Source organism: Sphingobium sp. AP49 (genome assembly GCF_000281715.2).
Taxonomy (GTDB): Bacteria; Pseudomonadota; Alphaproteobacteria; order Sphingomonadales; family Sphingomonadaceae; genus Sphingobium.
Window position 1 is genome coordinate 64421 of the sequence record NZ_CP124576.1, and the last position, 55185, is coordinate 119605.

At 62.9% G+C, this 55185-nt stretch carries 60 protein-coding genes (1 of these 60 running past the window's edge); 32 read left to right on the plus strand and 28 right to left on the minus strand.

Features of this window, described 5'->3' with window-relative positions:
• Both PMI04_RS00290 and PMI04_RS00295 read right to left on the minus strand, forming a co-directional pair.
• Window positions 1-39: the beginning of a carboxymuconolactone decarboxylase family protein gene (locus tag PMI04_RS00290; RefSeq protein WP_007704034.1), read on the minus strand. The gene continues 285 nt to the left of window position 1, outside the view; 39 of the gene's 324 nt are visible here — the first part of the coding sequence; the start codon lies at window positions 37-39; its stop codon lies off the left edge, out of view.
• A gap of 97 nt (window positions 40-136) precedes the next feature.
• Entirely contained in the window at window positions 137-691 is a 555-nt protein-coding gene (locus tag PMI04_RS00295) for a thiamine phosphate synthase (protein WP_007704037.1), read from the minus strand.
• A gap of 23 nt (window positions 692-714) precedes the next feature.
• On the opposite strand from PMI04_RS00295, the gene PMI04_RS00300 reads away from it, so the two are divergent.
• Window positions 715-1449 carry a YggS family pyridoxal phosphate-dependent enzyme gene (locus PMI04_RS00300; RefSeq protein WP_007704039.1) on the plus strand — a complete coding sequence of 245 codons (735 nt, stop codon included), beginning with the start codon at window positions 715-717 and terminating at the stop codon, window positions 1447-1449.
• Here PMI04_RS00300 and PMI04_RS00305 read toward each other — a convergent pair.
• The gene (locus tag PMI04_RS00305; RefSeq protein WP_193378278.1) at window positions 1427-4222 is read right to left on the minus strand and encodes a TonB-dependent receptor; all 2796 of its coding nucleotides are present in this window, start codon (window positions 4220-4222) and stop codon (window positions 1427-1429) included. The two genes, PMI04_RS00300 and PMI04_RS00305, sit on opposite strands and share 23 nt — an antisense overlap.
• A 190-nt stretch (window positions 4223-4412) precedes the next feature.
• Window positions 4413-5072 carry a ligase-associated DNA damage response endonuclease PdeM gene (pdeM, locus tag PMI04_RS00310; RefSeq protein ID WP_037485084.1) on the minus strand — a complete coding sequence of 220 codons (660 nt, stop codon included), beginning with the start codon at window positions 5070-5072 and terminating at the stop codon, window positions 4413-4415.
• A gap of 65 nt (window positions 5073-5137) precedes the next feature.
• Here pdeM and PMI04_RS00315 point away from each other — a divergent pair, with 65 nt between their 5' ends.
• Window positions 5138-5962 carry a rhodanese-related sulfurtransferase gene (locus PMI04_RS00315; RefSeq protein WP_007704045.1) on the plus strand — a complete coding sequence of 275 codons (825 nt, stop codon included), beginning with the start codon at window positions 5138-5140 and terminating at the stop codon, window positions 5960-5962.
• Here the strand turns inward: PMI04_RS00315 and PMI04_RS00320 are convergent.
• The 4 genes from PMI04_RS00320 to PMI04_RS00335 are packed head-to-tail and all read right to left on the minus strand — an operon-like array spanning window position 5959 to window position 7997.
• Complete coding sequence (locus tag PMI04_RS00320) at window positions 5959-6219, minus strand: hypothetical protein (protein WP_007704048.1); 261 nt, start codon at window positions 6217-6219, stop codon at window positions 5959-5961. The two genes, PMI04_RS00315 and PMI04_RS00320, sit on opposite strands and share 4 nt — an antisense overlap.
• 4 nt (window positions 6220-6223) lie before the next feature.
• Complete coding sequence (locus tag PMI04_RS00325; RefSeq protein WP_037485086.1) at window positions 6224-6934, minus strand: SprT family zinc-dependent metalloprotease; 711 nt, start codon at window positions 6932-6934, stop codon at window positions 6224-6226.
• Complete coding sequence (locus tag PMI04_RS00330) at window positions 6915-7340, minus strand: YcgN family cysteine cluster protein (protein ID WP_007704055.1); 426 nt, start codon at window positions 7338-7340, stop codon at window positions 6915-6917. Before PMI04_RS00330 ends, PMI04_RS00325 begins: the two co-directional genes overlap by 20 nt.
• Before the next feature lie 3 nt (window positions 7341-7343).
• On the minus strand, window positions 7344-7997 hold the full coding sequence (locus tag PMI04_RS00335) for an SCO family protein (protein ID WP_037485089.1): 654 nt from the start codon (window positions 7995-7997) through the stop codon (window positions 7344-7346).
• 43 nt (window positions 7998-8040) lie between these two features.
• Between PMI04_RS00335 and PMI04_RS00340 the strand changes: the two genes are divergently transcribed.
• Window positions 8041-8667, plus strand: a complete 627-nt coding sequence (locus PMI04_RS00340) for an ankyrin repeat domain-containing protein (protein ID WP_007704061.1) — start codon at window positions 8041-8043, stop codon at window positions 8665-8667.
• Between the two features lie 33 nt (window positions 8668-8700).
• On the opposite strand, the gene PMI04_RS00345 is transcribed toward PMI04_RS00340, so the two are convergent.
• The 11 genes from PMI04_RS00345 to PMI04_RS00395 all read right to left on the minus strand — a co-directional run bounded on the left by PMI04_RS00345 (window position 8701) and on the right by PMI04_RS00395 (window position 15777).
• A complete protein-coding gene (locus tag PMI04_RS00345; protein WP_007704066.1) occupies window positions 8701-9195 on the minus strand; it encodes an MmcB family DNA repair protein in 495 nt (164 codons plus the stop codon).
• A 93-nt stretch (window positions 9196-9288) separates the two neighbouring features.
• The gene (locus PMI04_RS00350) at window positions 9289-9960 is read right to left on the minus strand and encodes a cell wall hydrolase (protein WP_007704068.1); all 672 of its coding nucleotides are present in this window, start codon (window positions 9958-9960) and stop codon (window positions 9289-9291) included.
• A gap of 175 nt (window positions 9961-10135) precedes the next feature.
• Entirely contained in the window at window positions 10136-10486 is a 351-nt protein-coding gene (locus PMI04_RS00355) for a DUF1491 family protein (protein WP_007704070.1), read from the minus strand.
• The gene (locus PMI04_RS00360; RefSeq protein ID WP_007704073.1) at window positions 10479-10976 is read right to left on the minus strand and encodes a PaaI family thioesterase; all 498 of its coding nucleotides are present in this window, start codon (window positions 10974-10976) and stop codon (window positions 10479-10481) included. The genes PMI04_RS00355 and PMI04_RS00360 overlap by 8 nt, the downstream gene beginning before the upstream one ends.
• Window positions 10936-11403, minus strand: a complete 468-nt coding sequence (locus tag PMI04_RS00365; protein WP_007704075.1) for a PTS sugar transporter subunit IIA — start codon at window positions 11401-11403, stop codon at window positions 10936-10938. The genes PMI04_RS00360 and PMI04_RS00365 overlap by 41 nt, the downstream gene beginning before the upstream one ends.
• A gap of 131 nt (window positions 11404-11534) precedes the next feature.
• Window positions 11535-12128: a ribosome-associated translation inhibitor RaiA gene (gene raiA / locus PMI04_RS00370; protein WP_007704081.1), complete on the minus strand. Its 594-nt coding sequence runs from the start codon at window positions 12126-12128 to the stop codon at window positions 11535-11537.
• 71 nt (window positions 12129-12199) lie between these two features.
• Window positions 12200-12901 carry a DNA polymerase III subunit epsilon gene (dnaQ, locus tag PMI04_RS00375; RefSeq protein ID WP_007704084.1) on the minus strand — a complete coding sequence of 234 codons (702 nt, stop codon included), beginning with the start codon at window positions 12899-12901 and terminating at the stop codon, window positions 12200-12202.
• Between the two features lie 32 nt (window positions 12902-12933).
• Window positions 12934-13527 (minus strand): dephospho-CoA kinase, encoded by a 594-nt coding sequence (gene coaE / locus PMI04_RS00380; protein ID WP_007704088.1) that lies wholly within the window; start codon window positions 13525-13527, stop codon window positions 12934-12936.
• Window positions 13528-13538: 11 nt separating this feature from the next.
• Window positions 13539-14363, minus strand: a complete 825-nt coding sequence (gene aroE, locus PMI04_RS00385) for a shikimate dehydrogenase (protein ID WP_007704091.1) — start codon at window positions 14361-14363, stop codon at window positions 13539-13541.
• Window positions 14360-14953 (minus strand): nucleoside triphosphate pyrophosphatase, encoded by a 594-nt coding sequence (locus PMI04_RS00390; RefSeq protein ID WP_007704093.1) that lies wholly within the window; start codon window positions 14951-14953, stop codon window positions 14360-14362. The genes aroE and PMI04_RS00390 overlap by 4 nt, the downstream gene beginning before the upstream one ends.
• A complete protein-coding gene (locus PMI04_RS00395) occupies window positions 14950-15777 on the minus strand; it encodes a pyruvate, water dikinase regulatory protein (RefSeq protein WP_037485109.1) in 828 nt (275 codons plus the stop codon). Before PMI04_RS00395 ends, PMI04_RS00390 begins: the two co-directional genes overlap by 4 nt.
• 291 nt (window positions 15778-16068) lie before the next feature.
• On the opposite strand from PMI04_RS00395, the gene hemE reads away from it, so the two are divergent.
• From hemE to PMI04_RS00415, 4 genes are all read left to right on the plus strand, one after another.
• Complete coding sequence (gene hemE / locus PMI04_RS00400; protein ID WP_007704097.1) at window positions 16069-17130, plus strand: uroporphyrinogen decarboxylase; 1062 nt, start codon at window positions 16069-16071, stop codon at window positions 17128-17130.
• Window positions 17130-17570: a CopD family protein gene (locus tag PMI04_RS00405; RefSeq protein ID WP_007704099.1), complete on the plus strand. Its 441-nt coding sequence runs from the start codon at window positions 17130-17132 to the stop codon at window positions 17568-17570. Before hemE ends, PMI04_RS00405 begins: the two co-directional genes overlap by 1 nt.
• 118 nt (window positions 17571-17688) lie before the next feature.
• Window positions 17689-18297 carry a hypothetical protein gene (locus PMI04_RS00410; protein WP_007704109.1) on the plus strand — a complete coding sequence of 203 codons (609 nt, stop codon included), beginning with the start codon at window positions 17689-17691 and terminating at the stop codon, window positions 18295-18297.
• 171 nt (window positions 18298-18468) lie between these two features.
• Complete coding sequence (locus tag PMI04_RS00415; RefSeq protein WP_007704112.1) at window positions 18469-18603, plus strand: hypothetical protein; 135 nt, start codon at window positions 18469-18471, stop codon at window positions 18601-18603.
• Here the strand turns inward: PMI04_RS00415 and panC are convergent.
• Window positions 18600-19445 (minus strand): pantoate--beta-alanine ligase, encoded by an 846-nt coding sequence (gene panC / locus PMI04_RS00420; protein WP_007704115.1) that lies wholly within the window; start codon window positions 19443-19445, stop codon window positions 18600-18602. The two genes, PMI04_RS00415 and panC, sit on opposite strands and share 4 nt — an antisense overlap.
• Window positions 19446-19553: 108 nt before the next feature.
• On the opposite strand from panC, the gene PMI04_RS00425 reads away from it, so the two are divergent.
• The 13 genes from PMI04_RS00425 (at window position 19554) to PMI04_RS00485 (ending at window position 32855) form a co-directional block, all read left to right on the plus strand.
• Window positions 19554-20360 (plus strand): division plane positioning ATPase MipZ, encoded by an 807-nt coding sequence (locus PMI04_RS00425; RefSeq protein WP_007704118.1) that lies wholly within the window; start codon window positions 19554-19556, stop codon window positions 20358-20360.
• Window positions 20360-20818 carry a hypothetical protein gene (locus PMI04_RS00430; RefSeq protein WP_007704120.1) on the plus strand — a complete coding sequence of 153 codons (459 nt, stop codon included), beginning with the start codon at window positions 20360-20362 and terminating at the stop codon, window positions 20816-20818. Before PMI04_RS00425 ends, PMI04_RS00430 begins: the two co-directional genes overlap by 1 nt.
• Window positions 20819-20845: 27 nt before the next feature.
• On the plus strand, window positions 20846-22228 hold the full coding sequence (locus PMI04_RS00435) for a phosphoglucomutase/phosphomannomutase PgmG (RefSeq protein WP_007704121.1): 1383 nt from the start codon (window positions 20846-20848) through the stop codon (window positions 22226-22228).
• 421 nt (window positions 22229-22649) lie between these two features.
• A complete protein-coding gene (locus PMI04_RS00440; RefSeq protein WP_007704122.1) occupies window positions 22650-23951 on the plus strand; it encodes an OmpP1/FadL family transporter in 1302 nt (433 codons plus the stop codon).
• A gap of 51 nt (window positions 23952-24002) precedes the next feature.
• Window positions 24003-25148 carry a flavodoxin-dependent (E)-4-hydroxy-3-methylbut-2-enyl-diphosphate synthase gene (ispG, locus tag PMI04_RS00445; RefSeq protein WP_007704125.1) on the plus strand — a complete coding sequence of 382 codons (1146 nt, stop codon included), beginning with the start codon at window positions 24003-24005 and terminating at the stop codon, window positions 25146-25148.
• Entirely contained in the window at window positions 25145-25375 is a 231-nt protein-coding gene (locus PMI04_RS00450; RefSeq protein ID WP_007704128.1) for a hypothetical protein, read from the plus strand. The genes ispG and PMI04_RS00450 overlap by 4 nt, the downstream gene beginning before the upstream one ends.
• A 15-nt stretch (window positions 25376-25390) precedes the next feature.
• On the plus strand, window positions 25391-26308 hold the full coding sequence (locus tag PMI04_RS00455) for a DMT family transporter (protein WP_007704131.1): 918 nt from the start codon (window positions 25391-25393) through the stop codon (window positions 26306-26308).
• A complete protein-coding gene (locus tag PMI04_RS00460; protein WP_007704134.1) occupies window positions 26305-26787 on the plus strand; it encodes a GNAT family N-acetyltransferase in 483 nt (160 codons plus the stop codon). Before PMI04_RS00455 ends, PMI04_RS00460 begins: the two co-directional genes overlap by 4 nt.
• Before the next feature lie 94 nt (window positions 26788-26881).
• Window positions 26882-29206 carry a DNA translocase FtsK gene (locus PMI04_RS00465; RefSeq protein ID WP_007704137.1) on the plus strand — a complete coding sequence of 775 codons (2325 nt, stop codon included), beginning with the start codon at window positions 26882-26884 and terminating at the stop codon, window positions 29204-29206.
• A 407-nt stretch (window positions 29207-29613) separates the two neighbouring features.
• Complete coding sequence (locus tag PMI04_RS00470) at window positions 29614-30252, plus strand: outer membrane lipoprotein carrier protein LolA (protein ID WP_007704139.1); 639 nt, start codon at window positions 29614-29616, stop codon at window positions 30250-30252.
• Between the two features lie 247 nt (window positions 30253-30499).
• Window positions 30500-31297, plus strand: a complete 798-nt coding sequence (gene xth, locus PMI04_RS00475; protein ID WP_007704141.1) for an exodeoxyribonuclease III — start codon at window positions 30500-30502, stop codon at window positions 31295-31297.
• Window positions 31297-32358: a GTP cyclohydrolase II gene (gene ribA, locus PMI04_RS00480; RefSeq protein WP_007704145.1), complete on the plus strand. Its 1062-nt coding sequence runs from the start codon at window positions 31297-31299 to the stop codon at window positions 32356-32358. Before xth ends, ribA begins: the two co-directional genes overlap by 1 nt.
• Window positions 32355-32855 carry a L,D-transpeptidase family protein gene (locus PMI04_RS00485; protein ID WP_007704146.1) on the plus strand — a complete coding sequence of 167 codons (501 nt, stop codon included), beginning with the start codon at window positions 32355-32357 and terminating at the stop codon, window positions 32853-32855. The genes ribA and PMI04_RS00485 overlap by 4 nt, the downstream gene beginning before the upstream one ends.
• 6 nt (window positions 32856-32861) lie before the next feature.
• Here PMI04_RS00485 and PMI04_RS00490 read toward each other — a convergent pair whose 3' ends face one another.
• Together PMI04_RS00490 and mutS are read right to left on the minus strand one after the other, a co-directional pair.
• Complete coding sequence (locus tag PMI04_RS00490) at window positions 32862-35624, minus strand: [protein-PII] uridylyltransferase (protein ID WP_007704147.1); 2763 nt, start codon at window positions 35622-35624, stop codon at window positions 32862-32864.
• A gap of 9 nt (window positions 35625-35633) precedes the next feature.
• Window positions 35634-38276, minus strand: a complete 2643-nt coding sequence (mutS, locus tag PMI04_RS00495) for a DNA mismatch repair protein MutS (protein WP_007704149.1) — start codon at window positions 38274-38276, stop codon at window positions 35634-35636.
• 137 nt (window positions 38277-38413) lie between these two features.
• On the opposite strand from mutS, the gene PMI04_RS00500 reads away from it, so the two are divergent.
• Window positions 38414-40675, plus strand: coding sequence for an NADP-dependent malic enzyme (locus PMI04_RS00500; RefSeq protein WP_037485092.1), 2262 nt, complete (start codon window positions 38414-38416; stop codon window positions 40673-40675).
• On the opposite strand, the gene cofC is transcribed toward PMI04_RS00500, so the two are convergent.
• Genes cofC through cofE form a run of 3 tightly spaced genes read right to left on the minus strand, consistent with a single transcriptional unit; the run spans window position 40672 to window position 43092 of the window.
• Window positions 40672-41259, minus strand: a complete 588-nt coding sequence (gene cofC, locus PMI04_RS00505) for a 2-phospho-L-lactate guanylyltransferase (RefSeq protein WP_037485094.1) — start codon at window positions 41257-41259, stop codon at window positions 40672-40674. The genes PMI04_RS00500 and cofC overlap by 4 nt on opposite strands.
• Window position 41260: 1 nt before the next feature.
• Entirely contained in the window at window positions 41261-42190 is a 930-nt protein-coding gene (gene cofD, locus PMI04_RS00510) for a 2-phospho-L-lactate transferase (protein WP_007704158.1), read from the minus strand.
• Window positions 42187-43092, minus strand: coding sequence for a coenzyme F420-0:L-glutamate ligase (gene cofE / locus PMI04_RS00515; protein WP_238535859.1), 906 nt, complete (start codon window positions 43090-43092; stop codon window positions 42187-42189). The genes cofD and cofE overlap by 4 nt, the downstream gene beginning before the upstream one ends.
• On the opposite strand from cofE, the gene PMI04_RS00520 reads away from it, so the two are divergent.
• The 4 genes from PMI04_RS00520 to PMI04_RS00535 all read left to right on the plus strand — a co-directional run bounded on the left by PMI04_RS00520 (window position 43042) and on the right by PMI04_RS00535 (window position 47665).
• Entirely contained in the window at window positions 43042-44736 is a 1695-nt protein-coding gene (locus PMI04_RS00520) for an acyl-CoA dehydrogenase (RefSeq protein ID WP_007704164.1), read from the plus strand. The two genes, cofE and PMI04_RS00520, sit on opposite strands and share 51 nt — an antisense overlap.
• 88 nt (window positions 44737-44824) lie before the next feature.
• Window positions 44825-45322, plus strand: coding sequence for a flavin reductase family protein (locus PMI04_RS00525; protein WP_007704168.1), 498 nt, complete (start codon window positions 44825-44827; stop codon window positions 45320-45322).
• 154 nt (window positions 45323-45476) lie between these two features.
• Window positions 45477-46457, plus strand: coding sequence for a hypothetical protein (locus tag PMI04_RS00530; RefSeq protein ID WP_007704171.1), 981 nt, complete (start codon window positions 45477-45479; stop codon window positions 46455-46457).
• The gene (locus tag PMI04_RS00535; RefSeq protein ID WP_007704174.1) at window positions 46454-47665 is read left to right on the plus strand and encodes a hypothetical protein; all 1212 of its coding nucleotides are present in this window, start codon (window positions 46454-46456) and stop codon (window positions 47663-47665) included. The genes PMI04_RS00530 and PMI04_RS00535 overlap by 4 nt, the downstream gene beginning before the upstream one ends.
• Here the strand turns inward: PMI04_RS00535 and PMI04_RS00540 are convergent.
• Entirely contained in the window at window positions 47634-48185 is a 552-nt protein-coding gene (locus tag PMI04_RS00540) for a phosphotyrosine protein phosphatase (RefSeq protein ID WP_007704177.1), read from the minus strand. The genes PMI04_RS00535 and PMI04_RS00540 overlap by 32 nt on opposite strands.
• Before the next feature lie 179 nt (window positions 48186-48364).
• Window positions 48365-48640, minus strand: a complete 276-nt coding sequence (locus PMI04_RS00545) for an HU family DNA-binding protein (protein ID WP_007704179.1) — start codon at window positions 48638-48640, stop codon at window positions 48365-48367.
• Between the two features lie 341 nt (window positions 48641-48981).
• On the opposite strand from PMI04_RS00545, the gene PMI04_RS00550 reads away from it, so the two are divergent.
• From PMI04_RS00550 to PMI04_RS00580, 7 genes are all read left to right on the plus strand, one after another.
• Window positions 48982-50208, plus strand: coding sequence for a tyrosine-type recombinase/integrase (locus tag PMI04_RS00550; RefSeq protein WP_007704181.1), 1227 nt, complete (start codon window positions 48982-48984; stop codon window positions 50206-50208).
• A gap of 74 nt (window positions 50209-50282) precedes the next feature.
• A complete protein-coding gene (locus tag PMI04_RS00555) occupies window positions 50283-50870 on the plus strand; it encodes a hypothetical protein (protein ID WP_037485095.1) in 588 nt (195 codons plus the stop codon).
• Between the two features lie 175 nt (window positions 50871-51045).
• Entirely contained in the window at window positions 51046-51135 is a 90-nt protein-coding gene (locus PMI04_RS00560) for a hypothetical protein (RefSeq protein WP_238535860.1), read from the plus strand.
• 6 nt (window positions 51136-51141) lie between these two features.
• Window positions 51142-51423: a hypothetical protein gene (locus PMI04_RS00565; protein ID WP_007704190.1), complete on the plus strand. Its 282-nt coding sequence runs from the start codon at window positions 51142-51144 to the stop codon at window positions 51421-51423.
• Window positions 51416-51682: a hypothetical protein gene (locus PMI04_RS00570; RefSeq protein WP_007704195.1), complete on the plus strand. Its 267-nt coding sequence runs from the start codon at window positions 51416-51418 to the stop codon at window positions 51680-51682. The genes PMI04_RS00565 and PMI04_RS00570 overlap by 8 nt, the downstream gene beginning before the upstream one ends.
• Entirely contained in the window at window positions 51679-52089 is a 411-nt protein-coding gene (locus tag PMI04_RS00575) for a hypothetical protein (RefSeq protein ID WP_007704198.1), read from the plus strand. Before PMI04_RS00570 ends, PMI04_RS00575 begins: the two co-directional genes overlap by 4 nt.
• Before the next feature lie 65 nt (window positions 52090-52154).
• Window positions 52155-54065: a phage tail length tape measure family protein gene (locus PMI04_RS00580; protein ID WP_037485112.1), complete on the plus strand. Its 1911-nt coding sequence runs from the start codon at window positions 52155-52157 to the stop codon at window positions 54063-54065.
• A gap of 3 nt (window positions 54066-54068) precedes the next feature.
• Here the strand turns inward: PMI04_RS00580 and PMI04_RS00585 are convergent, their stop codons facing one another.
• Window positions 54069-55001, minus strand: coding sequence for a hypothetical protein (locus PMI04_RS00585; RefSeq protein WP_052028013.1), 933 nt, complete (start codon window positions 54999-55001; stop codon window positions 54069-54071).
• Window positions 55002-55185 lie beyond the last annotated feature (184 nt).

Sequence of the window (55185 nt, forward strand, 5' to 3'; positions counted from 1 at the left end):
ATCGCCAAAGGATCGGCGCGCGTCGGTCGGTTCGGTCATGTCGGGTCTCCGCAGGATGGACGGTATCAGCCTCAACTTAACCGATTTATCCACAGGCTATTAGGCCCGCCCCCACGCTAGGCTCCATGCCCCTCGTTCATATATCGCCGGTCAGTCCGTCGATCGCCGCCCAGCCCGCTGCCCCGATCCCGCGCAGCAGATGCCGGTGCTTTGCCCTGACCCCGCCCAATGCGATCACCGGCGCCTTCGCCTGCCGCGCAAGCGCCGCAAAGCCCCCTCGCCCCAGCGCGCCGGCGCCAGGATGAGAGCGGGTCGGAAACAAGGGCGACAGGAAGACCATATCCGCCCGCGTAGCAGCCTCTATCTCCTGCGCATCATGCGCGGCCAGGCTGTGGATAAGTTGCCGGGAAGCCCTACGCCCATCCCGCCCATGCCAGCCATCCGCACGCCACGCCGTCGCCGCGCGCGCATCTCCCGCCAGCATCAGCACCAGCCGCCGCCGTCGCGCGATCGTCCGCAACGCCTCGAACAACGCCCGCCGCTTCACCGGCTCGGTGCGATAATGGCGAAAGACTATCCCCGCCAGCCCACGCGGCAATCGGGCCGCCGCTGCCAGCAATTGCGCATCCGCCACCCGCTCGTCGGTCATCAGCCAGAGGCCGGGCAGTTTTTTGCGGTGGCGGGCGTGCATGGCCATCGCCTATAGCAGCCGCCATGACTACCGACATCCCCGAAGCTGCGACCCGCCTTGCCACTCTGCGCGACCAGATCGACCGCACCGCCCGCCTGACCCAGCGCAGCGCCGACGACATCACCCTGATCGCCGTGTCCAAGACTCAACCTGCCGAAGCGATTGTTCCGCTGATCCACGCCGGCCAGCGCGTCTTCGGCGAAAACCGCGTTCAGGAAAGCCAGGACAAATGGCCGGCCTTGCGCGAGGCGTTCTCGGATCTGACCCTGCATCTGGTTGGCCAGCTTCAGTCGAACAAGGCAACCGACGCCGTCGCCCTGTTCGACGTCATCCATTCGCTCGACCGCCCGTCACTACTGACCGCGCTCGCCAAGGCGATGGACACAACGGGCAAGCGCGTGCCCTGCTTCATCCAGGTGAATATCGGGATGGAGGAGCAAAAGGGCGGCTGTCCGATCGGCGAGGTTCCGGCGTTGATTGCGGCCGCGCGAGGCGCCGACATCCCTCTGCTAGGCCTGATGTGCGTGCCCCCGGCCGACGTCGAAGCGGCACCCTATTTTGCCCTGCTCGCGAAAATGGCGCGGGAAGAGGGCCTCCCGCGCCTGTCGATGGGCATGTCGGGCGATTTCGAGACCGCCCTGATGCTGGGCGCCACCGACATTCGCGTCGGCACCGCCCTGTTCGGCGAACGCGCGCCCGTCAGCCGCCCCGTTCCCCGGAGCGGCCTGGGGATGATCAGAAACTCCCCCGCAAGGTGATGCCATAGGTGCGGGGTTCCGCCAGATAGGCGGAGATCAGCTGGTTCGCCATCGGCGCGCCCTGCGCAAACTGGCCGGTGGTCGATGTCGCCGGGCTGCTCGACTGGAGCGGGCTGCTGAAGGCGACCTGGGTATAATCCTGGTTGAAGATATTCTGGCCCCAGAATTCGACCGCCCAGCGCTGATCCTTGCCGCGAATACCGATACGGGCATTGACCACGGCAAAGCCATCCTGCCGCTTCTCCGGGAACAGATCCGACCCGGTATTATAATCGCTCATCAGGCGGCCATCGATATAGAAGAGCGCCGACAGGCCATTGGAACCGATATCCGGCGTCCAGGCTGCGCTCGCCGTCGTCACCAGCTGCGGCGCATTGCTGTTGATCGATCCGGGCAGCAGGAACAATGCCGGATCCAGCGGCACGCTGCCATCGCCGCTGCCGACCAACCGATCGGCAAACTTCGCCCGGGCATAGGTCAACCCGCCGGTCAGGCGGAAATTGCGCACCGGTGATGCCGTCAGTTCCAGTTCCACACCCTGGCTGATCAGGCCCGGGCCGACATCATCCTCCGCGCAGGTCCGCGTTGCCGACAGGGCACTGTCGCAGCCATTGATATTCTGCACGACGAAGCTGGTGCCGTTGAAAGTATTCAGCTGGAAATTCTTGAACTCCTGACGGAAGGCGGCAATGTTCGCGCTCCACTTCGGCTGGGCATATTTCAAGCCGATTTCAAAGGCATTCACTTTTTCCGGGGCGAAGCGCAGGCTGGTCACATCGGCATTCGTCCGCGGACTATAGACCGCCGGCACGGTGTTCAGGCCGGTCGATCCCAGCTGGAAGCGGTCCATATTATAGCCGCCTGCCTTATAGCCCTTGGAATAGCTGCCATAGACCAGCAGTTCCTCAACCGGCTTCCACGACAGCACCGCCGTGCCGGTGAATTCGCCATCGCTGATCTTGTCGTTGAGGTCGAGCGCATTGAGCGTGGTGGAGCCATTGCCCAGACACCCCAGCGTCAGGATGCCACCCGCCAGAGCTGCCGCACTGCCCAGCGCCGCATTGGTCGCCAAGGTCGGCAGCGAAGAGGCCTGCAGGGCCGCGCAGGTTGCGTTGTTATTATTGAAATCTGACGAGAATTTCTTCGACTCATGCGTGTAGCGCAGCCCCAGGGTCAGATCGAGCGTCTTGGTGACATGAATGATATTATGGGTGAACAGCGCCCAGTTCTCGCTCTTCTGGCGATAGATGGAAGCAACATCGCCGGTGCCCTCCGGAATCGCCGCCAGCGCACGCAGGCCATTGCCCAGACCGGTCGAGATCGCCCCCGCCTGCGCCGCCGCGACGCCCGCTGGCAGACCAGCATTGATCAGCGCGGCCGTCAGTCCGGCATTCAGGTTCGCCTGCGTACCGCCGATCAACGCCGATGTGGCAAGGCCGCTGCCACAGGCCGCCAACTGCGCGGCAGTGAAGTTGCTCGTCGCCCCCGCGCCCGCCATCAGACGGCAGGCGGCAAAGCGGCCATAATCGGCGCCGAAGCGGATATTATCCTCCAGCGTCAGCTTCTCATTGGCGTAATAGCCGCCAACAAGCCAGTCGAGAACCTCGCCAAAGGCCGACCCCTGCGCCCGCAACTCCTGGGTGAAGGTCTTGAATTGGCGATAGGTGTTGGGATCGCGGTACAACAGGTCCGCGCCCGAATAATCATAATCGCCATAGTCGCGGGATTTATAGTCGCGATAGGCGGTGATGCTGGTCAGCTTGGCGCCACCCAGATCATAGTTGATCTCGCCCGAAACGCCCCAATCCTTGAGCTTGCTGACATAATTGCGTCCCTCGGTGATGGTCAGCTCGCGATCATAAGGATCGGTGGGGAAGACGCTGCCCTGCCCCGCCAGGATCGCGCCGATGCGATTGAACGGCGCGGTGGTGTAGCCGCCGCCCGTCGCCGGCCGCCGCTCGCGCGTTTCGATATAGGCCGCACCGCAGCAGCTTTCATCGCGATTGGTATAATCGCCGATCAGGCGGATGGAGAGAGCGTCGGTCGGCTCGATCAGCGCCTGGCCACGCAGGAAATAGCGGTCGCGGTCATTGGTGTCGCCGACCTTGTTGCCGCTGGTGTCGACCAGATCGTAGAAACCGTCACGTTTCGACCAGACGCCATCCAGGCTCAGCGCAATCCCCTTGGCGATCGGGCCGGTAATGCGCCCGGCCAGTCGCCAATAATCATAATTGCCATAGGTGATCTCGGCCTTGCCACCCAGCGTGAATTCCGGTGCCTTGCTGACGATATTCAGCAGACCGGCGGACGCATTGCGGCCGAACAGGGTCCCCTGCGGTCCACGCAACACCTCGACCCGCTCGATCTCGCCCAGGTCATTAAGGCCCGCGCCGGTGCGCGAGCGATAGACGCCGTCGATGAACACCGCGACCGAGCTTTCCAGCCCCGGATTGTCGCCGACCGTGCCAATGCCGCGAATACGCGCAGAGCCATTCGCCTCGCTTCCGGTCGAGGACACCAGCAGCGAAGGCGCGAGCTGGTTAAGCGCGCGGATGTCGTTGGCGCCGCTATTCTGCATTGCCTGCTGACCGACGGCCGACACCGCGATCGGCACGTCCGACAATGGACTGGCGCGGCGGGTCGCCGTCACGATGATGTCGGCGCTGTTGGTTTCGGCCGCAGCCTGCGGCGCGGTATCCTGGGCGTGGGCAAGCGGCATGGCGCCCACCAGTGCGACGGCACCGGCGGACAGCAGCCAAAGGCTCTTGTGCATCATGATGTGCATCCTCTCCTGGCCCGCCTGGCTTTTTGCCGGGTCGGGACTATGCGCGATTATGCTGCCACAGTCGGAATAACGCAAGATAGCGCGAGATTCCGTGCTTTTTCCGCAGTTGCGTGATGAAGATCGCATAGTGCTGTTGCCTAGCAGCAACAATTTAACGCCCGGTTTCCGTAGCGTCTCTTTACGTCAGCGGAAAGCGCAGCAATCGGTCGGAAACCGGCACCAACGCCATCGCACCCGGTCCCACCGCCCGTTGTATCTCGCCATGGCCCGCGTCCAGCCCGCCGGTCAGCGCGCCGAGCGCTGGCAGGATCAGTTTGGTCGGTGATCCGACGAAGCAGCGGCGCGACACATGGCGACCACGCACGGACAGGCGCAACTTGGGATGGAAATGGCCCGATATTTCCGGCCGGGGATCGGCCGGGTCGGCCTCATGCCGCAACCAGATGCCTTCCACCTCCGCCTCGACCGCGCGGCGCCCGCCCGGCATCTGCACCACACCGACGTCATGATTGCCAGTTATCCACAGCCAGTCGAGCCGTTCGGTCAGCGCCTGCAATCGCGCCCGCGCCTGCGGGTCCAGTCGCGCCGCGCCATCGGCATCGTGAAAACTGTCGCCCAGCGACCAGATCGCCCGCGCGCCGGTGCGCGCCACCAGTGCCTCGATCATGTCCAGCGTCGCCGCGCTGTCATGGGGCGGCAGAAACTGACCGAAGCGGGCATACCAGCTCGCCTTCTCGAAATGCAGGTCGGCCACCAGCAACGCCCCCTGCGCCGGCCAGAACAAAGCTGCCTCCGGCAATGCCAGGAAATCATGACCTGCGAACGAAAGGGGAACCATCACTCGGCTATGCGCGCTCTTCGCTCGGCTTTCAAGTCCGCGCGCCAGCGCCTATAGGGCTTCCCATGTTCACCGTTGCAGCCCTCTACCGTTTCGCTACCTTCGCCGATCCACAGGCGACCGCCGCCGATCTGCGTGCGCTGTGCGCCGATCTCGGCACCTGCGGCACGCTGATCCTGGCGCATGAAGGCATCAACGGCACGGTCGCCGGCACGGCCGAGGCGATCGACCGGCTGATCGCCCATATCCGCGTGCTGCCCGGCTGCGCCGACGTCGACGTCAAATATGCGACCGCCGACAGCGCGCCCTTCGGCAAGATGAAGGTCAAGGTGAAGACGGAGATCGTGACGCTCGGCGCGGGCGACCTCGACCCTGCCCATCAGGCCGGCGTGCATCTCGATCCCGCAGACTGGAACGCACTGATCGCCGATCCCGACACCGTCGTCATCGACACGCGCAACGCCTATGAGGTGGCGGTCGGCACCTTCGAGAATGCGATCGATCCGGCCACCCGTTCCTTCCGCGAATTTCCCGCCTGGTTCGACGATTTCGCTGCCAAGCTACGCGACGAAGGCCGCAGCCCCAAGATCGCAATGTTCTGCACCGGCGGCATTCGTTGCGAAAAATCGACCGCACTGGTGAAGGCGCGCGGCTTTGACGAGGTCTATCACCTCAAGGGCGGCATCCTGCGTTACCTGGAGGAAATGCCGGAGGCGCAGAGCCGCTGGCAGGGCGACTGCTATGTCTTCGACGAGCGGGTCGCGGTCGGCCATGGCCTCAAGCAAGGCCATTATGCCACCTGCAGCGCCTGTGGCCTGCCCTATCCGCGCGATACCGACCATGACTGCCCCGGCGGCGACGCCGACGGCGCCTGGCCGCATCGGGGCTAATCCGCGCTTTCCACCAGTTCGACCATCTCGAACTGATAGGATGTCCAGCCCCGCATCCGCGCGCCATCGGGCGCGGCGGCGCGCTTCTTCTTCGCTTCGGCCAGCGAGCGGGTGTGGCCCCAGAACACTTCGGTCTTGCCATTTTCCAGCACGGCGACGATCCGCCAATAATGGGTGAAGGGGTCGGCCGTTGGTCCGATCTTCTTCACATAGCCGTCCGGCATGGTAGCGGTCAGATAGCGTTTCCGGCGCGCCATCGGTTCAGGCCTGATAACGGTGCAGGCCCGCCCCATGCGCCTTCAGCCAGACCCGCGCCGGGCGCGGATCCTCGCCATAGATGCGGGCATGGGCGGCGTGAAAGGCCGGGCTATGGTCCATGTGCAGCAGATGCGCCAGTTCATGCGCCACGGTCGATCGCCGCACCCAGGCGGGCGCCAGGATCAGCCGCCAGCTATAGCGGATCGCCCCGCTCGAAGTGCAACTGCCCCAGCGGCTGCGCGTGTCGCCCGTACCCACCGAGGCGACGATCAGGCCGTGATCCTGCGCCATCGCCAGCGTCTCCGCCTCCAGCACCGCCTTCGCCCGGGTCCTGAGCCAGCGCAGCACCCGCGCGCCGACCGATTCCGCCGCCCCGCCCAGGATCAGCCGGTCGCCCTCCAGTCGGATCGTGCGGGTCGCGCCTGCAATCCAGCAGATGCGCACCTCGCGCCCCTCCAGCGGAAAGGTCGCGCCGTCACCCAGCAGCGTCACCGCCGGCGTCACCGCCATCTGCGCCCGGACCCAATCCTCATGCCCCTGTGCCCAGCCCAGCGCACGCTTGAGGTTCGCCCGCGCCGGCAGCGACAGGCGCAATTCGCCGCGCAGTCCATCAATGGTCAGCTTGTAGGCGCGCGCCCGGGCCGACCGGCGCACCCGCACCGGCATGGCCACGCCATCGATCAGGATTGCCGCGTCACAGCTCTCGGTCGACAAGATGATGTTCCCAATCACCCGCATCCGCCTCCGCCACGGTCCAGCCGCGCACGGATTCCTTGGCCCGATGCACCGCCTCGCGATCGCCACAGACCAGATAATGCCATTCGGGCAGCGGCAGCCCCGCCTCGCGCAGCCGATAGGCGCAGGTGCGCGGCAGCCAGCTGATCTGCTTCACCTTGGCCGGGGTCAGCCGCACGCAATCGGGCACGAAGCGCCGCCGCTCGGGATAGTTGGTGCATTGGCCGCTATGCCGGTCGAGCAGGCGGCAGGCGACATTCGTCGGATAGATGCGGCCCGTGTCCTCATCTTCCGCCTTGTGCAGGCAGCATTTGCCGCAACCGTCGCACAGCGCTTCCCATTCGGCGCGGTTCAGCTTGTCGAGGGGCTTGTCCCAGAAGTCCAAATGTCACTTGACCCATTTTTCGAGAAAGGCGCGCACGATATCGGGTGCGCCCTCGTCCACGTCCGGCGTGCCCGGATCATCCACCGGCACCAGCGCGATCGGCTTGCCGTCCGGCCCGAACAGATAGGGCGTGCGGCTGTGGCTGACCAGATAGTCGCTCGCCCCCTCCGGCTTTTCCGCATTGTAGAGCACGACAAAGTCCTTGGCCACCTTTGCGATCTGCTCGGGCGTGCCGGTCAGGCCGACGAGGCGCGGGTGGAAGGCCGCGACATAGGTTTTCAGCACCGCCGGCGTGTCCCGCTTGGGGTCCACACTGATGAAGATCGGCTGCACCTTGGCGGCGCGGGCAGGCGCTGCCTTCTCGAAAGCACTGAACGCCTGCATGATCCGCTGCAGATCGACCGGGCAGACGTCCGGGCAATAGGTGTAGCCGAAATAGACGATCCGATAGCGGCCCTTATAATCGTCCCAATGGACGGTCTTGCCGTCCTGATCGGTCAGGGTGAAGGGGGCGCCAATCCGCGCACCGACCAGATTGCCCTGTTCGCTTTCACCGCTTGATGCGTTTGTGCCAGCCCCCATATTGCAAGCCGTCAGCAAGGCCAGAAGCGGCAGGGCGAGCGAGATCAGCGCTTTGTTCATGGTGTCGCCTGCCATGCCTTGCTATGGGCCGATTTGCAAATCCAACGGGGCGCGCACGATGAAGACTGGACTTTCCACCTGGCTGTTTCTGGCGCGGCCTGCCGCGATCACCCTGGCGTTGATGGCGCCCATCGCCGCCCAGGCCCAGTTTTCCGACAATTACAACTTCCTCAAGGCCGTGAAGGATGCCGATGGGCAGAAGGCCACCGACTTGCTGCAAAAGCCCGGATCAACGGTGGTGAACAGCCGTGACGTCAATAGCGGCGAAACCGCACTGCACATCGTCATTGCCCGGCGCGACAATAGCTGGCTGACCTTCATGCTGGCCAAGGGCGCCAATCCGAACCTCGCCGACAATAATGGCACCACGCCATTGTTGCTTGCGGTGCAGAACCGGTTCGAGGAAGGGGTCCGGACGCTGCTGACCCATAATGCCCAGGTCGACAAGACCAATGGCAGCGGCGAAACCCCGCTGATTCGTGCGGTGCAGCTGCGCGACATCGGCATCGTCCGCCTGCTTGTGGCGCAGGGTGCCAATCCCGACAAGCGCGATACCATCGCGGGCATGTCCGCCCGCGATTATGCCCAACGCGACAACCGCACCCCAGGCCTGATCGACGCCCTCGATTCCGCCAAGGCCAGCAGTGCAGCGCCCAAGGGTCCGGTCCAAGGCCCGGTTTTCTGATCGATGATAAGGGCGGCCGGACTGCCCTTCTTCTTACCAGCCCAGTTCGGCCGCATAATCCGGATCCGCCAATGCCGACAGGCGACGTGCTGCACGACGAGCGAACCGTAGCACTTCCGCCTTGCGTCGGGCCGCTGCCAGCGGCTCAACTGGTGCCGCGCGCACCAGTTCGGCATCATATTGATCAGCGACGATCAGGCCCGTGCGCGTCGGCCACAACGCCTCGCTATCGAAAAGACCGGTATCGAAGCCCGAAGGTACCGCCCAGAAATAGCGGTCGCAATAATCGAAATAATCCGGCCATTTCATATCGCCCAGCAAGTCAGCACGGCTACACTTGATCTCGACGATGGTCAGGCGTCCGGCGCTGTCGATCGCCATGATGTCGGCACGCCGTCCATTGGGCAGCGGCACTTCCAATATGCCGTTCATATCGTGGCGATGGAACAGGCGCAGCGTACCGCGCGCAACCGCCAGCGCGGTTCCGTCGGTCAGTGGTGAACAGCTATCGGCTTCGGGAGTGGTCATCGCATCAATCTAGAACATAGAGCGAACAAAAGAAAAGGCCGATTCGGACATGGGGTCCGAACCGGCCTTGAAATACCGTCGCTACAGGGCGGATCAGCGATAGAAGACGTGATTGTCGATCGACGCCAGCTTGGTCTTGCCCCAGCCCGGCGACACGCGACGAGCGTGGAAGAACAATGCCCCTTCGGCCTGGCTGTCCCAGCTATCGTCGGCGGCGATCTGGGCGATCGCAACCGCTTCCCGCCAGGCAGTGCTGGCGATGTTGATCGGCGGCATGCCATGGCCGCGCACGAAGCTGAACTGGCTTGGCTGATAGACGACGCCGCACAGGCTGCTGGCAAAACGGCCAGACTTGGCGCGATTGATGATCACGCGGGCGACGGCCAGCTGGCCTTCCAGCGTTTCACCCTTGGATTCGAAATAGACCGCACCAGCCAGGCACTTCATGTCGCCATCGACATCCTCGGGAGCGCCTTGCGCATCAACCAGGGCTGCCAGGGTCTCGGCCTTGGGCTCGATATCGGTCGAAAAATTGCTGCCAGCCTTCGGGCCGGATTGCAGCGACTGCGCGACTTCCTGCGGCGCAGCAAATATAACGGCGGGCGTGTTGCCGGCCGCGGGTGCGCTAGTCAGCGCGGCGGTTTCCGGAAGGGAAACCGTGGACAGGGAGGCCTCGCTGGCGCTCGACATGTCCGACGCCGTAACAGCCGCAGCGGCCGACAGCGTAAATGCCGCGATGATCGCGGCCTTCAAACGAAAACTCATTATAGCTCAAAATCATGCGGTTATTGGCCAGAAACGTCGATTGTAACCGATATTCTGTGACGTTCGGCCGCCCCCCGTCTGCGTGTTTACCAGCCCGCCCCCCATGGACGAATGCAGGCAACCTGCGCGTTCAGCGTTGGCCGCCTGTGCCCGCGCGCGCAAAAGGAGTCAACAATCAGCAGATCGTTTCAGCGGCGAACCGTTCCGCATCTGCGATGTCGAGTTCAACCAACCACAGGTCGGGATCCGACCTGCGTCGGCGTTCGGCATAGGCTGCGAACGCTTCCGCCCCCTCTTGTGCCGGGGGGCCACAGCGCATCAATGCGTAACCACCACGAAAGTTCGATACCCGCTCGAAAATTCCGGTTTCCCGCCCTTTTTCCATTATCTGGACCAGAATGATACCGCTCGTTTCATCGCCTTTTGCCAGCACCATGGCAAAGCCGCCGGCCGCACTGACCCGCTTCACCAGCGCGCCGACCAGCAGCGCACTGGTCAGCCGCGCGGCAGGCATATCCTCAGCCATGATATCCCGATAGCGATGACAGCGGAATCTGCGACCGCATGAAGGTGCCGGTGCCCCGGCCCACCTCTTCACCGTCCGAATCGAGGATGCTGGCCTCGGCCACATAAACGCGACGCTTGCCGCTGATCCAGCGCCCCTCGGCACGAAGCCTGCCCGGCCCGATCGGTCGGGTAAACAGCAGGTTGAAGGCCGTGGTCAGCAGGAAACGATCGCTGACCAGACTGTTGGCGGCATAGAAGGCCGCATCGTCCAGCATCTTGAAATAGACCGTGCCATGCACCGCGCCGGCAGCGTGGAACAGTCGCTCATCGACCTCGAAATCGATGATCGATCGGCCGGGCTCGGGGACGTTCAGGGTCGACCGGAAAAGATCGTTGATCGGCGCGCTATTGTAGAGATTCTCCAGAGCACGGAAATGCGCCGCCTCGCCACTGGCGAGGGATATCGGCTCAGGCCGCGTCACGTGCCTCGCCACCGGCCAGCAGGGCATGCAGCGCCTCCGCCGACTTTGCTCCACGAAGGCGAGCCACATGGGTCTCGTCGCGCAGATAACGGGACACGCGCGCCAGCGTCTTCAGATGCTCGGCGCCGCTGTCCTGTGGTGACAGCAGCGCGAAAACGACATCGACGGGTGCATCATCCACTGCATCAAACGGGGCCGGTGGGTTCAGCAACACCACCACGCCGCACATACGATCGAGACCGGCCAGCTTGGCATGGGGGATGGCCACACCACCGCCAAAACCGGTCGAACCCAGTCGTTCACGTTCCAGCAGCGCGTCCGCCACCGCGTCCGCGTCCAAACCATAGGCCGTGGCGGCCAATGCCGCGACCTTCTGGAACAGCATCTTCTTGCCATTAACAGAGATATCGGTGGCCAGGGCCTCCGGTGAGACAATATCGTTGAAATGCACCATTTTACTTCCGGGGGCAGCCGAGGCGCGCCCAGCCTGTCGAAAAAAATGCGCGTTGCTCGGAGAAACTAAAGCCCGGCCCCATAGGCCGCCTGCACCCTGAGGTCAACAGGCGGCCCGGGCAGGAGGAGGCGTCAGCCGCGCGGTTCGACCCAGCCGATCGTGCCGTCCTGGCGACGATAGACCATGTTATAAGCCGCCGTCCCCGCGTTGAGGAACAGCAGGGCATTGGTGTTGCGCAGGTCCAGCATCATCACCGCGTCGGACACGCTGGCTTCGGGAATGTCGACCCGCGTTTCCGCCACGATCAGCGGCGCGTCGGCGGCTTCCTCCTCGTCGACGCTGGCGGCAAAGATGGTGTAGCCCGCACCATCGATATCGTCGACGCTATAGCCATTGGCGCGTTGTGCTTCGGCTGCGGCGGCCTGGATGCTGCGATCCTTCAGGCGGCGCATGTAACGGCGCAGCTGCTTCTCGATCCGGTCCGATGCCTGGTCGAAGGCAGGATGCGCCTCCTGTGCTTCACCCGCCCCTTTCAGGATCAGGCCGGTCATCACATGGCAGACGATGTCGCAATGGAAGGCGCCATGCGGGGCCGGGCGAAACGTGACCTGGGCGGAAATCGTGCGGGAGAAATATTTCTCGGCTATCGCTTCCAGCCGGTCGCTGACGTGCTGCTTGAGCGCCTCGCCCGTCTCAACCTGGTGCCCGGAAATACGAATATCCATATGCCTTCTCCTTATTCTTGCCGGGGCGCCGGATCAGCGGCCCGGTTGGCACGTGGCGGACGCCGGCAGGTTCAGGCCGGCGGTGCCTCTTCAAGCCAGAGCGGCTTGTCCAGCTTTGCGACGAAAGCGGCATGCCTCTCCAGCTCCTCCGCGCTCGCCGTGAAGACGCGCGCAGGACGAACAGGGCGAACAACGGCGGTTTCCGTCAGTTCCGCCCTGACGATCTCTTTCTCTTCCTCCTGTGCAAGACCCAGGCCGATCTGACGGCCGCCGGTCAATTCGACATAGAGCTGCGCCAGCAGTTCGGCGTCGAGCAGTGCGCCATGCTTGACGCGATGACTGCGATCGATGCCATAGCGGGTGCAAAGCGCGTCCAGGCTGTGCTTGGCGCCGGGATGCAGGGTGCGGGCGATCGCGACCGTGTCGATCATCCGATCCATCGACACGCCGTCGCGCGCGCACAGCTTCAACTCATGATTGAGGAATCCGAAGTCGAAGCGCGCGTTGTGCGCGACCAGCGGGCTGTCCTCCAGGAAATCCATCAATTCGGCCACGCCCTCGCGGAACAGCGGCTTGTCCGACAGGAACTGGCTCGACAGGCCATGCACCGCCTCGGCGGCGGAAGGCATGTCGCGCTGTGGATTATAATAGGCATGGAAGGTGCGGCCGGTCGGCACGCGATTGATAAGTTCTATGCACCCGATTTCGACCAGCCGATCGCCGGATGCCGGATCAAATCCTGTCGTTTCGGTGTCGAAAATGATCTCGCGCATCGCCCTTTTGAACCGACTCTCTATGACTCTACTTATCTGCCTGTCCGGGCGCCAAGGCAAGCGACCAGACGCCTGACCTGTGCCCGGGTTGCGGCAAATGTCGTACCCGTGTTGATGATATAGTCTGCCCGCATCCGCTTTTCAGCATCGGGCACCTGCAAGTGCAGGATTCTTTGAAATTTTGCCACCGTCATGCCCGGCCGGGCCAGCACCCGCCGCCGCTGCTTCCAGGCTGGCGCACTGACCACGATGATGCCCGCCATGCGCCGATGCCCGCCCGTCTCGAACAGCAAGGGCACGTCCAGAATCACGAATTGGCGCGACCGATGGCGTTTGAGGAATCGCCGGCGCGACTCGCCCACGGCCGGATGGACGATCGCCTCCAGCGCCTTGAGTTCGGCGGGATGACCGAACACCGCCGCGCCCAGCTTGGCCCGGTCGACGCCCTTCGGCCCGGTGGTGCCGGGAAAGCGCGCCTCGATCGCCGGGATCAACCGACCGCCCGGCCCCTGCAACCGATGCACCTCGGCATCGGCATCAAACACGGGCACGCCCTCGCGACGAAACATCGCCGCAACCGCCGACTTGCCCATGCCGATCGAACCGGTGAGGCCGTAGATCTTCACCCTGTCCCCGTTCAGTCCGCCGCCAGCAGCAGCGCGCGCAGTTCCGCATCCAGTTCGCGTGGTGCCTCAGCGTCGAAGAAGATGTCGAATGCCAGCGCCGCCTGGCCGATCAGCATTTCCAGCCCATCCAGCGTCTTGAGGCCCCGGTCGCGCGCCGCCTTCAGCAGCCCGGTCTCCAGCGGCGCATAGACGATGTCATAGACGGTCGCGCTGGTCGGCAGCGACGACAGGTCCAGATCCAGTGGCGGCTGGCCGACCATGCCCAGCGACGTGCTGTTGACCAGCAGGTCGGCGGCCGGCAGCGGGTCGGCCATGGCAATCACCGCGCCCTTCACCCCGGCCCGGTCGAGCAGCGCCTGCCCCTTGGCCGGATCGCGCGCCATGATGGTGATGTCTGGGACGCCCAGGCTGGTGAGCGCAAACAGGATCGCCCGCGCCGCCCCGCCCGTGCCGATCAGCACCGCACTGCTGCCCTTCCACTTGTCGCGCAGCAGCGGCTGCAGGAAGCCGCCGGCATCGGTATTGGTGCCGATCAGCGGTCCGCTTGTCTCACTGGCGATGGTGTTCATCGCCCCGATCCGTTCACGCACGCCGCCCGGATCGTCGGTATAGTCCATCACCGCGATCTTGTGCGGGATGGTGACATTGCAGCCCAGCCAGTCGGGATCGGCCCGGCGTGTTAGGAAATAGGCGGACAGTCCTTCGGGCGTCACATGAGTCTTCTTATATTCCGCCTCGATATCCAGCGCCTGCAGCCAGAAATTGTGAATGAGCGGCGATTTGCTGTGGCTGATCGGATCGCCGATCACCTCGGCATAGGGAAGCTTGTCGGTCATGACGCCAGAACGCCCCTTATGCGCAGGAAGTCAAGCAACGGCAGCAGCGGCAGGCCCTGGATGCCGAACTGGCTGCCTTCCACCTTGGCGAACAGTTGCGCGCCCGGCCCCTCGATCCGGTAGCAACCGACGCACCATTGGCATTCGTCCCAGTCGCCCTCCAGATAGGAGTCGATGAATCCGTCGGACAGCGGCCGCACCGTCATCCGCACCCGTTCGACATGGCGCCAGATCGGGTCATTGTTGAGCACGATCACCGCCGCGCTATGGAGATGATGGACCCGGCCCGACAGCAGGCGCAGGATGCGCGCGGCATCCGCCTTGTCGACCGCCTTGTCGATCATCGTCCCGTCGTCCAGAGTCAGGGTCTGGTCGCAGCCCAGCACCAGTGCGCCCGGCACCCGGCGCGACACCTTCAGCGCCTTCAGTTCGGCCAGCGCATCGGCCAGCGCGCGCCCATCATGGCCGTCGGCGCGCAGCGATTCCTTGGCGGCCTCTTCATCCACACCGGGCGACAACGCCTCGAACGGCACCCCTGCCGCGCTCAACATGGCGCGCCGGCTGGCGCTCTGCGAGGCCAGAACGATCATGGTTCATTTCCTTCTGCAAGTGCATGGTCGTTGAACAGGTTGATGATCGCCGCTGCCGCCTCCTCGATCGAACGGCGGGTCATGTCGATCACCGGCCAGCCATTATCGGCGAACATGCGCCGGGCAAAAGCCAGTTCCTCCTGCACTTTGTCGTTATCCACATAGGCGGTCTCGGGTGCCTGATTCAGCGACAATAGCCGGTTGCGCCTTATCTGGATCAACCGCTCGGGGCTGATGGTGAGGCCCACCACCATCGGATGCTTCAGGCCATAAAGACTGCGTGGGGGCGGCGATTCCGGCACGAGCGGGATATTCGCCGTCTTGTAGCCGCGATTGGCAAGATAGATGGAGGTCGGTGTCTTCGATGCGCGCGACACGCCTGCCAGCACGATATCGGCCTCCTCCCAATTCTCATGCCCAACGCCATCATCATGGGCGATAGTGAATTGGATCGCCTCGATCCGGGCGAAATAGGCCTCGTCCAATATATGTTTGCGCCCGGGCCGGTTCCGCGTCTCCTGGCCCAATATGTTGGACAGCGCATCGGTTACACTGTCGAGGGCTGCGACATGGGGCAGGCCCAGCGCCCGGCAACGCGTTTCCAGCCGCCGTCGCAATTGATGATTGGTCAGCGTGAACAGCACCAGACCCGGATTGGCCGATATCTCCTCCATGATCCGGTCGAGATGGACATCGGATCGAACCATTGGCCAGAAATGGCGGATCGCATCGACATTCTCGAACAGGCCGATCGCCGCCTTGGCGATATTCTCCAGCGTTTCACCGGTGGAGTCCGAAAGCAGGTGAAGATGGATGCGTGACACAGGCATATCTCTGTGAGTCCCCTGTGGATAAAGCAAGGGATAGAGTTGTGGATAACTTATCACGTCGGATTCATCCCCACTCACCGGAATCTTATCCACAGCCTCTCAACAGGGTGGGAATCTTATCCACAGCCTGTGGGTAATGGGGATGACTCTAATGACTCGCCGCGGAATCGCCTGACTCAGGGAGTCAAGTTGTTGGCAAAAGCGGGGACAGCGCATAAACCCCCGAACCAACAGCCCAACAACCTCAACATTCCTTTTTAAATATCTTTATAAAGTAGAGAGTTCATGACGGGTCCCGACGCTCACGCCGGCGCAGTCAGCGCCAAACCGCTCCTCTCCGTATTGCGCGGCGCGGTGCCGCCGATCCCACCCATGTGGCTCATGCGCCAGGCCGGCCGCTATCTGCCCGAATATCGCGCACTCAGGGCGGACAAGGGCGGCTTCCTGGAACTGGTCTATGACAGTGCTGCAGCGGCAGAGGTCACGCTCCAGCCACTGCGCCGTTTCGGCTTCGACGGCGCCATCCTCTTTTCCGACATATTGATCGTCCCCTATGCGATGGGACAGGATCTCTGGTTCGAGGCCGGCGAAGGCCCGCGCCTCGCCCCGATCCTGGCGGACACCGATCTGTCGACGCTGAAACCCGATTTCAGCCGCTATGAGGCCGTGTATGAAACGGTGCGGCAGGTGAAGGCCGCGCTGGACCCGTCGGTGACCTTCCTGGGCTTTGCAGGCAGTCCCTGGACGATCGCCACCTATATGGTCGCAGGTCAGGGCAGCAAGGATCAGGGCGCTGCGCGTCGTATGGCGTATCAACAGCCCGATCGCTTCGCCGCGCTGATCGACGCCATCGTCGATGCGACCGTCATCTATCTCTCCGGCCAGATCGAGGCCGGCGTGGAAGCGGTACAGTTGTTCGACAGTTGGGCCGGCAGCCTCGCCCCGCTCCAGTTCGAGCGCTGGGTGATCGAGCCCAATGCCGCCATCGTCCGCAAGCTGAAGGCGCTTCACCCCGACATTCCGGTAATCGGCTTTCCCAAGGGCGCCGGCGCGAAACTGCCCGCCTATGCGATCGGTACTGGCGTCGATGCGGTCGGTGTGGATGAAACCGTCGACCCGCACTGGGCGAACCAGGCGCTGCCCGCTGGGCTTCCGGTGCAGGGCAATCTCGATCCGCTGGCCCTGATTGCGGGCGGTCAGGCGGTGGAACAGGCTGTGGATAATATTCGCGCCGCCTTTGCCGGCCGGCCCCATATCTTCAATCTGGGCCATGGCATATTGCCCGACACGCCGATCGCGCATGTCGAGGCGTTGATCGCGCATGTACGCGGAACGGAGGCCCTCTGATGCCCTATCTTGGCGCTGCCTATCTGTGGGTGAAGGCCGCCCATGTCATCTTCGTCATCTTCCTGATGGCGGGATTATTCATGATGCCGCGCTTCTTCGTCTATCATCAGGAAACCGTTCCGGGATCGCCTGAGGACAAGCGCTGGGTCGAGCGCGAGACCCGCCTGCTCAAGATCATCCTCAATCCCTCGCTGATCCTCACCTGGGTCTTCGGCCTGATGCTGATGGTGGAAATCGGCGCCTGGCATTTTGGCTGGTTCCACCTGAAACTGCTCTTCGTCCTGGCGCTGTCGGGCTATCATGGCTGGATCGCCGGCTATGCCAGGAAGCTTGCGCACGGTCAGCGCAGCCTTGGCGACAAGCAGTTACGCCTGCTGAACGAGGTACCCGGCATCGCTGCGGCGGTGATCGTGATCATGGTGATCGTGCGCCCCTTTTGATCGCCGTAACGTAAAGCGATCACAACAACATACTGCTATACTTGGACTCTGGCGCCAGCCCACGGACTATGCTTTGCCTCCGTCAGTCCGCATCCTGCGGACTTTCTGTGGGGGTATCATGATTCGTCTGTTTTTCTGCGCGGCCGCGTTGGTCGCGCCGATGGCGGCTGCACAGCAGCCTGCCGTCACCATCGCGCCTGCCGTCGATGGCAATGTCCTGCGCGCCGGTGCCAAGGTGCCCGTGCGCACCCTGGTCGAACTTACCACCAAGAAGAAGGCGGTGAAGGTCGGCGATCGCGTCAATATCGAGACCGCTGAAGCCGTTATGGTCGGCAGCAACGTCGTAATCCCGGCCGGCACGCCCGGCGTGGCGGAGATCACCAGCGTCCGCAACAAGGGCATGTGGGGCAAGTCCGGCTTCATCGAGGGCCGCGTGCTCTATGTCCGGCTGGGGGGCCGGCAGGTGCGCCTTACCGGAACCTTCAACGACAAGGGTGTGACTGGCACGGCTGGGGTGGTCGGTGCGATCGCGCTGATTCCAGTCGCTGGCTTCTTCACCACCGGCACCAGTGCTAACATCCCATCGGGTTCGATCATTCCCGCCTTCCTGGACGAGGATCTGGCCTTTTCGGTCGACAGCGCGGCGGCAACGCCGGCGCCGATCGCCGCGACCCCGGTTGAGGCACCGGTCGAATCCAGCACCGCTCCGGTCGCCGGCGCGCTCTGATCGACGGGGGGATCGGGGTTTTCGCTTCGGTCCCCTCAGCTTGCTATCCTACGGTTGCCTGGACATGCTATAAGCGGGCGTCGCCGATCGGGTGACAGGCGAATAGGATCGCCCCCGCGCAACATTGTGTCAAAATGTGCGGGAAATGTGCGAAGTTAAGCGGAGACGCGCATGAATGACCCGCGCATCTGGTTCGGCCCCAAGCGGATCGGTTGGGGCTATGGTCCACGCACCTGGGAGGGTTGGGCCGTGATCGCCCTGCTCGTCCTCGCTATCATCCTGCTCAAGCGCGGAATCCTGGGTTAGGCCGGGTCGACCGCGATATTGTCGATCAGCCGGGTCTTGCCCAGCTTGGCTGCGCCCAGCAGCCGCGCCGGCCGGTCGAGCGTCATGATCGGCTCCAGGCTGGCGGCATCGCACAGCGTCACATAGTCGATCGGATCGAAACCATGGGTCGCGAGCGTGGCGATCGCCTTGGCCAGTGCTGCCTCGACCGGCTCGCCCTTCTCGATCTGCCGCTTCGCCTCGCCCAGCGCGCGGGGTAGTGCCAGCGCATCCTTGCGCTCCTGTTCGTTCAGATAGGCATTGCGCGACGACAGGGCCAGGCCATCCTCGGCGCGCTGGGTCGGCATGCCGATAATCTCGATATCCATATTGGTGTCGGTGACCATGCGGCGGATTACGGCAAGCTGCTGATAATCCTTCTCGCCGAAGATCGCGACATCGGGTGCGACCTGGTTGAACAATTTGGTGACGACGGTGGCGACGCCGTCGAAATGGCCCGGTCGCGCTGCGCCATCCAACCCGTCGCTCACCCCCGACACGCGGATATTGGTGCCATAGCCGGCCGGGTACATGACCTCGACGCTGGGTGCCCACAGGATGTCGACGCCAGCGGCCTGCAGCAACTGTGCATCCTTCGCCTCGCGTCGGGGATAGGCGTCCAGATCCTCGTTCGGGCCGAACTGGCGCGGATTGACGAAGATCGACACCACCACATGGCGGCCATGGCGGCGCGCTTCTTCCACCAGCGCCATATGTCCGTCATGCAGCGCCCCCATGGTGGGGACCAACGCCAGCCTCTTTCCGTCGGACTTCAGCGCGGCGACGGCGGCGCGCAGGGCAGCAAGGTCACGGAGAATTTGCACGGGACGAGGGGCTCCGATAAGGGCAATGCGACAGGGACGTCCTGCTAGGCTTTGCGCTGCGGGACCGTCAAGAATCTAGAGCGACAAATACGGGGTTATCAAGGTCCGATGGCGAACGCGCAAACGCATCTCATCGTCTTCGCCAATGAAAAGGGCGGGACCGGCAAGTCTACGACGGCCGTCCACACCGCGATCGCGCTGACGGCGCTTGGCCATAATGTCGGTATGATCGACCTTGATCCGCGGCAGCGCACCGTCACCCGCTACATGGAAAATCGCGCCGAAACCGCGCGGCGCCGCAACATCGACCTGCCCGCTCCCGATTTTGCCGTTTTCCAGGGCGACAATGTCGTCGCGCTGGACGAACAGGTCGCTCAAGTCGCGGACGGCAAGGATTTCCTGATCGTCGATACGCCTGGCCGCGACGATGATTTCGCCCGCCATATGGCGGCCCGCGCCAACACGCTGGTCACGCCGATGAACGACAGCTTCGTCGATTTCGACCTGATCGGCCAGGTCGATGCCGAAACCTTCCGGGTGCGCCGTTTGTCCTTCTATTCCGAACTCATCTTTGAAGCGCGCAAGTCGCGCGCCAAGGCAGACGGGGTATCGATCGACTGGGTCGTGCTGCGCAACCGCGTCCAGCATCATGACGCGCGCAACAAGAAGCGCGTCGGCGATGCGCTGATGGAATTGTCGCGCCGGGTCGGTTTCCGCGTCATTCCGGGCCTGTCGGAACGCGTCATCTTCCGCGAACTCTTCCCTTCTGGGCTGACCCTGCTCGACAAGGGCCATCTGGGTGATCTGGGCATCAGCCATATCGCCGCGCGACAGGAACTGCGCGAGATGGTGTCGGGCCTGGCCTTGCCGACCGGCGATCATGCCGCGTCCGTGGATATGCTCGGCGCCGCCTGATGGGGCTGATCGCGCTTGGGCTGATCGGCCTGGCAGGCTGGCTCATCTGGACCGGGAGATTGCAGCGCATGTCGACCAAGGATGGCATGGCATTGGGGGCAGCGCTGGTGGGCGCGGTCCTTGCGGCCAAGGGCAAGCCCATGCTCGGCGCGCCGATCCTGCTGGGGGCAGCACTCTTCTTCGCCTCGCGAGGCAAGGCAAAGACAGGCAAGCGTCGCAGCTCTCGTCGGATAGCTGACCCCATTCCGCTGACCGATGGGGATATCGAACAGGCTCGTGCGCTGTTGGGCTTGTCGTCCGATGCCGATTCTGGCGCCGTTCGTGCAGCGCATCGCCGCCTGATCGCCTCGGTTCATCCTGATAAGGGTGGTACGGAGGCCCTGGCGGCCCAGATTAATGCTGCCCGTGATCTGTTGCTCGACGATCTGGCGGGAAAGGATCAAAAACGCGGCCGCTGATCTGCCGCAGACATAAGGATATCGGTGATGGCCCATCGGTTTGAGCCGACCTTGCTACGCGAATATGACATGCGCGGCGTTGTCGGTGCCACATTGGGGCCGACCGATGCCTATGCGCTGGGGCGCAGCTTTGCCACTTTGGTCCGCCGTGCCGATGGATCACGGGTGGTGGTGGGCTATGATGGCCGGCTGAGCTCACCGATGCTTGAGGCGCAACTGGTCCGCGGCCTGCGTGAAGGGGGCGTCGATGTCGACCGGATCGGCCTTGGTCCCACCCCCATGCTCTATTATGCCGAAGCGGAACGGGATGTGAGCGGCGGCATCCAGATAACCGGCAGCCATAATCCCGCAGATCATAATGGCTTCAAGCTGGTGTTTCAGCACACGCCATTTTTCGGCCAGGCGATCCAGGATTTGGGGAAGCTGTCGGCCGCTGGCGACTGGAGCGAGGGACAGGGCAGGGTCGAGAATGTCGATATCATGGATGCGTATGTCACCCGGCTGATGCAGGGATTTGACGGTGCTGCCTGGCGGATCGGTTGGGATGCGGGCAATGGCGCCGCCGGCCCCGTGGTGGAGAAGCTGGTCAAGCTGATCCCGGGTGAGCATCATCTGCTCTTCACCGACATAGACGGCAATTTTCCCAATCATCATCCTGATCCCAGCGAAGAAGGAAATCTGGCCGATCTGCGCGACCTTGTCCGCGCCAAGAAACTCGATTTCGGTGTGGCTTTCGATGGCGACGGAGATCGGATCGGTGTGGTTGACGGGCGTGGACGGATCATCTGGGGCGACCAGTTGCTGGCGCTGTTTGCCGAGGTCGTTCTGCAGGATGTGCCCGGCGCTTCGATTGTCGCGGACGTGAAGGGTAGCCAGATGCTGTTCGACCGGATTGCGGCTCTGGGTGGCGAGCCTGTGATGTGGAAAGCGGGCCACAGCCTGATAAAGTCCAAAATGAAGCAGATTGGCAGCCCGCTTGGCGGCGAAATGACCGGTCATGTCTTTTTCGCTGATGACTATTATGGCTTCGATGACGGACTCTTCGCCGCCGTGCGCCTGATCCGCGCGGCCTCGCATCTGGGCCGCAGCATCACCGATCTGCGAAGTGGCATTCCCGAAATGATCAATACCCCCGAAATCCGAATTTCGCTGCCCGAAGAGCGCAAGTTTGCAGTCATCGCGGAAATATTGGACCGCCTGCGTGCGACCGGCGCGGTGTTTGACGATATCGACGGTGCTCGCGTTCGCACGATCGACGGATGGTGGCTGCTGCGCGCGTCCAATACACAGAATGCTTTGACCGCGCGGGCAGAGGCGCATGATGCGGCTGGTCTCGTCAGGATTCTCGCCGAAATAGAATCGCATTTGTTTGATTCGGGGCTGAATTGGTCTTCGCCGACGCCGAAATGAAGCGATTATCCCATCAAAATTGATATCGCTATCATTTTTGCGATTTGCATTTCCCTTACGGAAATCGTGATTTGTGACACCGGTTGCATAAAATGCAATCGGGCTATCATGTTTCGCATTTGCGACGAATGGCGCTGCACCGCAAAAGGAACTCGCCTTTCAGGCATCCTCTCCTAAAACTTTATAGCCGCCCTTCGGGGCGGCTTTTTTTTCGCCTTGTGCTTTTGATGCAACATCACGCTACTTGCCGTAGCGTCCGGCGCGGCCAAATCGCGACGAATGTCAGGAAAATCGCGTGAATCCGCCATTTCTTCCGGTGGAAATCGTGAAATTTGCTGTTATGCGCTTGGTTCCATGAGCGCTTTGAAGCGTTTGCAGGCCGCCGAGAACGGCCAGATGAGTTTTTAGCAGAGGAATTGCCATGTCCCTTCGCCGTCGCATCCTTCCCACTCTCCTGCTCGCCGGCGCCATCGCTGCGCCGATGCCGGCCCTCGCGGGCGGCTTCTACTTGCAGGAACAGTCGCCCGTGGAAACCGGCCGCGCCATGTCCGGTGGCGCGGCGGCCGGTGATGATCCATCGACCATCTATTTCAACCCGGCTGCCATGACCCAGTTGTCGGGCGTCCAGGTTTCGGCGGGCGTCAACGGCCTGATGGCTTCGGCAAAGCAGACCAACCGTGGCAGCTATCGCAGCATTCCGGGATCGACCGCGCGCGTGCCGGTTGGCGGTAATGACGGTGGCCAGCCGTTTGAGAGCGTCATTCCGGTTCCCAATTTCTATGCCAGCGCCCAGGTCACCGACCGGCTGTGGCTGGGACTGGGCGTCAACGCGCCCTTCGGCCTGAAGCTGGAATATGATGATGGCTTCTTCGGTCGCTATGACTCGATCTATACCGATCTCAAGACCTACAACATCCAGCCTTCGGCGGCCTTCAAGCTGAACGACAATTTCTCGATCGGTGGCGGCGTCGACGTGCAATATGTCAAGGCGAACCTGACCAACGCGCTGCCGCAGGTATCGCCGTTGGTCACCACCGATGGCTTCACCCGGCTGAAGGGTGATGACTGGACCGTCGGTTGGAACGCCGGCATCTTCTATACCAATGGCGACACCAATGTCGGCGTCCATTATCGCTCGGGCATCAACCACAAGCTTAAGGGTGTTCAGACGATTTCCGGGCTCGTGGCTCCGCTGACCGCAGCCAATGGCGAGTTCGATGCTTCGGCCCCGCTCGACCTGCCCGACATCGTTACCGTGTCGATGATGCACAAGCTGACCCCGAACCTGCGCGCGATGATCACCGGTAAATGGTATGGCTGGTCCAGCTTCAAGGGCATTGCCGTCACCTCGGCCACCGGGACCACCAACAAGGAACTGGACTATAAGGACAGCTACAGCGTCAGCCTGGGTGGCGAATATGATTTCAGCCCGGCCTTCACCTTGCGTGCCGGCACCATGTTCGATCGTTCGCCGACCAATCCGCAGCATCTGACCACGCGCGTGCCTGATGGCGACCGCGTATGGCTGACGGGCGGCGCGACCTGGAATATCTCGCAGGCCTTCGCGCTCAATGTCTCCTACGCCCATACCTGGGTGGATAAGGCGAACATCATCCGTCCGGACAGCTATTATCCCTCGCCGGCGACTGTCACCGCAACCACCCTGGCACAGACCAGCGGTAATGCGGACCAGGTTGCCGCATCGCTGACCGCACGCTTCTAAAAAGCCGCTTTAATGCTTATAGGGGGCTCCAGAGATCTGGAGCCCCTTTTCATGTCAGAGCATAATCCCGGCCTGCGCCCCTGGCGCGACATCGCGCGGCGGCAATCGCGGCAGATCATGGTCGGCAACGTCCCCGTGGGTGGCGGTGCGCCGGTCACGGTGCAGACCATGACGAATACGCTGACTCATGACGTCAAGGCGACGATCGAGCAAATCCGTCGTTGCGAGGATGCCGGCGTCGACATCATCCGCGTGTCCTGCCCCGACGAGGAATCGACCGTGGCGCTGAAACAGATCGTTCGCGCCGCGCGCGTGCCGATCGTGGCCGACATTCACTTCCACTATAAGCGCGCACTGGAAGCTGCCGATGCCGGTGCCGCATGCCTGCGCATCAATCCGGGCAATATCGGCTCAGCCGCGCGGGTGAAGGAAGTGGTCGACGCCGCCAAGGCCAACAACTGCTCGATCCGCATCGGCGTCAACGCGGGCAGCCTGGAACGCGACCTGCTCGAAAAATATGGCGAGCCTTGTCCCGAGGCGCTGGTCGAAAGCGCGCTCGACCATATCAAGCTGCTGCAGGACCAGGATTTCCACGAATATAAGGTCGCGGTGAAGGCGAGCGACGTGTTCCTGGCGGTCGCGGCCTATATGCAGCTTGCCGATGCGGTAGACTGCCCGCTGCACCTTGGCATTACCGAAGCGGGCGGCCTGATCGGTGGCACGGTCAAGAGCGCGATCGGCATCGGCAACCTGCTCTGGGCCGGCATCGGCGACACGATCCGCGTCTCGCTCTCCGCCGAGCCGGAGGAGGAAGTGCGGGTTGGCTACGAGATATTGAAGACGTTGGGCATCCGCACCCGCGGGGTCAAGGTCATCTCCTGCCCCAGTTGCGCGCGGCAGGGATTCGATGTGATCCGTACCGTCCAGGCACTGGAGGAACGGCTGCAGCATATTCACACCCCGCTCTCATTGTCGGTGCTGGGTTGCGTCGTCAACGGTCCAGGCGAAGCGCGCGAGACCGATATCGGCCTGACCGGCGGCGGTAATGGCAAGCATATGGTCTATCTGTCGGGCGTCACCGACCATACGATCCAGGATGCCGACATGGTCGACCATATCGTCAGGCTGGTCGAGGCAAAGGCCGCCGAGATCGAGGCCGCGTCGAGCGACGCGGGGCAGGTCCAGGCGGCGGAATGAACCGCCGCACCGATCCGGCGACTATTGCCCATGGCGCGAGCGCGAGGGGCGCGCAGGCGGTTGGCGCGTCCGCCCTTGTTACACTGGCTCTGGGCGCCGTTGCATTGGGGGCAATAGCCGTTGGTGCCTTGGCAATTGGGCGGCTGCGGATCGGCAAGGCACGGATCACCCGGCTGGACATCGGCGAATTGCGCATCGGCAGGATCACCGGTCCCAAAGACGACTGATCCGATAACCAGCCCATGGATAGTCCGCTTCCAGACTCTCATAGCCCATCCGCGCTGCTGCCCTTTCTTGTCTGCTGCCTGGGCGTCGCGCTCTTCTCGGTGATGGACGCGGCGATGAAGGGGCTCAGTCTTTCGATTGGCCTCTATAATGCCCTGTTCTGGCGTGCGAGCACCGGTAGCCTGCTTGGCCTCGTCCTGATGCTCGCCACCCGTCAGCCCTGGCCGACCCGCGCAGTGCTGCGGCTGCATCTGCTACGGGGCGTGGTGGTCGCGCTGATGGCCAGCCTCTTCTTTTGGGCGATCATGCGACTGCCGCTGGCGGAGGCGATTGCCCTTTCCTTTATTGCTCCGCTGATCGCCCTCTATCTGGCCGCGTTGTTGCTCAAGGAGCGGATCGGGCGACGGGCGATCGGCGCCTCACTGCTCGGCCTGGTCGGGGTTGGCGTGATCCTGTCGGGGCGGATGCGCGGCGGCTATGATCTCAATGCGCTGATGGGTGCTGGCGCGGTGCTGCTCTCGGCGATGCTCTTTGCCTGGAACCTCATCCTCCAGCGCCAGCAGGCGCAACTGGCCTCGCCGATCGAGGTCGCCTTCTTCCAGCATCTGGTCATGCTGGGCGTGTTCGCGCTCGGTGCGCCGACCTGGGCGATCCTGCCGACCGGATCGGCTTTCCCGCTGGTGGTGCTTGCCGCCGTCCTCGCCTTCACATCGCTTGCTGCGCTCGCCTGGGCCTATGCCCGGGCGGAAGCACAGCGGCTGATCCCGGTCGAATATACCGCTTTCGTCTGGGCGGCGATCTTCGGTTGGCTGGCCTTTGGCGAGCCATTGACGCCGACGACGATCCTGGGTGCCTTGTTGATCGTTGCTGGCTGCCTTATCGCGGCGCGCACGAAACGGGCGGAGATCGCCCATGTGGAAGTGGGAGTGGCATGAGCGGCATCATTATCAGGGAAGCGCAGCCGACGGATATCGACACCATCCGCCAATTCATTCTGGCGCTGGCCGATTATGAAAAGCTTGCCCATGAAGTGAAGGCGGATCGTGAAACGCTGGCCTGCTACCTCTTCGGCCCCCGGCCGATGGCCGAAGTGCTGATCGCCGAATATCAAGACGCGCCGATCGGCTTTGCCCTCTTCTTCCATAATTTTTCGACTTTTGAAGGGCGGCCTGGCCTTTATCTGGAGGATCTGTTCGTGCAGCCCGAAGCGCGGGGCTTGGGCGCCGGCAAGGCACTGCTGGCCCGGCTCGCCCAGTTGGCGATCGATCGCGACTGCGCCCGGCTCGAATGGTCGGTGCTCGACTGGAATGCGCCAGCGATCGCCTTTTACCGCGCCATCGGCGCTCGGCCGATGGACGAATGGACGGTACAGCGCGTCGATGGCGCAGCGCTCTCCGCGCTGGCGGTGGGCTGAGCCGGTCCGACGAACTGAGGGGCCACAGACTTGACGACGACTCCCGGCTGGGCGCATTGTGCCGGACCGGAACATTTGGGGGACATTGAAGACCATGGCTGTCAGCCGCGGAGCCAAGCGCGCGCCGGAATGGCGTGAGATGCTGAAACGCAGCATCATGAGGAGCGGTGCGTTGATCGGCGCAATCTCGCTCATGTTGGCGACCTTGTTCCTGGCGCTTGCGCTGTTGAGCTACCAGCCCAGCGATCCGTCGATGAATACGGTCGCGGGCGATCATGTCGCCAATATCATGCAGGCGCCCGGCGCCTGGGCCGCCGATTTTCTCCTCTGGTTGCTTGGCGTTCCCGTCGCGCTGATCCTGCCGCTGATGGCGATCACTGCCCGGCGTCTTTGGGGCGACCAGGATATGAGCGGATGGAAGGCGCAGTTTGGCAAGTGCCTGGTGGGCATTGCACTGATCGGAATCGCGCTCGCCCTGTTTCAACGTGCTCCGCTGGTCGGCCTTCCTGCAGGTTGGGGTGGGATTATCGCATTGGTGACGGCCAAGGGGGTGATGAGTCTGACGGCTCAGGTCCCGGCAGCACAGGGATGGATCGTCGGAATCCTGGTGGTCACTAGCTTTCTTGCAGGCCTTCTCACCTGGTATCGCAGTCTAGCCCTGGAAAAACCGATCATCGCGATCCGTCGTCCGACCCTGCCCCGATTCAGCCTGCCACGCCCGTCGCTGGCTTTCGCGGGCGGTGGAGCGATTGCGGACGCGGACGATGTCGACGAGCTGCCGGACGAACGTATCGTTGCCCCTCGCAGGCAGGTCTCGAACGAGCCCAAGCCGCCGATCACGATTCAGACGCCCAAGCCCGCACCTGCCCAGCGATCGATGGCGCCGGTGTCGCAGGATGATCTGTTCGGTCATGGTTCGCTGCCTTCGCCCGATCTCCTCAATCCTGTTCCCGCCAATCAGGGACAGAAGATCGACAAGGCGGCGCTGGAGCGCAACGCTCGCCTGCTCGAATCCGTGCTCGATGACTTCCATGTGAAGGGCAATATCGTCGAGGTCCGGCCCGGCCCGGTCGTCACCATGTATGAGCTGGAGCCCGCCCCCGGCATCAAGGCGAGCCGCGTGATCGCGCTGGCCGACGATATCGCCCGCAACATGTCGGCGCTGTCGGCACGTGTCGCGACCATTCCGGGCCGCACCGTGATCGGCATCGAATTGCCCAACGTTCATCGCGAAGGCGTATCTTTCCGCGAACTTATCACCTCGGAACAATTTGGTCAGGAAGCGACCCTGCCGATCATCCTGGGCAAGAATATCTCGGGTGAACCGATCATTGCCGATCTGGCGCCGATGCCGCATCTGCTGATCGCGGGTACCACCGGTTCGGGTAAATCGGTCGGGTTGAACGCGATGATCCTGTCATTGCTCTACCGGATGACGCCGGACCAGCTGCGCCTGATCATGATCGATCCCAAGATGCTGGAATTGTCGACCTATGACGATATTCCACATCTGCTTGCTCCGGTCGTGACGGAGCCCAGCAAGGCGATCCGAGCGCTTAAATGGGCGGTGGAACAGATGGAGGATCGCTATCGCATGATGGCCTCCATCTCGGTTCGCAACCTTGCCAATTATAATGAGAAGGTGCGCGCCGCGAAGGCTAAGGGCAAGCCACTGGGGCGCCGGGTCCAGACCGGTTACGACCCCGAGAGTGGCAAGCCGATCTATGAGGAAGAGCAGCTGGACTTCCAGCCGCTGCCGCAGATCGTGGTCGTGGTCGACGAGTTGGCGGACCTCATGATGACCGCGGGCAAGGAAGTCGAATTCCTGATCCAGCGCCTGGCGCAGAAGGCCCGTGCCGCCGGTATCCATCTGATCCTGGCGACGCAGCGTCCATCGGTCGACGTCATCACCGGCGTGATCAAGGCGAACCTGCCGACCCGTATCAGCTTCTTCGTGACTTCCAAGATCGACAGCCGGACGATCCTGGGCGAGCAGGGGGCCGAGCAGTTGCTGGGCAAGGGCGACATGCTCTACATGCATGGCGGTAAGGGCCTGATGCGTGTCCATGGGCCTTTTGTCTCGGACGACGAGGTGCGCGTCGTCGCCGATCATTGGCGTGCACAGGGTTCGCCAGACTATATCCAGGCCGTTACCGAGGAACCGGAAGAAGGCAGCTTCGCACTCGACGGCGTGGACCTGGGCGATGACAGCCCGGATGCGCAATTGTTCCGCAAGGCCTGCCAGCTGGTGTTCGAGAATCAGAAGGCATCGACCAGCTGGCTGCAGCGCCAGCTGCGGGTCGGCTACAATTCGGCCGCGCGCCTGATCGAGCGGATGGAAGAGGAAGGACTGGTCGGCCCGCCCAATCATGTTGGCCGGCGCGAAGTGCTGCGCGATGAGAATGGCAATCCGCTCTGACGCTACGAAATGCCTGATTTCCGGGGACGATTGCATTCCATGCAATCATGCTTGTGCCCTTCGCATTTGTCGGAGCAATCGCTTTGAGCCATTAGGAATGTGCCTTTCAGGCATCCTCTCCTAAAAACTTTTCAGGCTGGTCTTCGGATCAGCCTTTTTTTTATCTGCGAATCGGTCTAGGCAGGCGTCGCTGCTGCCGCGCCGATAAACATAATTGGAGCGGTGCCGCCGGTAAGACCGGCATGGCGAGGCGGGAGCACGGGGGATCGAGCCAGCCATTTCAGGGCCGCTCTCCCCCGTCTGGTCTTTTCGATCGGCTCTTTCCCTATCGATGGAACGGCAAGGTTCACAGCGGGTTCAAGCCCCACTCCCTACACCTCCTTTTCCGAACAACCGGAGATGATTGCATGAAGCGCATCCTCGCGCCCGTCACCCTTTCCCTTGCCGCCATACTGGTTGCGGTGCCGGCGGGCTTTGCCCTTGCGCAGCAGGCGGCACCGTCCGACCTCACGCAGGTCAATGCCTATATCCGGGCCGTTACGACCCTGACGGCTGATTTCAGCCAGACCGACCGCAATGGTCAGGTTTTGACTGGCAAGCTGACTCTGAAGCAGCCGGGCAAGATCCGTTTTCAGTATCAGAAGGGGGTACCGCTACTGATCGTTGGGGATGGCAAGGCCTTCACCATGATCGACTATGAAGTTCGCCAGGTGCAGCGCTGGCCGATTGGTAATTCGCCGCTTGCGGCCTTGATCGACCCGACCAAGGATTTGTCGAAAGTGGGCACCATCGTGACGACCGGCGACCCGACCGTCCTCAGCGTGCAGACCAAAGATCCCAAGCGCCCGGAATTCGGTACTATCACCATGATCTTCAAGCGCAAGCCCTCGGCACCGGCCGGCCTGGAACTCTATGGTTGGGTCGCACTGGATTCGCAGAATAACCGGACGGCAGTACGGCTGTCGAACCAGCAATATGGCGTGCCGGTTGCCGATTCCGCTTTCCGCTGGACCGATCCGCGTCCGCGCGGCCGGCCGGGCGGCTGAATCGGGGCGCAGATGCGATGGAGCGAAAACTTTCTGACATCGTTCATCTGCCGCTCATATCAAATGACCTAGATAGGACTCACGGCGAGAGACGTAGACCGGGATTTCCCCCCTGTTACCCGGCACCCCTCCCGTCGCAAAGCGCTTCAAGGGCGCGATCGAGACCCCCGTTCCACGCCCCCGGAGCGGGGGTCTTACTGTGTCCAGCGCTTGCACGCGGACGCGCGGCACCCTAGGTGCATTTTCCATGGCCGATACCCTTTCAATTGCATCCTGGAACATCAACAGCGTCCGTGCCCGGATCGACATCGTCGAGCGCTTCCTGACCGAGGAAGCACCCGACATTCTCTGCCTGCAGGAAACCAAGGTGGTGAACGAGATTTTCCCCACCGACATGTTCAAGCGGCTGGGATATGTCCACCAGGTGCTGAACGGCCAGCGCATGCATCATGGCGTCGCGATCATGAGCAAGGTGCCGATCCATGAGGATGACCGGTTCGACTGGCAGGCCAATGGTGAAGCGCGCCATGTCGGCATCCGCCTCGACAATGGCGTACGGATCGAGAATGTCTACGTCCCTGCCGGTGGGGATGTCGCCGACCGTGAAGTGAACCCCAAATTCGGCCAGAAGCTCGACTTCATCGGGCGGATGATCGAGTGGTCCGGGGCGCTCGACAACAAGCCGACCATCCTGACCGGTGACTTCAACATCGCGCCGCTGGAATGTGACGTCTGGAGCCACAAGCAGCTGCTTGACGTGGTCAGCCACACGCCCGTCGAATGCGAATTGCTGGGCCGATTGCAGGCGTCGAACGACTGGGTCGATATCGGCCGTCATTTTCACCCGGCGCCGGCCCGCCTTTATACCTGGTGGAGCTATCGCGCGAAGGACTGGGCCGCTTCCGATCGTGGCCGCCGGCTTGACCATATGTGGATGACGAAGGATGTTGCCGACAAGGCGATCGCCCACCGCGTCGTCGAACCCACGCGCAGCTGGGAAAAGCCGTCCGATCATATCCCGATCATCACCGAGTTCGCTTTCTGATGAGCGGGCGGGAGGCTGCCCGCGCCATCGATGCGCTACGTCGCGGCTGGGCAATCCGCCTGACTGCATCCGACGGCGCGATACGGCTTATGGCGATCGAGGGGGCGGATGCCGTGACCCTTACTGGCTTCGACCCACGGGGAGAGGCCGATATCCTGATTTCCGCCGCTCGCGCCGAAACGCTGAAACTCGCCAACCAGCTGGCCGCGGCCGATCCCGACCTGCCGGTGCTGATCGAGCGGGCACCCTGGATCGATGCCGATGTCGCGACTTCCATCTCCGATCCGGTGCTCGATCTCGCCTCGCCGCTAAAGGGACCGTTCCGCGCTCGTCCGCTGTCTGCGCCTCAGGCAGCCAAGGCAGCGCTTCGGCTCGCCCGGCTTGCGGGGATTCTGCCCGCCTATTTCCTGCTGGAAGATAATGGCCCGGTTGATGCGGAGGTTAGCGCCGACGAAGTCTCCGATTATGACGATGCCATCCATCTCGCTATCGCCACCCGCGCGCGCCTACCGGTGTCAGCGAGTGAGAATGCCGAGATCATCGCCTTTCGCAGTCCAGACGAACCGCGCGAGCATGTCGCGCTGGTGGTTGGCAGGCGCGACGCTTCGCCCCCGGTGATCCGTATCCACAGCGAATGTTTGACCGGCGACGTGCTTGGCAGTCTTAAATGCGATTGTGGTCCTCAGCTGCACCAGGCGCTGCACCAGATCGCTGATGCTCAATGGGGCGTGCTGCTCTATCTGCGCCAGGAAGGACGCGGCATCGGCCTCGTCAACAAGTTGCGCGCTTATGCGCTGCAGGATCAGGGCTTCGATACGGTCGACGCCAATGTGCGCCTGGGCTTTGCGATCGACGCGCGCGATTTTTCGGTCGCGGCGCGGATGCTCGACCTGCTCGGTATTGGCGGCGTGCGGTTGCTCACCAACAATCCGCAGAAGGTCGCCGGACTGCAGGCAGCGGGGATCGACGTGGTCGAGCGGCTGCCGATCATCCTGCCCGCCAACCCGCATAATGAACGCTATCTTGCGACCAAGCGCGACCGCACCGGTCACCAGTTATGAACGTCGTTTATGTCGATGTCGCTGCCGGGCGGTTGCGGTTCGGCGATATCGACATGGCCTGCACCATCGGCCGTAGCGGTGCTTGCGCGGCGGCTGACAAGCGAGAAGGCGATGGTTGTACCCCGATCGGTACCTGGCCGATCCGCGCGGTGCTGCTGCGCCCTGGCAAAGTCTCTGCCACTGGCATTACCCTGCCCTGGCGCTGGACCCATGCCGGCGATGGCTGGTCGGACGATCCGGCCGATTCCGCCTATAACCGCCCGGTCCGCCTGCCCCGGCCCTTTTCGACCGAAAGCCTGCAGCGCAGCGATGATGCTTATGACGTCATCGTGATCCTGGGCCATAATGATGCGCCGCCGGTGCCGGGCATGGGCAGCGCAATCTTCTTTCATCTCTCCGAAGGCCGTCCGACCGCCGGGTGCATCGCGATCGATCGTGACGACATGCTGCGCCTGCTACCTCTAATGGTGCCAGGCGACGTCATGACCATCGCCTGACGAACGTCAGGCGCGCTCCAGCAATTCGCTGGTCTCGCCTCCGGCTGCTTCCAGAAGGCGTCGTTCCAGCGTTTGCAACCGCGCCCTGCTTTCAATCTTTCCACCCAGAAGGTCGGTGACATAAAAAGTGTCGACCGCGCGCTCGCCATAGGTGGCGACATGGGCGCTGTGGACTGTCACCTTCGACTGGAACAGGGCATTGGCGAGGCTGAACAACAGGGCTGGCCGATCGCGGGCATTGACTTCGATCACGGTGAATCGGTTCGATGCCTTGTTGTCGATCAGCACATTAGGCACGATCTGAAAGGCTTCGGCGCGGGTACGGGGCAGCGGCCGCGCCTCCAGCTTTGTGATCAGGCGATGGCGGTTGGACAGCGAATCTTCGATTGCCGCCTTGATCCGGCCCAGCTGCTCGGGACTGTGGAAGGCGCCGCCGAACGGATCCTGTACCAGGAAATTGTCGATGGCGACGCCATCGCGCGTGGTGTGGATGCGCGCGTCGATGATGTTGCCGCCGGCCAGGTGGATGGCGCCGGCGATGCGATAGAACAGGCCGGGATGGTCGGTGGCATAGACCGTGACCAGCGTAGCGCCGCGCTGCGGATAATATTGCGCCGCGATCGACAGCGATGATTCCCCCGCCTCCAATATGTGCCGCGCATTATGGACCAATATGTCGTCGGGTTCCGCGATCCAGTAGGATTCGGGCATGCGGCTGCTGAATGCGGCGAAGGTGGCTTCGTCCATACCCATGGCCTCGCGCAGCGCTTCCTGCTTGGCGATGACTCGTTCGCTGCGCCCCTTCTGCTTGTGCCCCAGACGCAGAACTTCCTCGGCCGCGTCATAGAGGTCACCGAGCAGTTGGCGCTTCCAGCTGTTCCATACTCCAGGGCCTACGGCGCGGATATCGACCACGGTCAGGCAGAGCAGCAAGCGCAGCCGCTCCGGGCTCTGCACCACCTCCACGAAATCCAGGATGGTCTTGTAGTCGGCCAGGTCACGCTTGAAGGCGGTGGCTGACATCAGCAGATGATAGCGCACCAGCCAGGCGACCGTTTCGGTCTCGGCCGCCGTCAACCCCAGGCGGGGACAGAGATGCTCGGCGACTTCCGCACCCAATATACTGTGGTCGCCGCCGCGTCCTTTGGCGATGTCATGCAACAGCACCGCAACATAGAGTACCCGGCGCGAGAGGATCTTCCCCATGATCTCGGTGGCCAACGGATGATCGGCGGCCAGTTCGCCCTTCTCGATCCGTGACAGCAGCCCGACAGCCCGGATCGTATGCTCATCGACAGTATAGTGATGATACATGTCGAACTGCATCTGCGCGACGACGCGACGGAAATCGGGAATGAAGCGACCGAACACGGTCGACTCGTTCATCCAGCGCAGCACCGTTTCCGGATCTCGGGGCGATGTCAGCACATCTAGGAACGCCGTATTAGCGCGAGCATCCTTGCGGATCTTGGCGGTGATCAACATGGCATCGCGACTGGCTGCCCGCATCGCGCTGGGATGAATCTGTAACCCGTGTTTGTCAGCTACGGCAAAAATCTCGATCAACCGGACAGGATCGACCTGAAAGAAATCGTCACTGGGCAGGGCCAGCCGGCCGCGCTCCAGCACGAATCCGTCCAGTTTCTTGGGCCGGCGGAAGATGGACGGAATGTAACGTCGCCCGCGTTCGGCCAACTGGTCGTCCAGATGGGCGAGGAATACGGCGGTCAAGTCACCGACGGCCTTCGCATTGAGGAAATAATAGCGCATGAAGCGCTCGACTCCAGACCGCCCCGCGCGGGCGGTGAAATGCATGCGCGTCGCCGTTTCCAGTTGCAGGTCGAAGGTCAGACGGTCCTCCGCCCGACCGGTGATGGTGTGCAGGTGACATCGCACCGCCCACAGGAAATCCTCGGCCTTTTGAAACTGGCGTAGTTCGCTCTCGGTCAGCAGGCCAACATCGACGAGTTCGGCGACCGATTTCACCCGGTTCACATATTTGCCGATCCAGAACAACGTGTGGAGGTCGCGCAGTCCTCCCTTGCCTTCCTTCACATTGGGTTCGACGACATAGCGGCTGTCGCCCATGCGGCGGTGGCGCTCGTCGCGTTCCTCCAGCTTTTCGGTGACGAAAGCGCGCGCCGTGCCCTGCATGATCTCGCTGTCAAACCGGACGGCGACCTCCTCATATAGAGCGCGGTCTCCCCAGACATAACGGGCCTCCAGCAAAGCTGTACGCACGGTCAGGTCAGCCTTGGCCATCCGCATGGTTTCGTCGACCGAGCGGCTGCTATGGCCGACCTTCAGGCCAAGATCCCACAGCGAGTAGAGCATGGACTCGATGATCTGCTCGGTCCAGCCGGTCGGCTTCCAAGGGGTGATGAAGCCGATGTCGACATCACTATAGGGCGCCATCTCGCCCCGGCCATAGCCTCCGACCGCGATCAGCACGATCCGCTCGCCCGTGCTGCGGTTCCCGGCCGGATAAAGATGATGGGTGGTCGCGTCGTAAAGCAGCCGCAGGAGCTGATCTATCAGGAAGGCAAAGGCGGTCACAGCCTCGCGCCCACGCGTGGGCCTGGCCTCGAGCCGACGGTCGACTTCCTCACGACCATGCTCCAGGGCGGCCTTCAATTCCTTCACTATCAGGCCGCGCAACTTGATCGGATCGCCCCGGTGCTCTTGCGCCAGGGCGTTGATGCTGTCGGATATCGCGCGCCGGTCGATGATCGCGCGGCGCGACCCCAGATTGGGGAATTGCATGACCATGATTTTCGTCTACTCGCCGTGACTGGCGGCGGCCAGTTGTTTAAGCCGATATATGTAATCGAGTGCGTCACGCGGGGACAGTGTATCGGCGTCAATGCTGTCGAGCGCGGCACGCAGCGGATCGACCATTTCTTCCGGCTGGGCCGCGACACTCGCGAACAACGGCAGGTCGTCGAGACCCGCCGCAATGCCACCGGTCTTCGCCTTGCCCGCTTCCAGCCGGCCCAGCACATCCTTGGCCCGCTTCAGCACCATCGGCGGCAGGCCGGCAAGCCGCGCTACCGCCAGGCCATAGCTGCGATCGGCCGGTCCCTCGGCCAGTTCGTGCAGCAGCACCAGATCGCCTTTCCATTCCCGCGCCCGCACATGGTGCAGCGACAGGGCATTGAGTGTTTCGGCCAGGCGCGTCAGCTCATGATAATGGGTGGCGAACAGGCAGCGGCAGCGATTGACCTCATGCACAGCCTCGACCACTGCCCAGGCGAGCGCCAACCCGTCATAGGTGGATGTACCGCGCCCGACCTCGTCCAGGATGACGAAGCTATGTTCGGTCGCCTGTGCCAGGATGGCTGCGGTCTCGACCATCTCGACCATGAAGGTGGACCGGCCGCGCGCCAGATTGTCGGATGCGCCGACGCGGCTGAACAGCCGGTCGACCAGGGTCAGCGTTGCCGATTCCGCCGGCACGAAGGCGCCTGCCTGGGCGAGGATGACGATCAGCGCATTTTGCCGCAGGAAGGTCGACTTACCGCCCATGTTCGGGCCGGTGACCAGCCACAGCCGGTCGGTCGCGACCAGGCGGCAATCATTGGCGACGAAGGGCTGGCCCTGCGCACGCAGCGCATCCTCGACCACCGGATGGCGGCCTCCGACAATGTCTAGACAGGGGCCGACCCCGTCCTCGACCACGAAATGGGGGCGCTGCCACCCACCCTCGGCCGCCCGTTCGGCCAGCGCCGCGGCGACGTCCAGCCGCGCCAGCGCATCGGCGGCGCGGGCGATGTCGGCCTTGCGGTCCAGCACCGCATCGATCAGCGTTTCAAGATGAGCGGCTTCCGCCACCAGTGCATGGGCACCGGCCTGTGCCACCCGCCCGGCCTGTTCGTGCAGGTCGATCGAATTGAAGCGCACGACCCCGGCCAGCGTCTGGCGATGGGTGAAACCGCTGTCGGGCTGCATCAGCTGGTCGGCAGCGCGGGCCGGCACCTCGACATGATAGCCCAGCACGCCATTATGGCGGATCTTGAGCGCGCTGATCCCGGTCTGCTCGCGATATTGCGCCTCCAGCGCGGCGATCGCGCGGCGGCCGTCTCCGGCCAGGCGGCGCAGTTCGTCCAGCGCCGGATCGAAACCGTCGGCGATATAGCCGCCATTATTGGTCTCGGTCGGCGGGCTGGGCACCAGCGCGCGCGCCAGCGCATCGACCAACGCGCCATGGCCATCCAGAGCGGGTAGCAATTGCGTCAGCAATAGGGGCTGATCGACCAGGCGCCCCAGCCGTTCCCGCAGCAATCGCGCTTCCCCCAGCCCATCGCGCAACTGGCCCAGATCGCGCGGACTACCCCGGCCTACGGCGACACGGCCCAGCGCACGGCCGATATCGGGCAGCGCGCGCAGCGCCGCGCGGAGCTGGCCGCGCAATATGGCATCATCATGGAACAGCTGGACCAGGCCCAGGCGTGCGTCAATCAGCGGTGCATCCATCAACGGCGCCGACAGATCCTGCGCCAGCAGGCGGGCGCCCGCCCCGGTCACGGTGCGGTCGATCGCACCCAGCAGGCTGCCCGATCGGGTGCCGCCGGTGGTCGCGACGATCTCCAGGCTCTCGCGCGTCGCGGCATCGATCGCGATATGGGCGCCGCTGGTCTTGCGCAGCGGCGGCGCCAGGAAAGGCAGGGTGCCCTTTCCCGCATGGTCCAAATAGCCGATCAGTCCGCCCATCGCCGCCAACTCGGCGCGACTGAACTGGCCGAAGCCATCCAGCGTCGCGACCGCGAACAGGCGCTTCAATGCCTCTTCGGCACGGATGCTCGAAAAGGCCGCCTTGTCGAAAGCGTGGCCATTGGAGACCTCGATCATTGATCCCTCGGCGATCACCACCTCGCTTGGCCTTAGGCGGGCGAGTTCGGCTGGCAGATCGGCGGTGCGCACTGTCATCGTCTCGAACCGGCCGGTCGAGATATCGGCGGCCGCCAGGCCCAGTTCGCCTTCCCCGCCGGTCTGGGCGAGCGCGACCAGCATATTGTCGCGCCGGCTGTCGAGCAGCGTCTCCTCGGTCAGCGTACCGGCGGTAACGTACCGGACGATGGCGCGCGCGACGAGAGTCTTGCCGCCGCGCGCCTTGGCCTCGGCCGGGCTCTCGGTCTGTTCGGCGATGGCGACGCGATGTCCGCCCTTGATCAGCCGGGCGAGATAGGACTCGGCGCTGTGCGCGGGCACGCCGCACATCGGGATCGGTTCACCGCCATGTTCGCCTCGACTGGTCAGCGCGATATCGAGCGTCGCCGCCGCCATCTTGGCATCATCGAAGAAGAGTTCGAAGAAATCGCCCATGCGGTAGAAAAGCAGACAATCCTGCGCCTCCGCCTTGAGCGCGAGATATTGCGCCATCATCGGTGTAGGCTGTGTGGTGTTGGAGGTCGAATTGGCCATGGGGCAAGCGGATAGCCTGATCGCTCCGCTGAAACCAGAGCTTCGCCAAAGGGCAGGAAAATTGCGCTTCTCGCACTTGCCCACAAGATAATCTTGCCGCTAGGGCGGCCCTATTGTTCCATTATATGGGTAGCCCGATGACCGAAAAGTCGAATGTGGAATTTTCCGAGCGCGAAGCGCTGTTCTTCCACGCGACCGGCCGACCCGGCAAGATCGAGATCATTGCGTCCAAGCCGATGGCGACGCAGCGCGATCTCTCGCTTGCCTATTCGCCTGGCGTCGCGGTGCCGGTGCGCGCGATCGCCGCCGATCCGGCGACCGCCTATGACTATACCGCCAAGGGCAATCTGGTTGCGGTCATTTCCAACGGTACGGCGATTCTGGGTCTTGGCAATCTCGGTGCGCTGGCGTCCAAGCCGGTGATGGAGGGCAAGGCCGTCCTCTTCAAACGTTTCGCCGACGTCGATAGTATCGACATCGAACTCAAGACCGAGGATGTCGATCGCTTCATCGACGCGGTCGAACTGATGGAGCCGACCTTCGGTGGCATCAACCTTGAGGACATCAAGGCGCCTGAATGCTTCATCATCGAGCAGACTTTGAAAGAGCGGATGAACATTCCGGTCTTCCATGACGACCAGCACGGCACCGCCATCATCGCGGCGGCAGGCGTCATCAATGCCGCGCTGCTGACCGGCCGTGACATGAAGGATATGAAGGTGGTGGTGAACGGTGCGGGGGCCGCTTCCATCAGCTGCACCGAACTGATCAAGGCGCTGGGCGTGCCCAATGACAATGTCATCATGTGCGACAGCAAGGGCGTGATCTACCAGGGCCGCACCGAGGGCATGAACCAGTGGAAGTCGGCCCATGCGGTCAAGACTGATGCGCGCACTCTCACCGAAGCCGTCAAGGGCGCCGACGTGTTTCTCGGCCTGTCCGTCGCCGGCGCCATGTCGCAGGATATGGTGAAGTCGATGGCCGCCAACCCGATCATCTTCGCCATGGCCAACCCTGATCCCGAAATCCTGCCGCCCGACGCCCATGCCGTCCGTCCCGACGCGATCGTCGCCACCGGCCGTTCCGATTTCCCGAACCAGGTCAATAACGTCCTGGGCTTCCCATTCATCTTTCGGGGGGCACTCGACGTCCGGGCGACCGGCATCAACGAGCCGATGAAGCTGGCCGCCGCCAAGGCGATCGCCGACCTCGCGCGCGAGCAGGTGCCCGAGGAAGTGGCAAAGGCCTATGGCCGTTCGCACAGCTTCGGCCCCGACTATATCATCCCCGCGCCGTTCGATCCGCGCCTGATGGAGGTCGTGCCCGCCGCCGTCGCCCAGGCGGCAATGGATACCGGCGTTGCCCAGAAGCCGATCGCCGACATGGCGGCCTATCGCGACTCTCTTAAGGCCCGGCTGAATCCGACTACCTCGGTCCTCACCAGCGCCTATGAAATCGCCAAGGCCAATCCCAAGCGGGTCGTCTTTGCCGAGGCGGAAGAGGAAGTGGTGCTGCGCGCCGCCATCCAGTTCCGCGAGCTGGGCTATGGCATTCCGGTTCTGGTCGGTCGCGGCGAAGTCGTAGAGAAGCTCAAGGCGCTGGGTGTCCAGGATCCGGAAAGCTTCGAGTTGCACAACAGCGTCAATTCGCCGCTGGTGCCCGACATGGTCGACCTGCTTTACAAGCGGCTACAGCGCCGCGGTTATCTGCGCCGCGATTGTGAGCGTATGGTCAATCGCGACCGCAACATCTTCGGCACCTTGCTGGTCAAGATGGGGGTCGCCGACGCGATGATCACGGGCATGACCCGGCCCTATGCGCAGACCCTGCGCGAGGTGAAGCGGGTGATGGACCCGGCCGCCGGACGGACCCCCTTCGGCATCCATGTCGTCGTCGCGAAGGAAAAGACGGTCTTCCTGGCGGACACCACCGTCAATGAACGGCCTACCGCCGCCGAACTGGCCGACATTGCCGAGGGTACCGTCGCGGTCGCGCGGCGCATGGGCCATGATCCGCGCGTCGCCTTCCTCTCCTACTCCAATTTCGGGAACCCCCCGGGCGCCTTTCTCGACAATGTGCGCGACGCGGTGAAGATGCTGGACGAGCGCCAGGTCGACTTTGAATATGAGGGCGAGATGACGGCGGATGCAGCGCTCAATCCCGCCGTGATGAAGAATTACCCGTTCAGCCGCCTGTCTGGCCCCGCCAATGTGCTGGTTATGCCGGGGCTGCAATCGGCCAATATCTCGGCCAAGCTGCTGCGCGAACTGGGTGGCACGTCGATGATCGGCCCGGTTCTGGTCGGCATGGAAAAGTCGGTACAGATTGCGACGATGGCGTCGAATGCCTCGGAACTGTTGACGCTGGCGGTGCTGGCAGCGGGTGGTATCGCGCTCTAATCGATCTGGCGGGGCATGAGTCCCGCCAGATCGGCGGGCTGGTCAACATCGAAGGCCAGCCCGGGCCGCTCGATCAGCGACAGTTTCAATCCAAGTCGTACCGTTTCGGCCCGATGGGCGGCGAGGCTCGCTTCGCCATAGTTCGGGCTGAAGTTGCGCGCGCCAGGCAAGGGCAGCGACAACGCATTGGTGCCGGTTCCTGCTCCGTCCGGCGCAATGGCGATGATATCGGTCGGCACATCGATCAGAGCCATAATCTCGTCCGCGCTGACATGAGGCAGGTCGGCAGACAGGAACAGGATACGGCTTACTCCCGCTGTCAATGCGGCATTGCGGGCGCTGGTCAGGGCGGCATTGAGCCCCTGCCCGGGATCCGCCAGCAGGTACATGTCTTCGGGTAGTTTGGGACGAGCCGGTCCCAATAGTGCGACGCGCATATCGCCGGGCACCGCGCGTGCTGCGGCGATCACATCGGCCAGCATCGCCGCAACCAATCCTTCCCGCGATTCATCATCCAATACGCCCCGCAGCCGGGTTTTGCATTCCTTCGGCGCCTTGATCGGAATGACGATCCAGCAGGTCAATTCAGCTCGCCAGCCGCGCAGCGAGGTCCAGCGCTGCCTGTGCCACCCGGGCGCGATCGTCCAGCGTTTGCATCAGCGTGTCGGTGACCATGTGGGACAGGGAGAGGTCTTCGTCGCCATCGCGCATATCCACCAGAAGTCCGTCGATCACGCCGTTATAGTGAGCAGCGATGGAGGTGTTGGTGATGCCGAGGCCTAGTTCGCTCATCAATTTGGCGGTGGGACCCTTGACCGCCTGTCCCCCGACAATCGGCGACACGGCAACGATCGGAGCCTTGGCGGTTTCCAATGCGGTACGGATTCCTGGCACTGCGAGCAGTGGATCGACGCTTAGCCAGGGATTGGATGGTGCGATGAGGATTGCGTCTGCCTCTGCAATCGCCTCCAGCACCCCGGGGGCCGGACTTGCATGATCGGCGCCCTCGAAGCGGATGGCCTGTACCTTGGGCGCGCAACGGCGGGCCACGAAATAATGTTGGAAGGGCAGATCGCCCTCATCGGTGGTCAAATGGGTCGCGACGGGATCGTCCGTCATAGGTAGCATGGCAATATCGACGCCCCATGCTTTGGCGAACCGGGCCGTCACGGCACTGAGCGGATTGCCCGTCGCCAGCAATCGGGTCCGCAGCACATGGAGCGCCATGTCGCCGTCACCAAGCAGGAACCAGTCCTCGCCGCCTAGCGATTTCAGTGCGTCCATGAACTGCCAGCTCTCGCCATCGCGGCCCCAGCCCTGCGCCGCATTGGCCTTGCCGGACAATGTATAGAGCAGCGTGTCGAGATCGGGCGAGATGGCAAGACCTAGATGCTCGAAATCGTCGCCGGTGTTGACGATCGCGGTGATCCGCTCCGCTGGCATTATCTGCATCAGCCCCAGCACGAGTTTGGCGCCGCCAACGCCTCCAGTCAGGATGACGACGCGTTTGCTCATCGGAACAGATCCTCTTCCAGCGGCCGGACTTGCGCGGTCGCGGGAGCATCTCCCGCAGGATAGGTCAGGCCCCGGATCAGCACGGCAGGCACGCCTTCCGCCCCCTCTCCCGTCGCCAGTGCGGCGGCGGTTGCAATCTGGTCACCCAATGCAATCTGGGTGACCTCCAACCGTCGTCCATCGCGATCAATGTCGCCACGCCGATCGACCAAAGCGGGCAGACCGGCCGCGCCGATCGCGACGGCGGTGACGCCGTGGCGCCATGGCCGCCCGAAACTGTCGGAAATGACGATAGCCGGTGGGTTGTCGTCGGCTGCGCCTAGAGCGGCGCGCAGGACGACGGCTGATCCATCGGGATCGACCGGCAGCAGCAGCGCCCGCTCACCGCCGTCCGGACCGATATTGGATCGGTCGATACCGCTATTGGCCATGACATGGCCCAGCCTGTGACGGGTGATCAGTACATGCGGCACGGCACGCACTACGCTTGCTGCCTCATCCAGCACCAACTGCACCAGGCGAGGATCCTTTCGCGTGGTTTCGGACAGGTCTCGCGCGGCGTCGCCCGGTGTGACGTCATCCAGATCGACGAATCGTCCTTCGGCCTTGGAAATGATCTTCTGCGTCACAACCAGCACATCCTGCGGCTGAAACGGTAGTAATCCTGCCGCTGCCAGACTGACGTGGAGGAGGGCAGGCAGATCGTCACCGGGTTCGATTTCCGGCAGATCAATAAGCGGATGAATCGCGATCATGCTGCGCTGTAGCGCGCGCGCCCGAAAGAGTGTAGCGATGACGTGACCTTTACGTTCGCGTAAAGCAAACAGATCGAATACCAGGAGACCGGTCCCTTGAGCAGCTTCATTCCCCCGATAGCCGATCAACGTTTCGTGCTTGAGCATGTCGTTGGCCTCGACGCACTGGATGGCGATATCGTCGATGCCGTGCTGGAGGGAGCCGGCCAGATCGCCGCGGATCAATGGGCGCCGCTGCGTATTGCCGGTGACCGTGAAGGTGCACGCTGGACGCCGGAGGGCGTGCAGACCCCGACCGGTTTCGCTGCGGCCTATCGCGATTTCGTGTCGGGCGGCTGGGGTACGATCGGTGTGGCAGAGGAATTTGGCGGGCAGGGTTTGCCTTTCGCGCTCCAGGTGGCCGTGATCGACACGCTGGGCTGTGCCAATACCACGCTGGCGCTCTGCCCGATTTTGTCGAGCGGCGCGGTTGAGGCGATCAGCCATCATGGCAGCGCCATGCAGAAGGCGACCTGGCTGCCCAAGTTGGTGACGGGCGAATGGACCGGCACCATGAACCTCACCGAACCACAGGCGGGATCGGACGTCGGCGCGCTCAAGACCCGGGCCACTCCGCGCGGCGATGGGACATGGTCGATCAAGGGGACGAAGATTTTCATCTCCTTTGGTGACCATGATATGGCTGAGAATATTGTTCACCTCGTCCTCGCTCGTACCCCCGGTGCACCGGAAGGGACGAAGGGGATATCGCTCTTTCTCGTCCCCAAATATCGGCTGAACGGGGATGGGACGCCCGGCGCCTTCAACGATGCCCGTGCAATATCGATCGAGCACAAGCTCGGCCTTCATGGTTCGCCGACCTGTGTCATGAGCTTTGGTGAGGAGGATGACTGTATTGGTGAACTGATCGGACCGGAGCATGGCGGTATGCGCGCGATGTTCACGATGATGAACAATGCACGCCTGTTTGTTGGACTTCAGGGGGTTCATGCTGCCGAGGGTGCGACCCAGGCGGCAGTCGCCTATGCCAAGCAGCGTATTCAGTCCGCCCGGGCAGGATCGGCCGATCGCAGCCCGGTCGCGATCATCGAGCATCCCGACGTGCGTCGGATGCTGCTGCGCATGCGCGCGCAGACCGATGCCGCGCGGGCGCTGGTCTATTATACCGCCGGCCAGGGCGATCGGGCGCATGGCGGCGATGCGGCGGCGGTCAGCCGGGTGGCGCTACTCACGCCACTTGCCAAGGCGCATGCGACCGATATTGGTTGCGAAGTCGCCTCGATCGGCATTCAGGTCCATGGCGGCATGGGCTTCATCGAGGAGACCGGGGTAGCTCAGTTCTTCCGCGATTCCCGTATCTTCCCGATCTATGAAGGCACCAACGGCATCCAGGCGGCGGATTTGGTCGGACGCAAGCTGGGGCTGGACGGCGGCGCGGCCTTTGCTGGCTTGTTGGCCGATATGGAGGGCGAGGCTGAACATGACGCGCTTTGCGCTCTGATCGCGCGCTGCCGCACGATCGGCGAGCGCATGGCGCAGGCGGACGCATTGGACCGGCTGGCGGGAAGCACTCCCTTCCTTACCATGTTGTCGGTGGCGGTATGTGGCTGGCTGGTCGAGCGGCAGGCCCGTATCGTGTCGGACAGCGATGGTACCGATTTCGCCGCGCGCAAGCGGGCGAGCGCTCGCTTCTACCTCGACCAGATCGTGCCGGAGGCCGAAGGTCTGGCGGCAGCGGCCAGCGCGCCGGCGGAAGCATTCTATATGTTGTCCACCGACGCCTTCGCTTGATCATTTCTCACGTCGGTTTCGCTTGCCTTGCCTTGGCCAGTCCTGAAAAGACGGATGCGATAGGCAAGGCAAGCGAAACGGTGCGGACATGAACGACATACCCGATATCGACGGCGGCACTTTTCGTCGCGTGCTGGGGCATTATCCCACCGGTGTATGCGTCGTGACGGCGGCGGGGGAGGATGGCATGCCGGTCGGCATGGTGGTCGGCTCGTTCACCTCCGTTTCGCTCGATCCGCCCTTGGTCGCCTTCTTCCCGGCCAAAAGTTCGGGCAGTTGGCCGCGTATCGCGCAAGTCGGCAAATTCTGCGTGAATGTCCTTGCCAGCGATCAGCAGCCACTGTGCCGTCAACTGGCTGCACCCGGACCCGACAAGTTCGCAGGCGTATCGCATCGAGTGTCCGACAACGGATCGCCGATCCTGGATGATGTCGTGGCCTGGATCGATTGCACCCTGCATGCGGTGCATGAGGCCGGGGACCATTATATCGTTCTGGGGCGTGTCGTCGCGCTGGAGGTGGAGCGACCTGATCGGCCGCTATTGTTCTTCCAAGGCAGCTACGGTGAATTCTCCCTGCTCCAGTAAGGAATAGCCACGTCGGCATCGTCTTTTTCATGAGATGGGAGAAAAAGGGGGAAATCCCGGTGAAAAACCGTTAACGGGCCGTACATTGGCGGGCAACATTACGGGTGCTTAACATCTGCCGCCTATGATTGCCTCCATACCGGATCGGACCGATATGACTGCGCTTCTCATCACCGTCGATACCGAATTGTCTGCCGCGTTGCATCAGCGGGGGATTGGTCTTGATGAAAATGTGCGCCAGTCGATCTGGGGCGAGACTGCGGCCGGGGCCTTCGGCATCGGCTGGCAGATGGATCTGATGGACCGTTTCGGTTTGAAGGGCGTCTTTTTTCTCGACCCATTGCCAGCGCTGATTCATGGACCCGAATTTCTCAAGCCGATCGTTGGTGCAATCGTTGCGCGGGGGCATGAGGTACAACTGCATCTGCACAGTGAATGGCTCGCCTGGGCACCGGTATCGCCGGTTGAGAAGCGTCAGGGCCAAAATATCGCCGATTTCTCGCTGGCCGATCAGATAGTCTTGCTCGGCCTTGGCCGTGATCTGCTGGAACAGGCCGGCGCGCCGACGATCACCGCGTTCCGCGCGGGGAATTTCGGGGCCAATGACGATACGCTGCGCGCATTGACGGCCATCGGCCTTGGCTGGGATAGCAGCGTCAACCCCGCCTATCTTGAACATGGTTGCGATATCGCCATGGCGGCGGAACAGATCGGCCCCATCCGGATCCAGGGGCTTGTCGAACTGCCGGTATCCGGGATCGTCGATCGGCCCGGCGGTTTTCGCCCGGCCCAGATCTGCGCCATGTCAGCGACCGAGATGCGCGCGGGTCTGCGCCATGCTGCGCGCCAGGGGCACGACGCCTTCGTGGTCGTCACGCATAGTTTTGAGATGCTGTCGCGGGATCGGCGACGGCCCAACCGCGCGGTCATGCGCCGGTTCGAGCAATTATGCCGAACCGCGGCAGGTGAACCTGATATGAGGCCCGCAGGCTTCCATGATCTATCCACCTCCCTGGCAGACGCCCCGGCGCGGCGCCTGACCCGCGTGCCACCCAATCGGCTGCGTACTGGCCTGCGCATCGCACAGCAAGCCTGGGCGACCTGGCGCTACGAACATCGGCTGGTGCCCGCATGAACGGCCTTCCCGGCGCGATCGTTCTGGGCCTGGAAAATGCGATCGGTCTCACGGTGGTGCGGGAACTGGGCGCACATGGCGTACCGGTTCATGGCGTAGGGCCGGATACGGCCATCGCTGCGGCCTCACATTATTGCCGCAGCGTGACTGCGCGTCCTGCCGGTCCCATTGCCGACTGGCTGCCGCGCCTGATTACCCAGACCGGCGCTCGTGCGGTGATCGCCATATCGGAAACCGACTTGCTGGACTTGGCGCGATTGCCGGCGATGATTGACGGCTGCCATATATTGGTGCCGCGCATCGATCCGCTGCAGCAGGTGATCGACAAGCGCCGGACGTTGGCCGTGGCATCTGCCCAGGGCTTGCTGGTGCCGCAAACCTGGCAGCCCATGGCAGGCGATGATTTCGCCGCGCATGCCGCCGCCATGCCCTATCCATTGGTAGCAAAATGGGCCAATCCACCTGCGGTCATGCCGCTTCTGGAGCGGGCCGGGCTGGAATGGATCAAGGCGGAATATGTCAGCACGCCTGATGCGCTGCAGGCGCTGCTCGCACGTTACCATCCGATCGGCATCTGGCCATTGATCCAGCAATATTGTGCCGGGACGGGTCTGGGGCAGATGCTGTTCATGGCCGACGGCGTGGCGACCCTGCGTTTCCAGCATCGCCGCCTGCACGAATGGCCGCCGGAAGGGGGCGTGTCGACCTTGTGCCAGGCGGAACCCCGCACGCTGCACGGCCCGCAAATGATCCTGTCCGAAACGCTGTTGCGCGCGCTGGGTTGGGACGGACCCGCGATGGTCGAATATCGCTATGAGGCAGACAGCGGCCGCTATTGGCTGATGGAGGTGAATGGCCGTTATTGGGGTAGTCTGCCCCTTGCGCATCATTGCGGCGCGCATTTCGCCTGGGAATCCTATCGCCGCGCCATATTGTGCCAGCGCGATGCGGCGCCTGTCCCGCGCGATGATTTGCGCGCACGCTACATGGTGCCGGAAACCAAGCGGCTATTGCGCCTGTTCTTCGCACGTGAACGGATCAGCGATCCCTTTTTCCAAGTACGCCCCTTTGCGGAGCTGACCGAATATCTGGTCGGATTTTTCAGTCTAAGAACACGCTATTATGTTTTCTCGCTGGCAGATCCGCGTCCCTTTGCCCGGGATATCTGGCAGATATTCAGGAAAGTCGCGCACCTGGAAAAGCGTTGATCAGGGCATCGATGGCACCTTCGATCCGTGCCAGGCAAAGGGCCATATACTGATCGTCCAGACCGTATGGATCGTGCAGGTGCGGTATCATGGGCCGGGTCCAGTACCCCAGTAGCTGGCGCGGCATGGCTGCGAGCCGGGGGTCGGCGGCAAGCCTGTGGAGTTGCCGCACTTCCATGGCCAGCAGCAAATCGCCTTCTTGGGGGCTGTAATCGGCCAGATCGACCGCACGATGGGCCGACAGGTCATATCCCAATCCATGTGCCGCAACGATGGCTGGATGATGCGCTGGTCGTCCCGTTGTCGTCGATAGGCCGAAGGATGCCGATCGCATTCCAGCCTTGCGTGCGCTGACATCGGCAAAGGCGCTGCGGCAGATATTGCCCTGACAAACAAAAACCAGCCGTTGGACGGCCGCTGGATTCGGATGCCGGCTGCCAGACCGGCCCAGCGCAAGCTGGGGATAGGATAGGGCGAGCCGTACGAGTCCGCGGAATGTACCGAAACGACGCCGGATCATGACGAACCGACGCGATCGTCGATGCCAGGGAGGAAATGCAGGATCATCGCACCATCCTAGTCAATACTGGTTGCGATTTCCCTTTACCCGGGAGGCCGCTTTCCATCCGTGCGGGACCGGAGGATGCAGGCCGAATGAACCCGGTGCCACGGCCGTTAGGCGGGCACCGGGCCAGTATTTCAGCCGTTCAGCTTGTCCTTGACCGCCTTGGCAGGCGTGAAGGTCAGCTTCTTGGCGGCAGCGATCTGAATGGTCGCGCCAGTCGAAGGGTTGCGGCCTTCGCGAGCGGGCGTGTCCTTGACCTTGAACTTGCCGAAACCGTTCAGCGAAACTTCTTCGCCCTTCGCGGCGGCATCGGCGATTGCGGCAAACACGCCATCGACCAGCTTGCGGGCGTCGGCCTTGGTGACGTTGTGGGCCGAAGCCAGGCTGTCGGCGAGGTCGCTGTTGTTCATGGAATAGACTTTCCTTTGTTGTTGGCGCCCACTGCATAGCTGCGAGGAAAGGCGAGGTCCATCGTTCCCGAGCGTGACTTTAGCCTTAAAAGTCCGGTTACCGGGCTTTTTTGTCGCCTCGCCGGGTCGGTGGTGGTGACAGGACGGCTGTCGGCCCCGGATGGAGCCTTGGCACGATTAATTTGGAAAAAGTGGCGGAGACGGAGGCCGCCGGGAATCGAACTAATGCCGTCTAACCTTGTCCAATTTTCCCCACCGTTCCGAATAGCAAATGAGAACAGTTGAAGAACATTGTCTAATGATGTCTAATGCTATCTAGCGCCCTGAGTGGGGAAAACGGTATGAACGAACAAATCATGAAGGCACGAGAGCGTCGGACCAAGCCGGCGACTGTGACAGAGGTCAATTCTCTGGCTCGCAAGCCCGGGCGGCACTCGATCGGGGAAAGTCTCATTCTCTGTGTGAGCGAATCTGGCGCGAAGAGCTGGGTGGCGCGAGTTCGCGATTCGGACGGGCGCCGGCGGGACATGGGACTCGGACCCTTCGCGGATCTCACCCTGGCCGAAGCACGTGAGAAAGCGCGAACTCTGCGCAAGGCCGGCCGCGATGGCCTGCCGATTCTCACGCGCGCCGAGCGGCGGAAGGCGCTGCGCAAGGTACCAACGTTCAAGGAGGCGGCGGAAACCGTCTATGAGCGCGACAAGGGCGAGTGGAAAAACGAGAAGCACGGCGCCCAGTGGATCAAGACGCTGCGCGACTATGCTTTCCCCTCGCTGGGAAGCCTTTCCATCAACCGGATCGAGGAAAACCATGTCGCCGAGGCGCTGGCGCCGATCTGGCGCGAGAAGCCGGAGACGGCGCGCCGGGTGCTGCAGCGTGTTCTGACGGTCATGGATTGGGGTCATGCTTTCAAGCACTGCACGGTCCAGCTCAACCGCAATGGCATCCGCAAACTGCTGGGCAAGCAGGACGCAGCCAAGGGCAACTTCGCTGCCATGCCTTACGGGGAGGTGTCGGGCCTCGTCGCCATGCTGCGAAGCAAGGAGACGATCGGCAACATGGCGCTCGAGTTCTTGATCCTCACCGCTGCGCGATCGGGTGAAGTGCGCGGAGCGATCTGGGACGAGTTCGATCTGGAAGGCAGGCTGTGGATCATCCCGGCCGAGCGGATGAAGGCGAAGAAGGAGCATAACGTCCCGCTCTGCGATCGGGCGCTGGCGCTGGTGAAGCGCGCGCAGGAGATCGCCTCCAGCGAGACGGTCGTGTTCCCGGGGCTTCGCGGCAAACCCATGTCGGACGCCACGATGGCGAAGGCGCTGCGTGAGGCCGGTATCTCGAAGGAGGTCGGCACGGTTCACGGCATGCGATCGGCTTTCCGCGATTGGGTGTCGGAAGAAACCAGTTTCCCCGGCGATGTCGCAGAGGCTGCGCTGGCCCACACCATCAAGAACAAGGTGGAGGCCGCCTATCGCCGCGGCAAGCTGCTGGCGAAGCGCCGGGAGATGATGGCGGCATGGGAGCGGCATTGCCAGGGCGGGAGTAACGTTGTGCGGATGGTGGCGGGATGAGCGGCATAGTCCCACCAGTTTCATTCACGGCTGCAGCATGTTGGATCGATCCGGGCTGGGAAGGTGCCGGCGCGATGCTCGCCTATCTGGCTAAGCCTACAAATCCAGTCGCGGCTTCAAACAAGGTGCGGAACTGGAAATTGTGGCTGACGCCGGGTGAAACGACGCTGCAGCGGCGCTCGCGGCGCCAGGTTGAGGGGGGATTGCTCGATGTCTGGAACGGTCTTCATGATGCAGTGAAGATAGGCGAGCGCTATCAGAAAATGGCGACTTTTCACGAGGGGTCGGCGCGGCTCGATCCGACTAAGGCAGTCCTTGCGGATTGGGCAGAACCAGTCGGCTCCGAAGATTTGACCCGGTGGAAAAACTGGCTGCCGCTAGCGCATTACGCCGCGGCATTTCGGGAGGTTTTGTTCAAGCGCAACTTAGGATCGGCTTTTCGGCTAGAGAAAACACAGGCTGAGCGCATTCGCATTGTCCACAAGCTGCTTATCGAGGAGCACGATTGGGTGCCGCAGGTAATAGAACAGGGTATGGCCTGGCTCAACTTCGCAAGGCTCCACGGTCGCGTTCAATCGCCCGGCACGACTATCATCTTTGCGATGAGGCCGAGCGAAAGCGGGGATCGGTTCGCAAAAATGGACCCCCACACGCTAAACTGAGAGGGGTGACGCTAAACTAACGATCCAAGCGCAAAACGGCCTTCTCAACGCCGGAACCGCCTCCATTCATGTCTAATCCCGTCCAATGACGGAGAAAGACATGGAACCCCTGTGTTGCTCAATTTCTGATGCGGCAAATTCTATCGGTGTCTGCCGCGCCACCATTTACAACTGGATGCGTGAAGGTCGCATCGTCACCTATCGTGTCGGCGGTCGTCGCCTGGTCAAGATCGAGAGCGTGAAGCGCCTCGTGCAGACGGCATGATCGCCCATGAACCAGAACCAAAACGCCCCCGGCCGTAAGGCCGAAGGCGCTCTTAATCACTGTGGGGGTGATGAGAGCGCTCATAGCACGGCAGCGTTCGCGCAGACCATCGAAATCACGCATGAGGCTTTCGGCTGCGGCTTTGATGTCGTGGTGAAGCCCCAGATCGTGCCTGACAATCAGGGCTGGGAATTCCGCGAGCATGCGCAGGCGATGGCGTTCGCGCAGTCGCTTCACCAGCAGCATGGCTGGGCCATTGTCGACCGGACGGGAGGCGCGCATGCATAGTGCCGTCATCAGCCGGCGCCGCAATGTTTTGCGTGTCGCCTTCCCGATCGTCCGCGCTTGGCTCGTTTACCGTGCTTCCCGGTTGGATGGCGAGATCGAGGGGTGGATGGGCCATACCATCGGCATCCCGGCGCCTGACGACTACGTGACGCCGATCGCCGCCTATGATCTGGTGATGAGCGCGGTTTCCTCGTCGGAATACAGGATGGGCCTGCCGATCATCGTAAGCGACTATAAGCAGGGCGAGGCGGCAGCATGACGATCAGCACCGATAATGCCGCCCGCCTCAGCAAGATCGCGGCCCGGCTTGAATCCGCACACGATGGCGAGATCCTGGCCGCCGCCCGCATGCTGGTGAAGCAGCTTGGCGGACATGGCCTCCGCATTGCCGACGTGATCGAGCGGGGCATTTCCAGCGGGAATGCTGGGTATCGCGTGACGCCCCCAAATATGGGGGCAGCCCCCTCCCCACCGTTCGCCACACATGTGCCCAAGATCGATGCTCTTCTGCATGACCCGATTTTCGTCGGCCAGTATGCAACGCCCAAGACGCTGCGGAGCCTGCTGAAGATGCGGGAGGTTCGCCATGTCGATCCGGTAGAAATGAGCTGGATCGACGGCCTCCTGCAGAAGGCACGCGATCTCCGCGCCGGGAGGGCTGCATGATCGTCCTGTTGGAGTTTTCCTACGGGTATCGCCCTGTGCTTTGGGCAATGAGCTGGCGACGTTCGATGCCGAGGGCAATCCGCACCGACATGGCCGACTATGAAAAGCGCATGGCGCGGGCGGGCACGGTAGCGAGCAACACTGCAGCCCAGATCGAACAGTCATCGAACCGCATCGGCAATGCGCAGCGGAACATGGGGCGCCAGTTTGCCGACGTCGGGGCGCAGCTGTCAGGTGGGCAATCCCCCTTTACGATCCTCGCCCAGCAGGGGCCGCAGCTTGCCGACGCGATGGCGGATCTCGGCGGTAAGGCTGGCGCCGTCGCATCCTTCTTCGCGGGACCATGGGGCGCCGCCCTCCTCGCCGCGGCTTCGGTCGCCGGCACGCTGACCGCCGCCGTTTTGGCCGAGGATGATGCAACCGAGAAGCACACCAAGGGCGCCAAGTCCCTCACCGACGCCATCAACGATATGACTGAGGCGTCGAAGGGCGCCATCCAGACATCGCAGCAGGCGGAGCAGCAGCATTATAATGAGGCTGCTGCTCTGGCTGCAAAGGCCGAGGCGGCGCGCGTCGCCACGATCCGGCTGATCCAGGCAGCGAAAGTGCGCCTCGAAACCGCTGATCGCCAGACCAACGCGCAGGGCGATCCCGAGGGTGGCGTGAATTTCGGCGTCACGGCCGGCGCCACCCAAGAGCGCGAGCTGACGCGCCTCAATGCCCTGCTGAAAGAGCAGAACACCGAACTGCAGGCGCAATATGCCAATGTCCGCCGCGCTGCGATCCCCCGACTGCAGCGCGAGGCGTCGGAGGCGACCGATAAGGCTGCTGCTGCGACCGGACGCTATGACCGCGCACTGGGCAAGCTCAACGACCGTCTGGCGGACGGGAAGATCACGCCTGGCGCCTATCGAACCGAACTGGATAAGCTGAACCGAACCCGCGATGCTGAGGTTGCCGCGGCGGGCAAGAGCGAACGCGCCACCAAGGCCGATGCATCCGCCAAGCGCGATGCGGCAAAGGCAGCCAAGGAGGCCGCCCGCGCCCAGCAGGAGCTTCAGCAGACGCTAGAGCGCATCGTGGGCAAATTCGATCCGGTGCGGTCCATCGCGATCGAGACGGGCAAGGCGCTCAAGGATATCGACATGCTGGAGATGAAGGGTGCGCTGTCCTCCGTCGACGCCCTGACCTACAAGCTGGCCCTCGCCCGCGACCAGGCCCGCGCCGTTGCCGATGCGGCATGGAAGAGCCAGGAACAGCGCTGGATCGATGTCGGCTTCAATGCCGGCGACTTCGACGGCTCCAATGTCCGCAAGCAGATCGATCGCGATCTGGACCTGCGCCAGGATGCCAACGACAAGATCGCCGAGGACTTCAAGCGGAAGCAGGAGGACCAGCTGCACGCGCTAGCCGGACTCTATGAAGACCTGTTCCGCGGTGGCACCGATGCGATCTGGAGCGACTTCAAGGCCATGGGCTTCCGCATCATTGCGGAGACGCTGGCGAAGTTCACGCTTGGCCAGATCAATGGCACTGGCGGCGGCTTCAATGTCGGCAGCGCGCTGCAGTCGGTGGGATCGGCATTGGGCATTTCCGGCGCGCGCGCGGCCGGCGGCCCGGTCATGGGCGGGAAGACCTATCTGGTCGGCGAGCGTGGGCCCGAGCTGTTCCGTGCGCCATCGTCTGGCACGATCGTGCCCAACAGCCGCATTAGCGTGCAAAGCCTCGCTTCGCTCTCAAATAGCGGCTTGGCGGCGCGGAGCATGACCGAGGTGTCGGCAGCGCGGCCGGGCAAGACCACAGTGAATCAATATTTCACGCTCGATGCCCGGCACGGCATTACCACGCCGCAGCTCCTTCAAGGCGTCAATCAGACGATCAAAAGCGAGGGGGCTCGCGCCGGTGCGGCATCCTATGCGCAGAGCCAGCAGTCCGCACCGGGCACGATGTTCAAGTATCAGCAGCTGAAGGGGTGAGCCTCAAATGCTGGTGGTGGCGGTTGGGGTCGCGGCCGGCGCCGCTGTGGGCGCGGGAGCCGGTTCAGCCGCCGGGCTGGCCTGAGGCGTTGATTCAGGCGACGCGGCAGCGACTGGCGTCGCCACGATCGGTTCCGGCGCCGGCTGTTCCTCTGGTGCCGGTTCCGCAATTACCGCGGGCTTGAATTGCGGGGCGGGAGTGCCTGGCTTGGCGATCTGAAAGGCGAACGGGTATTTCTGGCCGTTCCAGTCCACGATCACCGTTACGCGCGCCGGCAACTTCGCCAGCTTGACCTTCTCGAAGACGATCAGGCCAGCGTAGCTGTCATCGGGATCAACCGTCGTCAGCTGCATTACCTGAGAGCCGAGCGCGTCCAGCGTCTGGTCGAGGCGGTTTTGCACGGCGGCAATGCCCACGCCCGTCGCCGCGATTGCAGCGGTCGCCTGCAACTGACCGAATGCGCTCGGGGCGCTGTAATAGCTGTGATAGGTCCGCCCGCGAGGTGTCACGAAGGTGCTGTGATAGGTATCGCGCTGAGATGCCGCTGCAGCCGCGGTGACGCCGCCCAACATCGCCAGGCCGAACTGCGTCCATGCGGCGCGGCTCTTGGCCTTCTTTTCCAGGACTTCCACGCTCATCGCGTTCACCGTGACCGCGTCGGCCTGCAGCGTGAAATTCGAGACATCGATGTTGGCGGCCTGGCTGCCGGTATTGAAGACCGCGATATTGAAGGCGAAGCTTCCGTGATCCATTGGTGCCGGGCGGACCTGAACCGAACCGTTCTCTGAGAACTGGTCGATCGTCGCCAGGCCGTGATTATAGCGGATGCTCTCGTTCGCCAGCTGGATCGGCTGGACTACGACTTTCGGCGCAGCCTGTGCCGGCGCGCTGATGCACGCGAGCATGGCCACCGCCGTCGATAGGCGAAATAGCATGATACCCCCAATGTCCCCCAGCGCGACCTATTCGCCGCGCTGCTGTGGGTGGTATCAGGTGCGCAGCGATCAGGCTGTGATGGCGGTCACGGGTGCCTTGGCCCAGGCGGTTGGCTATGCAGTGGGGAATAATTGCAGGTCGCGTTCAACGAGCCGAAAATTCGGCCCGCTCATGCCCGCTATT

Excerpts from the sequence above, each read along its gene's own strand:
- PMI04_RS00390 (WP_007704093.1), bottom strand. The coding sequence starts at position 14,953 with ATGATCGTTCTGGCCTCGCAGAGCGCCAGCCGGCGCGCCATGTTGAGC.
- PMI04_RS00430 (WP_007704120.1), top strand. The coding sequence starts at position 20,360 with ATGGGGCTGATCGCGCTTGGGCTGATCGGCCTGGCAGGCTGGCTCATC.
- ribA (WP_007704145.1), top strand. The coding sequence starts at position 31,297 with ATGAGCGGGCGGGAGGCTGCCCGCGCCATCGATGCGCTACGTCGCGGC.
- PMI04_RS00320 (WP_007704048.1), bottom strand. The coding sequence starts at position 6,219 with ATGGCGCGCCGGAAACGCTATCTGACCGCTACCATGCCGGACGGCTAT.
- dnaQ (WP_007704084.1), bottom strand. The coding sequence starts at position 12,901 with ATGCGCGAGATCATTTTCGACACCGAAACGACAGGATTTGATCCGGCA.
- PMI04_RS00405 (WP_007704099.1), top strand. The coding sequence starts at position 17,130 with ATGCCCTATCTTGGCGCTGCCTATCTGTGGGTGAAGGCCGCCCATGTC.
- PMI04_RS00455 (WP_007704131.1), top strand. The coding sequence starts at position 25,391 with ATGGATAGTCCGCTTCCAGACTCTCATAGCCCATCCGCGCTGCTGCCC.
- PMI04_RS00340 (WP_007704061.1), top strand. The coding sequence starts at position 8,041 with ATGAAGACTGGACTTTCCACCTGGCTGTTTCTGGCGCGGCCTGCCGCG.
- PMI04_RS00575 (WP_007704198.1), top strand. The coding sequence starts at position 51,679 with ATGACGATCAGCACCGATAATGCCGCCCGCCTCAGCAAGATCGCGGCC.
- PMI04_RS00580 (WP_037485112.1), top strand. The coding sequence starts at position 52,155 with ATGCCGAGGGCAATCCGCACCGACATGGCCGACTATGAAAAGCGCATG.
- PMI04_RS00355 (WP_007704070.1), bottom strand. The coding sequence starts at position 10,486 with ATGGCTGAGGATATGCCTGCCGCGCGGCTGACCAGTGCGCTGCTGGTC.
- hemE (WP_007704097.1), top strand. The coding sequence starts at position 16,069 with ATGACGGGTCCCGACGCTCACGCCGGCGCAGTCAGCGCCAAACCGCTC.
- PMI04_RS00440 (WP_007704122.1), top strand. The coding sequence starts at position 22,650 with ATGTCCCTTCGCCGTCGCATCCTTCCCACTCTCCTGCTCGCCGGCGCC.
- PMI04_RS00570 (WP_007704195.1), top strand. The coding sequence starts at position 51,416 with ATGCATAGTGCCGTCATCAGCCGGCGCCGCAATGTTTTGCGTGTCGCC.
- PMI04_RS00540 (WP_007704177.1), bottom strand. The coding sequence starts at position 48,185 with ATGATCCGGCGTCGTTTCGGTACATTCCGCGGACTCGTACGGCTCGCC.
- PMI04_RS00485 (WP_007704146.1), top strand. The coding sequence starts at position 32,355 with ATGAACGTCGTTTATGTCGATGTCGCTGCCGGGCGGTTGCGGTTCGGC.
- PMI04_RS00460 (WP_007704134.1), top strand. The coding sequence starts at position 26,305 with ATGAGCGGCATCATTATCAGGGAAGCGCAGCCGACGGATATCGACACC.
- mutS (WP_007704149.1), bottom strand. The coding sequence starts at position 38,276 with ATGGCCAATTCGACCTCCAACACCACACAGCCTACACCGATGATGGCG.
- ispG (WP_007704125.1), top strand. The coding sequence starts at position 24,003 with ATGTCAGAGCATAATCCCGGCCTGCGCCCCTGGCGCGACATCGCGCGG.
- PMI04_RS00565 (WP_007704190.1), top strand. The coding sequence starts at position 51,142 with ATGAACCAGAACCAAAACGCCCCCGGCCGTAAGGCCGAAGGCGCTCTT.
- cofD (WP_007704158.1), bottom strand. The coding sequence starts at position 42,190 with ATGAGCAAACGCGTCGTCATCCTGACTGGAGGCGTTGGCGGCGCCAAA.
- PMI04_RS00470 (WP_007704139.1), top strand. The coding sequence starts at position 29,614 with ATGAAGCGCATCCTCGCGCCCGTCACCCTTTCCCTTGCCGCCATACTG.
- PMI04_RS00465 (WP_007704137.1), top strand. The coding sequence starts at position 26,882 with ATGGCTGTCAGCCGCGGAGCCAAGCGCGCGCCGGAATGGCGTGAGATG.
- PMI04_RS00345 (WP_007704066.1), bottom strand. The coding sequence starts at position 9,195 with ATGACCACTCCCGAAGCCGATAGCTGTTCACCACTGACCGACGGAACC.
- PMI04_RS00315 (WP_007704045.1), top strand. The coding sequence starts at position 5,138 with ATGTTCACCGTTGCAGCCCTCTACCGTTTCGCTACCTTCGCCGATCCA.
- PMI04_RS00550 (WP_007704181.1), top strand. The coding sequence starts at position 48,982 with ATGAACGAACAAATCATGAAGGCACGAGAGCGTCGGACCAAGCCGGCG.
- PMI04_RS00305 (WP_193378278.1), bottom strand. The coding sequence starts at position 4,222 with ATGCACAAGAGCCTTTGGCTGCTGTCCGCCGGTGCCGTCGCACTGGTG.
- PMI04_RS00365 (WP_007704075.1), bottom strand. The coding sequence starts at position 11,403 with ATGGTGCATTTCAACGATATTGTCTCACCGGAGGCCCTGGCCACCGAT.
- PMI04_RS00295 (WP_007704037.1), bottom strand. The coding sequence starts at position 691 with ATGCACGCCCGCCACCGCAAAAAACTGCCCGGCCTCTGGCTGATGACC.
- aroE (WP_007704091.1), bottom strand. The coding sequence starts at position 14,363 with ATGACCGACAAGCTTCCCTATGCCGAGGTGATCGGCGATCCGATCAGC.
- PMI04_RS00410 (WP_007704109.1), top strand. The coding sequence starts at position 17,689 with ATGATTCGTCTGTTTTTCTGCGCGGCCGCGTTGGTCGCGCCGATGGCG.
- PMI04_RS00525 (WP_007704168.1), top strand. The coding sequence starts at position 44,825 with ATGAACGACATACCCGATATCGACGGCGGCACTTTTCGTCGCGTGCTG.
- PMI04_RS00450 (WP_007704128.1), top strand. The coding sequence starts at position 25,145 with ATGAACCGCCGCACCGATCCGGCGACTATTGCCCATGGCGCGAGCGCG.
- cofE (WP_238535859.1), bottom strand. The coding sequence starts at position 43,092 with ATGCTCAAGCACGAAACGTTGATCGGCTATCGGGGGAATGAAGCTGCT.
- PMI04_RS00350 (WP_007704068.1), bottom strand. The coding sequence starts at position 9,960 with ATGAGTTTTCGTTTGAAGGCCGCGATCATCGCGGCATTTACGCTGTCG.
- raiA (WP_007704081.1), bottom strand. The coding sequence starts at position 12,128 with ATGGATATTCGTATTTCCGGGCACCAGGTTGAGACGGGCGAGGCGCTC.
- PMI04_RS00530 (WP_007704171.1), top strand. The coding sequence starts at position 45,477 with ATGACTGCGCTTCTCATCACCGTCGATACCGAATTGTCTGCCGCGTTG.
- PMI04_RS00500 (WP_037485092.1), top strand. The coding sequence starts at position 38,414 with ATGACCGAAAAGTCGAATGTGGAATTTTCCGAGCGCGAAGCGCTGTTC.
- PMI04_RS00535 (WP_007704174.1), top strand. The coding sequence starts at position 46,454 with ATGAACGGCCTTCCCGGCGCGATCGTTCTGGGCCTGGAAAATGCGATC.
- PMI04_RS00415 (WP_007704112.1), top strand. The coding sequence starts at position 18,469 with ATGAATGACCCGCGCATCTGGTTCGGCCCCAAGCGGATCGGTTGGGGC.
- PMI04_RS00545 (WP_007704179.1), bottom strand. The coding sequence starts at position 48,640 with ATGAACAACAGCGACCTCGCCGACAGCCTGGCTTCGGCCCACAACGTC.
- PMI04_RS00360 (WP_007704073.1), bottom strand. The coding sequence starts at position 10,976 with ATGCCCTGCTGGCCGGTGGCGAGGCACGTGACGCGGCCTGAGCCGATA.
- xth (WP_007704141.1), top strand. The coding sequence starts at position 30,500 with ATGGCCGATACCCTTTCAATTGCATCCTGGAACATCAACAGCGTCCGT.
- PMI04_RS00300 (WP_007704039.1), top strand. The coding sequence starts at position 715 with ATGACTACCGACATCCCCGAAGCTGCGACCCGCCTTGCCACTCTGCGC.
- pdeM (WP_037485084.1), bottom strand. The coding sequence starts at position 5,072 with ATGGTTCCCCTTTCGTTCGCAGGTCATGATTTCCTGGCATTGCCGGAG.
- PMI04_RS00560 (WP_238535860.1), top strand. The coding sequence starts at position 51,046 with ATGCGTGAAGGTCGCATCGTCACCTATCGTGTCGGCGGTCGTCGCCTG.
- PMI04_RS00490 (WP_007704147.1), bottom strand. The coding sequence starts at position 35,624 with ATGGTCATGCAATTCCCCAATCTGGGGTCGCGCCGCGCGATCATCGAC.
- PMI04_RS00555 (WP_037485095.1), top strand. The coding sequence starts at position 50,283 with ATGCTCGCCTATCTGGCTAAGCCTACAAATCCAGTCGCGGCTTCAAAC.
- PMI04_RS00435 (WP_007704121.1), top strand. The coding sequence starts at position 20,846 with ATGGCCCATCGGTTTGAGCCGACCTTGCTACGCGAATATGACATGCGC.
- PMI04_RS00335 (WP_037485089.1), bottom strand. The coding sequence starts at position 7,997 with ATGGCAGGCGACACCATGAACAAAGCGCTGATCTCGCTCGCCCTGCCG.
- PMI04_RS00585 (WP_052028013.1), bottom strand. The coding sequence starts at position 55,001 with ATGCTATTTCGCCTATCGACGGCGGTGGCCATGCTCGCGTGCATCAGC.
- PMI04_RS00425 (WP_007704118.1), top strand. The coding sequence starts at position 19,554 with ATGGCGAACGCGCAAACGCATCTCATCGTCTTCGCCAATGAAAAGGGC.